The following is a 57,671-nucleotide window of genomic DNA, read 5'->3' on the forward strand; positions in this document are numbered from 1 at the left end:
ACTGAGTCCTTGAACGGTGCCGGCGATCGATCAGGTGCCGGCCTTGGGGTAGAGGGCGTTCAGCACGGAGAAGTCGTTGGACGTCGGGTGCTGCGGGAACGCGGGAGCCTGGAACAGGTACGTCTTGATGCAGCTGGTCGTCCCGGTGTTGTGGTCGAGGCCGAGGGCGTGGCCCATCTCGTGGCAGGCGACGGAACGGCGGGCCGCGTACGTGTTCGGCGTCGTGCTGTTGTTCAGCTGGATCTGCATGCTGCCGTCGACGAAGTAGCCGCCCGAGGTCTGCCAGGTGGTCTGGGCATACCAGCCGGTCTGGCCGTACGACGCGCTGTAGACGTTCACGCAGTGCCGGCCGCCGCCCGGGCAACCGGCGGTGTACCAGCGGTAGTAGGCGTCGATCCCGGGCGCTTGGTACCAGTCGATACGGGCGTCGGTGACCGGCCAGGTGTCGCCGGAGTGGTCGAGGAAGTAGACCTGCGGGTCGTTGAACGGGCCGTAGCTCCACTTGGCACCGCAGAGCGCGTTGGCCGTGCCGACGTGCGGACTGCAGCCGACGGCTGCGGTGACCTGGTCGGTGCGGTAGCCGCGCTGATTCAGCCAGGTTCGCAGCTGGGTCGGCGTGGCGCTCCCGGTGGGGTTGAGCACGGTGTACTCGCGGACGCCGCCGCCGAGGGTCTTCACTCCGACGATGTCGTGCCGGCTCGGCGCCGCCGAACTGGGCGACGCGAACAAGACGATCAGCGCCAGCGCGGTGAGCGCGCTGGCGAACAGCTTTCGGGTCACAGGGACCTCCTGGAGAGAGATGATCAGGAGGCTGCGCAGCAATTAATTCTCAGAGAAACGCAAATGCGTTGCGGGGTCAAGCCCCATGCTCGAGTCAATGACAATCGTCATGACCCCACCGCGCGGACGTCGATCGGAGGTCAGTCGACCGCCGTAAGGGAGAGATCGACCAGGATCTCACTGGCGAGGACCTCCAGATCGGCGCGCACGGCGTCGAGCGAGTCCTCGTCGGTGACGGTGACGACTGCGGTGGCCTCGAACAGCATTCCGCCGGCCATCGGCGCCTCCCGGGTGGAGGTCTGCAGGTCGGCGACACTCAGCCGGTGGCGGACCAGCACGTCGGACACCGCCGCCACGATGCCGGGCCGGTCGTTGCCGATCAGGTCGAGCCGGACGCGCCGAGCGGTCCCGGGCGCCGGCGCCGCGGTCGGGCGGACCGAGACTTCCAGCAGCCCCTCGAGCGGGGCGAGCGCCGCCTGCAGGGCGGCCGTGCGCTGGTCGGGCACGGTGACGACGACGACGCCCGCAAAAGTGCCGTCCAATTCGGCGAGGTGGCTGCGCTCCCAGTTGCCGCCATGGGCGGAGACGATGTCGGCGAGCGCCTTGATCAGTCCGACCCGGTCGTCACCGACCACGGTGAGCACGAGGGTTGCCACCCGGCGATCGTAGCGGGCGCGGAAACGTACGCTCGAACGATCGCCGGAGGAGCCGGTAACCGTGCCGAGGCGTTGGAACCGCGACCGGCGCCCCCCAACAGGACAGCCGGCCGCGGCCGGCGCTGCCACCTGGGACCGTCCACGGGGGGATGTGGTCGCGGTCCGAATGCCTCCGGAAGATCGCAGCTCGCAGGCACCTGGTGTACAGCGTAAAGGCCCGGTCCTCGTCGTGCGGCGAGTTCGAAATCCTCGACGTCGGACGAATGTGCTGTGCCGCGCGCTGGCGGACGGATCCGGCCTAGTCGTCCAGCGGTGCGCCCGACGACGCTCGGGCTCGGTCGGCACAAAAAGTGGGGCGTGATCGCTGGAAAGCCCTGTGACCAGGGGTGTTGCTGGTGGGCGATACTGGGTTTGAACCAGTGACCTCTTCCGTGTCAGGGAAGCGCGCTACCGCTGCGCCAATCGCCCGAGGTGGAGACGGGATTTGAACCCGTGTACACGGATTTGCAGTCCGTTGCCTCGCCTCTCGGCCACTCCACCCAGGAGGTTTGGACCCTCCCAGAGAAGTGGGTGAGACCCTCTCCGAGCGGACGACGGGATTCGAACCCGCGACCCTCACCTTGGCAAGGTGATGCTCTACCAACTGAGCCACGTCCGCGCGCCCCGGGCATCCTGCCTCCCGGCCGCGACGAGTAACCATAGCCGAGCCGGTGGCGGGAGTCCAAACCGTTCCAGAAACGGCGTTTCGCGCCGTGACGGCGGTTTCGATGCGCCCGACATACGCTGGCCGAATGACTGCCACGACTCAGAACCGCACGGGCTCCGCCGGCTTGGAGAGTGCCGACACCGACGGTTCCGCGCACTCGGGCGGGAGTCGGTTGCGGATCTGGATCGACGGACGGGTCGTCGACACCCCCGACGAGGCGCGGGTCAGTGCGCTCGATCATGGGCTGGTCGTCGGCGACGGGGTCTTCGAGGCGCTCAAGGTGACCGCGGCAGGGCCGTTCGCGGTGCAGCGGCATCTCGACCGGATGACCCGCTCGGCCCGCGCGCTCGGCCTGCCGGACCCCGATCACCAGACCGTGCGGAGCGCGATCGAGGCGGTGCTCGCCGGTCGCGAGTGGGCGGAGGGCAAGATCCGGATCACCTACACCGGCGGGCACGGGCCGCTCGGCTCGCAGGCGGCGTACGGCCCGCAGACCTTGATCGTCGCCGCCGAGCCGCGGGAGGTCTCGCCAGCGATCACGACGATCGCCACCGCGCCGTGGCGGCGCAACGAGCACGGCGCGCTGACCGGGGTGAAGTCGACCTCGTACGCAGAGAATGTGCGCGGGCTCGCGTACGCGCATCACCACGGGGCATCGGAGGCGATCTTCCTCAACACCGCCGGCAACGTGTGCGAGGGGAGCGGCACGAACGTCTTCTGCGTGTACGGCGATCGGGTCGTCACGCCGCCGCTGAGTGCCGGTCCGCTGGCCGGGATCACGCGCGAGCTGCTGCTGGAGTGGTGCGCCATCGAGGAGGCCGACCTCACGCCGACGGAGGCCGCCCAGGCCGACGAGGTGTTCCTCACCTCGTCCATGCGCGACGTCCAGGCGGTGCGGCGCTGGGACGAGCTCGAGTACGGCGCGCCGGGCCGGATCACCACCCAGCTGGCCGCCGAGTTCGCGCGACACAGTTCGGACCTGATCGATCCGTGACGGATCGCCGTCCCGGATGGGATATGGTGGTCGTCGCCCTGCGGGGCAGGGGGCGATTGGCGCAGTGGTAGCGCGCTTCGTTCACACCGAAGAGGTCACTGGTTCGAACCCAGTATCGCCCACCCTCGATCGCATCGCCGACCGCCTCAGTCGGTCACGATCTGCGTGTCGACACCGCCCGAGCTCGAAGGGCCGGTAGCTGCCACTCGGCCGCGGATGAAGATCAACGCGATCGCGGCGAACCCGATGGTGACGATGTTGACGGGCGCGGCGAGCGCGAGGAGGAGGTTCGGCGTGCCGCCGGTGACGTCGATCCCGCCGGTCGCAAGGATGAGAGTGGGATCGGTGAGGCCGTGGACGATGATCGGCCAGACGAGCCGCCCGGTCACTCGCAGGGTGAGGTACATCAAGATGCCGAAGGCAAACGTGTAGACCAGGGTGAGCGCCACCGTGAAGGGTGTCATCCCCGACAGCAGGTTGCCCGAGTGCAGCAGCGCGAAGATCGCCGACGACGTGACCGCGACGCCCCATTCGCGCATCCCCGAGTCGCGCAGCATCTTCACGGCGAGACCACGGGTCAACAGCTCCTCGACGAAGCCGACCAGGAGCCCCGCGGCGAGCGTCACGATCACGACGCCGGACGCGTACGAGGCGTAGTCGATGCCGATGAGTCGCAGCACGATCGCCGCCAGTGGGATCGCGGGCGCGATCCACATCCAGCCGGATCCGCGGACGGGCTGCGGGCCGAACAGCTCGGCCCACCAGCCGAGCGAGGAGACCAAGGCGATCAGCAGCACCGCGCCGACGACGAGTGGCAGCGCGAGGCCCAGCAGGACGTTGGTCGCGGACCCGAGCAGTCCGCCGGGGGTGAACTGCGACTCGAACAGCCGCCCGATGAGCCAGCTCGCGCCGAGGTAGGCGCCGAGATACACCACCGCCATCGCGACGGCCTTCCACCACGCTCCCCGGTTCCAGAAGGCACGCCAACTCGCCGGTCGATCCGCGGCGCCAAGAGTCATGCAGCGAAAGCGTAACCAGTCGGGTTCCGCTCAGGCGGCCAGGTGGAACGTGCTCGCGAACCGGTCCAGCAGGTCGGCGGGACCGCGCAGCACCTCGACCACGCCGGTCGCGATCGCTCGCTCCGGCGCGAGATCGCCCGAGATCAGCCGGTGGATGTCCTGACCGGTGGCGAAGGCGAGGTCGGCCGGTCCATCCCCGCGAGTGACGCTCAGGGCCGGGCCGTCCACCCGGACGAGCAGGTCGGTGGGGCCCACGTGGGCCGCGTACGCCGTCGCCGGCAGGGCCGCCGCCACCTGCGACCGGAAGGCCGTACGCAGGGTGATGGTCATCGAGTCCGGGGTGATGATCTGCTCCTCGCGCGGATCGCCCATCGCCTTGAATCCCCAGGCGCCGAGCGCGAGGACGACGGGCTCGAGCTCGCGGCCGTACGGCGTCAGCTCGTAGATCACAATGCGCGAGCGGGGCGCCCGGCGGATCACGCCGGCCGCCTGCAGCTCCTTGAGCCGCGCCGCCAAGATGTTGCTCGGGATACGCGGAAGCCCCGCGGCGAGCTCGCCGTACCGGCGCGGTCCGACGAGCAGGTCGCGGACGATCAGCAGGGCCCAGCGCTCGCCGACGAGCTCGAGGGCCTGGGTGACACCGCAGTACTGCCCGTATTCGCGGGCGGCCACCGACCTCAGGCCTGCTGGGCGGCGAAGGCCTCGGGGCCCTGCGCGGCCGCGACCGGGTCCATCCAGCCGAACTCGAGAATGTTGCCGTCCGGGTCGTTGAGCTGGCGCTGGTACATGAAGCCGTAGTCGGCCGCGGGACGCGGCTCGGTGCCGCCGGCGGCGAGGCCGGCCGCCACCGTGTCGTCGACCTCCTGCCGACTGCCGAGGAAGATCGCGGTCGACACCGACGGCGAGACGGCCGGGTCCCCGAGGGGCAGGTCGGTGAACGTCTGGAAGAAGTCGCGCACCAAGATCATGAAGTAACTGTGGTCCTCCTCCACGATCAGGCACGCGGCGTTGTGATCGGTGAAGTTCGGGTTGAGCGTGAATCCGAGCGCCGTATAGAACGCCTTCGCGCGCTCGAGATCGGTCACCGGCAGGTTCACGAACATGGCCGTCATGGTGGTCTCCTTGCGTCCGACGGAGGTGGGCAGCGAGCACCCGCTGATGATCCTCATCGTGGCACGAGGCACTTGCAAAAAACAAGTGCCCCGTGCCACGAAGCTCAGCCGGCTGCGAAAGCGCAAGCAAGCGGCGACGCGGGCGGCTTGCCGATCATGAGGACGCCGGCTTGGTGGCGCGGATGATCGCACTGTGCATCCCGTCCGCCACGGGATGTGTGAACCGGACGTCCGCAGCGACGAAGCCGGCGGCTGCGAGTCCGTCGAGGTATTCCTGGCGGGAGAGTGCGCCGGCGATGCAGCCGACGTACGAACCTCGCTCGGCACGCTGCTCGTCGCTCAGCCGGTCCTCGGCCACCACGTCGCTGATCCCGATCCGCCCGCCGGGCACCAGCACGCGGAACATCTCGCGCAGAACCTTCGGCTTGTCCACGCTGAGATTGATCACGCAGTTCGAGATCACCACGTCGACCGTCGCGCCGGGCAGTGGGATGTCTTCGATCGTGCCCTGCAGGAACTCGACATTGTGCGCGCCGGCCCGCGCGGCGTTGGCCCTGGCCAGACCCAGCATCTCGGCGGTCATGTCGACGCCGTAGGCGAACCCGGACTCGCCGACCCGTTTCGCCGAGAGCAAGACGTCGATGCCACCACCGGAACCGAGATCGAGCACGCGCTCTCCCGGCCGCAGATCGGCAACCGCGGTCGGGTTGCCGCAGCCCAGACTCGCGGCGACGGCGGCCACCGGGAGCCCGTCGCGATCGTCGGCGGCATAGAGCGCCGAGCCGAACGACGGATCCGACTCCAGCGGTGCCGGTGCCCGATCGCAACAGGCGGCACCCGCGCCGCCGCCTGCGACGGTGCTCGCCGCCTCGGCGTAGCGTCGACGTACTCGCTCCAGCAGGTCATCCGAGTCCGTCACGACGGTCCCCCTTGCATCGATGTGTGTCGATACGATGTTGCCGCAGTGCATCGATAACTGTCAATGCATCGCGCCTGCCTGATCGCGCCGGGCTGATCACGCGCTGATCGAGAGCGTCGGCCCGGGGTAAGAACTCGCACGAGGCATGTCGGTCCTGCGCGGTAGGGTCTGACGAGGTGTCGCGCAGGCGACGCACAGCCCACCGAACACGTGCAACCCAGAGATGTGCAAACGAGGAGTCCGATGACCGCAGGGGAGATCGCCGGCCTGATTGCCGCCATCGCCTTCGTCGCGCTGGTGGCACTGGCCGCCGTGCCGCTGCTCAAGCTCGGGCGCGTGCTCGAGGAGGTGCGGCTCGCGGTCCGCGACATCGGGCACGAGTCGGTGCCGATCCTGACCGAGCTCCAGGGCACAGTTCGGGCCACCAACACCGAGTTGGAGAAGCTCAGCCTGGTCACCGAGGACGCCTCGACCGTCACCCGGAACGCGACCGTGGTCAGCCAGAACGCGGCCCAGCTGACCACCCTGTTCTCGGCGACGCTCGGCGGTCCGCTGGTCAAGACCGCCGCGTTCACCTACGGCGTCCGCAAGGCGATCCGCAGCGACGACAGCACGCCGCGCCGGAAGAAGGGCTGAGTCGTGCGCAAGGTGTTCTGGTTCGCCGTCGGCGCCGGCGTGACGGTCTTCGTCGTGGTCAAAGGCCGTCAGCTCTGGCAGCGGGCGACTCCGCAGGCGATCGCCCAGCGTGCGTCGGAGTCGGCGCAGGGGGTCAGCGAATCGGTCCAGGACTTCGTCATCCGGTTGCGAGCCGCCATGGCCGAGCGTGAAACCGAACTCAGGGACACGCTCGGCCTTCCCGAGGCCTGATCGTCAGGTCTCGCGTACCCATCGTTCGCATCCAGACGCAAGGACAATCCGAGATGAAAACCGCCGAGATCCGGCGCCGATTCCTCGACTTCTTCTCCACTCGTGGGCACGAAGTCGTGCCGAGCGCGCCGCTGCTCTACAACGACCCGACCCTGCTGTTCGTCAACGCCGGCATGGTCCCGTTCAAGCCGTATTTCACCGGCGTCGAGCAGGCCCCGTTCGACCGCGCCACCAGCGTGCAGAAGTGTGTCCGGACCCTCGACATCGAGGAGGTCGGCAAGACCACCCGGCACGGCACGTTCTTCCAGATGAACGGCAACTTCTCCTTCGGTGACTACTTCAAGGCCGAGGCGATCAGCTTCGCCTGGCAGCTGGTCACCGGAACCCAGGAGGCGGGCTTCCTGGGGTTCGACCCGGACAAGGTCTGGGTCACCGTGCTGGAGTCCGACGACGAGGCGGCCGCGCTGTGGCGCAGCATCGCCGGCCTGGGCGAGGAGCGGATCCAGCGCCGCGGGCTGCTGGACAACTACTGGCACATGGGCATCCCCGGTCCGGGTGGTCCGTGCAGCGAGATCTACGTCGACCGGGGCAGTGCGTACGGCCCGGACGGCGGTCCGGTCGTCGACGAGGACCGCTTCCTGGAGATCTGGAACCTGGTCTTCATGCAGGAGGAGCTGTCGACCGTCCGCGCCAAGGACGACTTCGACGTGCTCCGCGACCTGCCCCGCAAGAACATCGACACCGGGATGGGCCTGGAGCGGACGGCCTACCTGCTGCAGGGCGTGGACAACCTGTACGAGATCGACGAGGTCTTCCCGGTGATCGCGAAGGCCGCGGAGCTGTCCGGCAAGACCTACGGCGCGAACCACGACGACGACGTACGCCTGCGGGTGGTCGCCGACCACGTCAGGTCCGGGCTGATGCTGATCAGCGACGGGGTCAGCCCCGGCAACGAGGCCCGCGGGTACGTCCTGCGCCGGCTGCTCCGCCGGGTGGTCCGCTCGATGCGGCTGCTCGGCGTCCAGGAGCCGACCTTCGCCGAGCTGTTCCCGGTCAGCCGGGACGCGATGAAGGCGTCCTACCCGGAGCTCGAGCCCGGCTTCGCCCGGATCAGCGACATCGCCTACTCCGAGGAGGAGGCGTTCCTGCACACCCTGACCGCGGGCACCCAGATGTTCGACCTCGCGGTCGGCCAGGTCCGCGGCGGCGGCTCGCAGACGCTATCGGGGGCGAAGGCCTTCCAACTGCACGACACGTACGGCTTCCCGATCGACCTGACCCTGGAGATGGCGGCCGAGCAGGGCCTCGCCGTCGACGAGGCGGGCTTCCGGACGCTGATGCAGGAGCAGCGCTCGCGGGCCAAGGCGGACGCGAAGGCGAAGAAGGGCAGCGGGGTCAATACCGAGGTCTATACCGAGCTGCGGGCGCTGGGGGAGACGCCGTTCCTCGGCTTCGACACCCTCGGTGCCGGCGGCACGGTCCGCGGGATCGTGGTCGACGGTGAACTGGTGCACAGCGCGCAGCCCGGCCAGGAGGTCGAGCTGATCCTGGACGAGACGCCGTTCTATCCGGAGTCGGGCGGTCAGTCCGGCGACCACGGCCGGATCTTCTCCGGCGATGTCGACCTGGACGTGTACGACGTCCAGCGGCCGGTCAAGGGTCTGATCGTGCACAAGGCGAAGGTCACATCGGGCGAGCTGCGGACCGGACTGGCGCTGGATGCCGAGGTCGATCGTGACTGGCGGCTCGGCGCCTGCCAGGCGCACTCGGCGACCCACGTCATCCACGAGGCGCTGCACCAGATCCTCGGGCCGACCGCGCTGCAGGCGGGGTCGTTCAACCGGCCGGGCTACATGCGGCTCGACTTCTCCTGGGGCCACGGCGTGTCCGACGACCAGCGGGCGCAGATCGAGAGCCTGTCGAACCAGGCGATCCGCGCCGACTTCGGGGTGTCCGCGAGCCTGATGCCGCTGGCCGAGGCGAAGGCGCTGGGCGCGATGGCGCTGTTCGGCGAGGTGTACGGCGACATCGTCCGGGTGGTCGACATGGGCGAGGGCTGGTCGCGCGAGCTGTGCGCCGGCACGCACGTGGCGCAGACCTCGCAGGTCGGGCTGCTGGCGCTCAACGCGGAGGCGAGCGTCGGGTCCGGGATCCGGCGGATCGAGGCGTTCGTCGGGCACGACGCGTTCACCCAGCTGGCCAAGGAACGCTCCCTGGTGCACGGGCTCGCCGAGACGCTCAGGGTGCAGCCGGACCAGCTGGCCGACCGGGTCGCGAAGATGGTCGCCCAGCTCAAGGAGGCGGAGCGCGAGATCGCCTCGCTCAAGTCGGCGAACCTGATGACCCTGGTGGATCCGATCGTGTCCCGCGGCCACGAGATGTGGGGGGTTGACTACCTGTCCCACCGCGCGGACGGCGTCGGCGGGAACGACCTGCGGACGCTCGCGCTCGCGGTCCGGGACAAGGTCGCGGCGAAGCCGGCTGTGGTCGCCGTCGTCGGCGGGACGTCGGACAAGCCCAGCATCGTCGTGGTCACCACGGCCGGCGCCCGGGACCGGCGGCTGAAGGCGGGTGACCTGGTCCGGGCCGGCTCCGAGGCGCTCGGCGGTCGCGGCGGCGGCAAGGACGACATCGCCCAGGGCGGCGGCAGCGACGGCACCCAGGCGGCCGCCGCGCTGACCGCGGTCGAGCACGCGATCGGCCACGTGCTGCAGTCGCAGTGATCGACCAGCGCCATGCGCCCTTCGACAGGCTCAGGGCACGTACCCGCGCTGAGCCTGTCGGCAGGCTTGGGGCAGGTATGCGCTCTGTGCCCGTCGACAGGCTCAGGGCACGTATGCGCGCTGAGCCTGTCGAAGCGCAGGCGGGCCGGATGCGCGCTGTGGCCGTCGGCAGGCTCGGGGCAGGTATGCGCGCTGAGCCTGTCGAAGCGCAGGCGGGGTGTACGCGCGTTGTACCCGTCGACAGGCTCGGGGCACGGATCGGGCTGCAGCGTGCGTGAGGGCGTCCGGCTTGCGCTCGATTTGGGTGACGCCCGGATCGGCGTGGCAGCCTGCGACCACGCGGCGATGCTGTCCTTCCCGGTGGCGACGATCCAGGCCGGCGACGGCGAGCTGGAGCGGATCCTGGCCGTCGTCGAGGAATACGCGCCGGTCGAGGTCGTGGTCGGGCTGCCGCGCAGCCTGTCCGGTCAGGAGGGTCCGGCGGCGGCGCGGATCCGGGTCCGGACCCAGGCCCTGGCCGATCGGGTGTCAGGGCTCGATCCCGCCCCGGACGTACGGTTGGTGGACGAGCGGCTGACCACCGTGGACGCCTCCCGGCGGCTACGGGAGGCCGGCAAGAACAGCCGCAAGCAGCGCTCGCGGATCGATGCGGCGGCCGCGGTGGGCATCCTCGAACACGCCCTGGAGGCTGAACGACACCGGGGATTTCCGCCCGGCGAGCTAGTATCGGCCACAGTGCCATCCGACTGATGCCCTCCTGCGGGGCTCTTTTCGGCCCGTCCAGCGAACCGATCCGCCCGAGGAGCCCACCGCGTGACCCAGATCCTCGACCCCGAGGTCAAGCCGAGCCCCGGCAAGGAGTTCGTCCACAAGGGGAAGGGCTGCCTGGCCGTAGTCGTCGCGCTCGGAGTGCTGGTGTTCGGCGGCTACTTCGTCTTCGATCGCGCGCACGACTTCCTGACCAGCTTCGGCGAGGTGCCGGACTACACGGGTGCCGGCAAAGCCGCGGTGACGGTCACGGTTCCCGACGGTGCCTCGCTCGACCAGATCGGCGGCATCCTCGTCGATGCCGACGTGATCAAGTCGACCAAGGCCTGGGACGCCGCGGTCGGCTCCGAGGAGCGGGCCACCAGCGTGCAGGCCGGCCGGTACATCATGAAGACCCAGATGGCGGCCAAGGACGCGTTGGCGCTGCTGATCAACCCCGGAGAGTCGCGGGTCCGGGTGCAGTTCACCATCAAGGAGGGCCTGCGGCTGTCCCAGCAGGTCGACGCGCTGGTCTCGCAGACGAAGATCCCCAAGGCGCAGTTCCAGGCGGCGCTGAAGAAGCCGAAGGATCTCGGCCTGCCGAGCTATGTGAAGAACAACCCGGAGGGCGTGCTCTTCCCGGAGACGTACGAGTTGACCGCGGAGGCGACCGCGACCTCGACGCTGCAGCAGATGGTCCGGCAATACAAGTCGGTCGCCGACGACGTCGACCTGGAGGCGCAGGCGAAGAAGCTCAAGCGCAGCCCGTACCAGGTGCTGATCGTCGCCAGCATCATCGAGCGTGAGGTACGCAACCCCGACGACGGTCCGAAGGTCGCGCGGGTCCTCTACAACCGGCTCGACAAGGGGATGAAACTCGGCCTGGACTCGACCGTCATCTATGCGGGCAACCTGAAGACCAACACCACGACGCCGGCCGACCGGGCGAATCCGTCCAAGTACAACACCTACGCCCACAAGGGCCTGCCGCCCGGCCCGATCTCCGCACCCGGCAAGGCTGCGCTGGAGGCGGCCGCGAACCCGGCCGACGGCAAGTGGCTGTATTTCGTCACGGTGAACTTCGACACCGGCGAGACGAAGTTCGCCGAGACCGAGGCGCAGTTCGAGCAGATCCGCCAGGAGTGGGTGAGCTGGTGCACAGCGCACCCCGGCAAGTGCGACAGCTGAGCCAGGGGCGGTGATCACCGGACCCCACCGGTGCGCGGTGCTCGGCTCGCCGATCGAGCACTCGTTGTCGCCGGAACTGCACCGCGCGGGGTACGCGGCGCTCGGGCTGGACGACTGGACGTACGACCGGTACGAGGTCGGCGAGGACGGGCTCGCGTCGTTCGTCGCCGCCTGTTCCGACCGGACCTGGCGCGGGCTCAGCCTGACCATGCCGCTGAAGCTGGTCGCTCTCCAGGTGGGCCGCCCCGACGACCTGGCCCGCCTGGTCGGGGCCGCGAACACCCTGGTCTTCGACCACGAGGCCGGCGCGCACCAGGTCACCAACACCGACGTCGGCGGGATGGTGAACGCGGTCCGGGCGACCGGCTGCGCGATGCTCGACTCGGCCACGATCCTCGGCGGTGGCGGTACCGCCCGGGCGGCGCTGGTTTCGCTGGCCCGGCTGGGCGCGCGGACGGTCACGCTGGTGCTGCGCACGGTAGAGCGCGCGGAACCGCTGCGCCCGCTGGCCGGCGCGCTCGGCGTTGACCTGGTCGTCCAGCACTGGTCGGACTCGCTGCCGACGGTGGACCTGCTGGTGTCGACGGCGGTCGCCGGCGCGGCCGACGCCCTCGCCGAACGAGCCGCGGCCAGCGCCTCCGTGGTGTTCGACGTGATCTATGACCCGTGGCCGACCGCCCTAGCAAGCGCGGCGCAGGCGCGCGGCCGGCTGGTGCTCAGCGGCCTGGACCTGCTGGTCCACCAGGCGGTCCTGCAGTTCGAGCTGTTCACCGGCCGGCGGCTGGACCCGCAGGTCATGACCGCCGCGCTCCCGGCCAGGAGTTCCTCGGACCCGCTGTGAGTCCCCGGATCCCGTGTGGAGGATCCGACGGCGATCAGGGGATTCGAGTTCTGCCGGGACGGAATCTTCGGATCCCTTGTGGCGTCTCGGATCCGGTGCAAGGGATCCGGCGGCTTACCGGGGATCCGAGATCGGTGGGGGGTTGCCCGGCTGGTCCAGGGAGGTCGTTCATTCCAGGGTGGCCGTTCACTCCAGGGAGGCGGGGCCGAGCAGCCGGATCTCCTCGATGTCCAGGCCCGCCTGAAGGTCGCGCAACACGTAGTCGTCGATCCGGTTGGCGTCCCGCAGCTCGGTGATCGCCTGTCGCTTGCGCTGCAGGACCGCCAGCCGTAGCTCGTGCTCCTGCTGCTCGTACGCGACCGCTTGCCGGTCCTGCTCCCCGTCGGCACCCTCGGCGCGGAGCTGCTCCAAGTGCTCCTCGTATTCGGCCCGCAGCCGGTCCACCATCTCCTCCGGCGCCGCCAGCGAGCCGGCGATGCCCGGCAGCTCGTCCAGCGCCACCTGAGTCGCCTTCATCCGCGCCGTCCGGGTCTCCCGCTCACGGCTCTCGTCGCCGCTGGTCAGACCCGCCCAGCGCAGCACGTACGGCAAGGTCAGGCCCTGGACGAGGATGGTCACCAAGATCACCGTGACGGTGGTGAAGACGATCAGGTTGCGCTCGGCGTACGGGGTCCCGTCGGCCAGCGTCGCCGGCACGGCAAGCGCGGCAGCGAGCGACACCGCACCACGGAAGCCCGCCCAGCCGGTGGCGGTGCGGACCTTCCAGCTTACCCGTCGCGTTCGCTGGACGTCACGCCGATCGACCAGGCGGATCACCCCGGCCGTCACGTGCACCCAGGCCAGCCGCACGATGATCGTCACCGCGCTCGCCAGCAACGCGACCCCCAGCGCACGCCCGAAGGTGGTGCCGTCGATGTTGTGGATCGCCTGCGGCACCTGCATGCCGACCAGCACGAACAGGCTGCCGTTGATCATGAAGGTGGACAGGTCCCAGAACGCGAACGTCCAGAACCTCGACCGGGCACGGATCACCCGCGGCCCGTAGTAGGCGAGGATCAGCCCGGACACCACGACCGCCACCACGCCGCTGGCGTGGACCACCTCGGCGAGCAGGAATCCGACGAACGGGGTGAGCACCGACAGCCCGCCCTCGATCATCGTGTTGTCGACCCGGCGCCGGATCCCGACGACGACGGCGCCGACGAGTGCCCCGGCAAGGATGCCGCCGGCGAACGACCACAGGAATCGGCCGGCCAGTTCCGGCGGTCCCGGCACTCCCTCGCCGCCGAGCGCCGCGAGCGCCAGACCGAACAGCACCAATGCGGTGCCGTCGTTCACCAGGCTCTCGGCGTGCAGCGTGGTGAGCGTACGTCGGGGCATTCGCTTGGCGAGGCCGGCGACGGCCGCGGCGTCGGTCGGTGCCAGCACGGCACCGAGGATCCAGGCCGCCGCCGGCGGGACGCCGATGGCGGAGAGGGCGTACCCGATCGCGACCATGGTGGCGATCACCAGCACGATGGCGCTCATCAGGATGACCCGCAGATTCGCCCGGATCTCGCGCAGGCTGGTGTTCAGGCTCTCGTAGTAGAGGATCGGCGGCAGGAACAGCAGGAGGACCGCTTCGGACGGCAAGGTGACGTGCGAGAGCTCGGGGATCAGCGCCAGCAGGGCTCCGCCGACGATCAGCAGCACGGGAGGAGCCACGCTGTAGCGCCCGCCCACGGCCGTCCCGATCAGCACCACGGTGCCCAGCAGCACGACGAGTAACAATGCCTCCACGAGCAGTCATCTTGCCCGCTGCTCGGGCAGGCGTACCGCGCCGCCCTGTCGGGCTCCCGGCCCGGGCCGCTGGCTCGTCTGCCGGCCGGCTGGCAGGTCGAAACTCCGGCCGTGGCCGGGTTTTGGGGCTCAAGTCGGCCTGGTGAGGGCCGATTTCCAGCCGTGGCTGGTTTTTGGGGCTCGGGTCGGCCCGGCGGGTCGCCGACGGCCCAAACTCCGGCCGCGGCGGGATTATCTGGGCCGCCCGGCCGCTCGGAGGGGCGAAACTCCGGCCGTGGCGGGAATCTGCGCGTCCGGGTCCGGCCGGCCGCGCCGAGCGAGACCGGCCGGGCGACGTACGCGGACGCAATAGTCTTGGGCGAGTGCTGAGATGGTTGACCGCTGGTGAGTCCCACGGCCCGGCGCTGGTTGCGACTCTTGAAGGGCTCCCGGCGCATGTCCGGGTGACGACCGACGACGTCGCCGCCGCGCTCGCCCGGCGCCGGCTCGGCTTCGGCCGGGGCGCCCGGATGAAGTTCGAGGCCGACCAGGTGACGATCCTCGGCGGCGTCCGGCACGGCGAGACCCAGGGCGGCCCGATCGCGATCCAGGTCGGCAACACCGAGTGGCCGAAGTGGGAGACGGTCATGTCGGCCGACCCGGTGCCCGCCGACGTGCTCGCCAACCAGGCGCGGAACGCTCCGCTGACCCGGCCGCGGCCCGGTCACGCCGACCTGGTCGGAATGCAGAAGTACGACTTCGACGAGGCCCGCCCGATCCTGGAGCGGGCCAGCGCGCGGGAGACCGCGGCCCGGGTCGCGATCGGCTCGGTGGCCGCGGCGTTCCTGCGTCAGGCGTTCGGGGTGGAGATCCTCAGCCACGTGATCGAGCTCGGTCCGATCCGGACGCCGGCGGGCCTGCTGCCGACGTACGCCGACCTGGCGGCCATCGACGACGATCCGCTGCGCTGCTTCGACCCGGCCACCGCGAGCGCGATGCTGAGCGAGGTAGAGGACTGTCAGAAGGCCGGCGACACCCTCGGCGGGGTGGTCGAGGTGGTGGCCTGGAATGTTCCGCCGGGCCTCGGCTCGCACGTGATGGGGGACCGCCGGCTGGATGCGAAGCTGGCCGGGGCGCTGATGGGGATCCAGGCGATCAAGGGCGTCGAGGTCGGCGACGGGTTCGAGCTGGCACGCACCCGCGGCAGCCTGGCGCACGACGAGATCGTGCCCGGTGAGGACGGGATCGCCCGGGTCTCCGGCCGGTCCGGTGGCACCGAGGGCGGGATGAGCACTGGTGAGGTGCTCCGGGTCCGGGCCGCGATGAAGCCGATCGCTACGGTGCCGAGGGCGCTGCGCACGATCGACACGAGCACCGGCGAGGCCGCGGTCGCGCATCACCAGCGCTCCGACGTCTGCGCGGTGCCGGCCGCCGGCGTGGTCGCGGAGGCGATGGTCGCTCTGGTCCTCGCCGACGCGGCACTGGAGAAGTTCGGCGGCGACTCGGTCGGCGAGACGCGACGCAACTACGCCTCCTACCTGGCCGACATCGCCGCCCGCGGACTCCAGGTGGCCGGCTCGTGAGCGAGCGTCGGGTAGGCGCTCCGGTCTTCCGTGGTCGCGGAACGGAAGGCAAGGTCGAGGTGATGGATGCTGTGTGTGAGGTGAGTGGGCCTTCCGGGCGGTGGCCGCGGATGATCGGATTTCCGGCGGCGGGCGCGAGCGAACAGGAAACACCGTGAGCGAGCGTCGGGTAGGCGCTCCGGTCTTCCGTGGTCGCGGAACGGAAGGCGAGGTCGAGGTGATGGATGCTGTGTGTGAGGTGAGTGGGCCTTCCGGGCGGTGGCCGCGGATGATCGGATTCCCGGCGCCGGGCGCGAGCGAACAGGAAATGGCGTGACTGTCGATGTCGTGCTGGTCGGGGCACCGGGATCCGGCAAGTCCACGATCGGCCCGCTGCTGGCGCAGCGGCTGGACGTGCCGTTCACCGACGTCGACTCGGTGATCGAGGAGCGGGTGGGCCGCAGCGTGGCCGAGATCTTCGCCGACGACGGCGAGGCCGTCTTCCGGGCGTTCGAGGAGGCCACCACGATCGAGCTGCTGGACAGCCCCGGCGTGCTGGCTCTCGGCGGCGGCGCGGTGCTGTCGGCCGCCACCCGGTCGGCGCTACGTGGGCACTATGTCGTCTGGCTCCAGGTCGAGGCGGCCGAGGCGGCGTCGCGGGTCGGCCTCAACACAGCCCGCCCGCTGTTGCTGGGCAACGTCCGCGGCCGGCTGATCACGCTGCTCGCGCAGCGCAAGCCGTTGTACGCAGAGGTTGCCCAGCACCAGATCGCCACCGACGACGTACCGCCCGAGGTCGTCGTCGACCTCGTCGTCGAGCGGCTCGGCGAGGACTAGCGTGAGCGAGTCCACCGTGATCGCGGTCCGGGCGGAGCGGCCGTACGACGTCGTGGTCGGTCACGGCGTGCTGGCCCGGCTGCCCGGCCTGGTCGAGGGCGCCCAGCGGGTCGCGGTCATCCACCCGCCGACGCTGATCGCGGCTGCAGCCCACGCCGGCGCCCTGCTCGACCGTGCCGGGTTCGAGGTCGTCCGGGTCGACGTACCGGACGCGGAGGCGGCCAAGACCGCCGAGGTCGCCGCCACCTGCTGGTCGGTGCTCGCGACCGCCGGCTTCACCCGCAGCGACGTGGTGGTCGGCCTCGGCGGCGGAGCCACCACCGACCTGGCTGGTTTCGTCGCCGCGACCTGGCTGCGCGGCGTCGGGCTGGTCACCGTGCCGACCTCGGTGCTCGCGATGGTGGATGCCGCGGTCGGCGGCAAGACGGGCATCAATATCGCGGAGGGCAAGAACCTGGTCGGGTCGTTCTGGGAGCCGCGCGGTGTGCTGGTCGACCTCGACCTGCTGGCCGGGCTGGCGCCGAGCGAGCTGACCGGCGGGCTGGCCGAGGTGGTCAAGTGCGGCTTCATCGCCGACCCACGCATCCTGGAGCTGATCGAGGCCGACCCCGACGCGGCCCGTGAACCGTCCTCGGCGGTGCTGCGGGAGCTGATCGAGCGGTCGATCCGGGTCAAGGCCGAGGTGGTGTCCCGCGATCTGCGCGAGTCGACCTCGGTCGGTCGGGTGACCGGCCGGGAACTGCTGAACTACGGGCACACGCTCGGGCACGCGATCGAGCGGCGGGAGCGCTACCGCTGGCGGCACGGCGAGGCGATTAGCGTCGGGATGGCGTTCGTTGCCGAGCTGTCCCGGCAGGCCGGCCGGCTCGACGCCGAGACGGCCGAGCGGCACGGCACGATTCTGCGCGGGCTCGGGCTGCCGACGACGTACGACGCGGGTGCGTTCGACGATCTGCTGGCCGGCATGTCGGTGGACAAGAAGACCCGCGGCTCGACCCTGCGGTTCGTCGTGCTGGACCGGCTGGCCGAGGCATCCGTGTTGGCGGGCCCGGAGGAGGAGCTGCTGCGGTCCGCGTACGCGACGATCGCGGCGGACCCGGCCGGCTGACCGGGCAACGCCCGTACGATCTCGGATCCCTTGGCACCATTCGGATCCGGTGTAGCGGATCCGACGCGACAGAGGGGATCCGAGATCGCGCGGCCGGAGGGCCAGGCACGGCGAGGCAGCCAGCTATCGGGACGCGAAGGACGCGATCGCGGCGGCCAGCGCGTCCGGGGCGCCGCGGTTCGCCCCGTGGCCCTGACCGGCCAGCTCGACCCGCTCCACCGGTCCGGAGAGCGCAGCGGCCAGCCGGTCGCTGCGGTGCCGCAGGTGGGTCGGGCTCTTGTCACCGGTGATCAGCAGCACCCGGAGATCGAGCCCGCCGAACCGGTCGAAGCCGGCCGGCAGCGCGTCGAGCATCTCGTTGTCGGCGATCTGGCCGTCGGCGTACGAGGCGAAGTAGTTCCGCACCGGCGGCAGCAGGGTGATCGGCCAGACGACCCGCCGCGGCATCGCCACGAAGTCGAGCAGGTGGATCCGCATCGCGGCCATCGGGTGGCCGGCGTCGACCGCGGCCCGGGCCCGGACCAGCGCCTCCGCCGCGGCCGGGGTATGGGTCACGTCCAGCGGCGGCTCGTAGAGAGCCAGCCCGGTGAACAGGTCCGGCTCCGCCAACGCGGTCTCGAGCGCAACGACGGCACCGGAGGAGTGCCCGACCAGCAACACGGGTTCGCCGACCGAGCGAGCCACGGCGGCCGCGTCGGCTACCTCGGCCCGGACGGCCGCCGTTCCGCGCGGCGCCGGCCGCCAGCGATAGGTCGGCCTGGTGTAGCGCAGCACCCGGAACCGGCTCCCCAGCCGGTCCGCGACGGCCGCCCACGCGGTCAGGTCGCCCGTCCCGCCGTGCACGATCAGAACCGTCGCCGCCGCGCCGGCCGGCCCCGACTCCGGACCCTGCTCCACCACCGGAATCGGTCCGCCGGGACCGGCGACCTCCGACGTCCGCTCCACCGGTCGGGGTACGTCCGCGCGTGGTCGCATGGCGGCAGCCTACGTTCGGGCCGGGCGGCCAGCCGCCGTGGTCGAGTGCCGGCGCCGGGACGCACTAGACTGGGACGCTGCCCGCTTCCTGGGCGATGTGTGAAAGGTGATGAACGCGTGGTCTCGACGAACGATCTGAAGAACGGCATGGTGCTCGACCTGGACGGCCAGTTGTGGTCGGTGGTGTGGTTCCAGCACCACAAGCCGGGCAAGGGCAACACGGTCGTCCGGACCAAGCTGAAGCACGTGCTGTCCGGCAAGGTCGTCGACCGCACCTTCAACTCCGACACCAAGGTGGACACCGCCAGCGTCGACCGGCGCGAGATGCAGTACCTCTACCACGACGGCGAGGGCTTCGTCTTCATGGACACCGGGACGTACGAGCAGCTCTCGATCGCCGACGCCACCGTTGGCGACGCGAAGAACTACCTGCTCGAAGGCCAGATGGCCACCGTCGCGCTGCACGAGGGCAACCCGCTCTACATCGACCTGCCGGCCAGCGTCGAGCTGGAGATCACCTACACCGAGCCGGGCCTGCAGGGAGACCGCAGCACCGGCGGCACCAAGCCGGCGACCGTGGAGACCGGTCTGCAGATCCAGGTCCCGCTGTTCCTCACCACCGGCGAGAAGGTCAAGGTCGACACCCGCAGCGGCGACTACCTCGGCCGGATCTGAGTTGACCGCGCACCAACCGACGCACTCGAGCTCGCGGTCCAAGGCCCGCAAGCGGGCCCTGGACGTGCTGTTCGAGGCGGAGCTGCGGGGCACCGACCCGCTCGCCACGCTGGCCGAGCGCAGCGCCGACGCCGACCCGCCGGTACGCGACTACACCAAGATCCTGGTCGAGGGTGTGGTCGCGCACCAGGCCGAGATCGACGCCAGGATCAGCGGGGCGCTGGCGGCCGGCTGGACCCTGCCGCGGATGCCGCGGGTGGACCGCAACACGCTCCGGATCGCTATCTTCGAGACCGACCAGCTCGGGCTGCCCGATGCCGTCGCGATCTCCGAGGCCGTCGCCCTGGTCACCGATCTGTCCACCGACGAGTCGCCGGCCTTCGTCAACGGTGTGCTGGGCACGCTCTCAGCGCGGCGACCCGCGGCCGAGAGGCCGGCCGCGGCGGGCTGAGCGGGCACACGCGTCGGGCGCGCGTGAGGCTCACGCGTCGGGCAGTTCGACGGCCTCCACGAACACGGTGGTCCAGACTTGGGTCGGGTCGCCGTTCGCGTCGTTCTCGTGGCCGAGACCGGGCTCGGACTCCTCGATCACGACCCGGAGCGAGTCGCTCCCCTTCGGCAGCGGCAGCGAGCCCGACCAGGTCGTCGTCTCACCCGAAACGACCGACGTCAGCTCGACTGGGTCCCCGATCGGCTGCCAGCGCAGGTCGGCGTCGGCAATGGTCGGATCCGCCTGCTGCACGCTCGCCTGGAGCCGGTTGCCGAACCCGTCGAGGCCACCGACCGATACGTCGACCGTGCTCTGACCAGGGGTGACGGCGATGGTCCGGACCAGCCCGAGGCGGACCGCCTCCAGTGTGACCGTCGCCGACCGGGCCGCTCCGGCCAGCGAGTCCGGCTGATAGCGGGCCACCGCCAGCTGCAGGAACGGCCGGTAGCCGAACCCGTCGGCGAGCTCGACATCGGCGTACCACCGCTTGCTGTCCGGGTCGAACGCCACCGGGTGGACGGCCAGCGCGCGGCCGTCGGCATCGATGGCCGCGCTCGCCCGCGGGAAGTGGGCGGCGGTGAGCGTAGGCAGCACATCGGCGTCGGTGAGGATCGGATCGCGGCCGACGCTGGTCGCGGCCAGGTCGACCGCCAGCGCCTCGCCGTCGCCGGACACCAGCCACGGCCGGGCGAGATAGACCCGCAGCAGCTGGCCGGAGCGCGTTCCGTCGGCGCCGCGGGCCGAGGCCGGGATGACCTCGGACACCACGGGCACCGGCGGGGCGACCGTATTCCGGATGATCATGGTGAACGGCGCCGCGGCCTCGTCGCTGCTCCGGCTGATCGGCCGGGCAACATAGCGCACCCGCACCCGGGCGCCGCTCGGGACGGCGCCGCTCGGCACCCGCACCAGCAGACCCTTGTTCTCCTGGACGCGTACGTCCGCGCCCACGTCGGCCCGCCGCCCGTCCGGCAGCCGCACCTCGACCGAGCTGGCGACCACCCCGCGGGCGTCCAGCAGCACCGGCCGGTCGGCCAGGGCCACGATCTTCTCCTCGGTGAAGTACGCCGCGAAGCTGGAGTACGCCTCCAGCCCGATCGTCGCCTCGTGCCGCTTGGTGTCGGGCAGCTGCTTGCTCAGCCCGGCCACGGCCAGCTCGTCGGTATCGGCCCGGACCACGTCGACGCTGCCGAAGGTCAGGGCGGTGCGCCGCGGCGCGGGCGCGTCGTCGTCCGGGTCGTCGATCGTGTCGGTCCAGGTGCCGGACACCCGGACGCGTTCCGTGCTCAGGCAGCTGGTCACCAGCGTCCCGTCCAGGCTGAGTCCGGCCGAGCCCGGCTCGCGGGTCCCGATCAGTTCCGTCACGGTCGGCGCCAGCAGCGGACGGCGGACCGCATGGATCAGGGTGAGCGGCCGCGACGGGGTGAACATCCAGTGCCCGCCGCTCATCACCTGCTCGGCCAGGGTCGCCTGGTCGGCGGCGCCGAGCCGCTGCCAGAGGGCGAAGTGGTCGAGGAACGCCGGATCGATGCTGTAGCTCACCGAGCCGGTGACGATGCCGGCCTGCGGCACGAACACGGTGAGGTCGGTGTCCGGGTCCGGATCGGCGACCGGGCCGTCCGCACCGGGCGCCACCACGAGCCGCACCGACTGCCGCTTCGGCCAGTCGCCCTTCAGCGTCGCGACGGTCGGATCGCCGAGTGAGGGGAAGTCGAATCGGAGGCCGTCCGCCGCCGGGTCGCAGAGGTAGCCGATCTGCTGCCGCGCCGGCGTGCCGGCGGGGCTGAGCAGCTCACCGGTCCGCGCGTCGGTCTCGGTCTGGTCGGTCAGGTCCAGCGCGTCCCTGGTCGCGAGGTCGGCGTAGCTGGCCGGGTCCGCGCCGCCTTCGGGCAGGCCGTGCAGCTCGCACAGGTCCTGCCCGACCCGGCCCGGGAAGAACAGCCGCTCGTCCGGCGCGATGTCGGCTTCGGGGGTGTCGATGTCACTCCGCAGCACGATCTCGACCGGCGTGTCGCCGACTCCCGGCTGCGGGCGGGGAAGCCGGCGGACCACGTCCGGCGCGGTGATCGGCTCCAGCCGGCCGAATGGCTCCGGCTCGGTCGGGATGCCGTCCGGTGTCGCCGGATCGAGGGAGTTGCCGGCCAGGTCGACGCACCGTGCCCGCAGCTGGTAGCTCCGTCCGAACCGCAGGCTCGGCAGGCTGCCGGGCTCGACCCGGTAGTCGATCGCGACCTGGCCGGTCTGGTCGCCGTCGGCCGGGAGATTCGGTTCGATCTCGGCAACGGCGCCCGTGACCGAGTCGAGCACCTGACCGGGGCGGGGCGCGGCGCCGCTCCAGCCGTTCCAGCGATAGACGGCGTCGTCCAGCCGGAACAGCGCGGTCGGTGCGATCGGGTCGTCCCGGTCCGGGTTCGGCGCCGGCCGCGTGTCGCTCTGCTCGGTGACCAGCATGGTGGTGTTCCAGCCCTCGTCCGGCTTCGGCACGATGTCGAGCGCCGCGTTGCGCGGGAACGTGTAGCCGTCGTCGGAGCGCCGCTCGAACAGGCTCAGCCACTGCGCCGCCGCCGGGTCGAGGACATCGATCCGCTGCCCGATCGTGACGTCCTCGGCGAACAGCCGGACCGGTGGGCCACCGCCGAGGTTGGTCTGCAGGTCCCGCTCCAGCTGGGCCTGCCGCTTCGTGCGGTTGGCGTACGTCGCGGTCAGGTCGGGTCGGACCAGGGTCAGCGCGCGGGTGGCGAGGGCGGGCAGCGTGCCGTCGGAGACCTCGTCGGCTCGATCGACCGCCTGGCCGAGCCGGACCGCGGCCAGCTGCGGGTCGACGATGGAGAGAAACGCGTCCTCGTCGGTCAGGTCGAGGAATCCGCCGGCCTGCTCGTGCTGGGCAGGATCGGGGTTGGGCCGGGCCAGGAAGCCTGCCGTGGTCAGGGTGATCAGGTCGACCTCGACTGCCTGGCCGCCCGCGCCGCCGTAGCCCATGGTGACCTGGACCTGGGCCGGTGCGGCCGGTAGCGGCACCTCCAGGTCCAGGGCGAGCCCCAGGTGGCGCAGCAGCTCCGGGTGGTGGCCCAGCAGGCTGATCGTGGAGTGCACGTCGAAGTCCGGCGGTTCCGGGTCGCTCTCGTCCGCGTCGTCCATCGGCGCCCGGTACGCGTCGGCCTCCGCCAGCGTGCCGGGCTGCGGCTGTGGACCGGTGTCGTCCAACAGCCCCGCCGCGGTGGCCAGCGCCAGCAGCGCCGGACCGGTCGGCGGGCCGTCGGGATGCTCGGCGGCGGCGCGGACGTACAGATCGAGCACCGCGGTCGAGAAGTCGCTGGAGGCCATCGGCTGCAGCGGGGTGGCGGAGAAGTCGACGAAGCGGTGCGCGTCCACCCGGGCGTCCGGGGCGAAGACGGCGGTCCACACGGCCGACGACGGTCGTGGTCCGACCACGCGTGGACGGACGGGTGCACCGTTGACCAGCACCCGCGGGGTCAGTCCGGCCAGCGTCGCGGGCCAGTCGATCCACTCGGGGTAGTCGCTCAGCCGGCCGGTCTCCTTCAGCCGAGGCGAGAGATAGACGGTGAGCCGGCCGACGTTGCCGGTGCGGCCGGTGGGCAGGGCGAAGGGGAGCAGCTGTCGCTCGGGCATGGTGGTGGGTTCCTTCGAGTACGCGGTGGGTTCGGTTCTGGGATTTCGGTTCAGTGGAAGGCGGCGCAGTAGGTGTCCCACTGCTCGGTGCTGTAGCGGTCGCCGAAGGACGGCTGGGTCTCGGCTGCGCCCAGCGCGGCGCGTCGCGCGTCGTCGGAGGCCAGCGAGACCTCGACCGTCTGCCGCCAGCTGGTCTCGGACTTGCCGAACAGGGAGTCGACCTCGGCACTGATCGAGGCGGTGCCGCGGAGCAGCTTGGTGTTCAGGTGATAGCGCAGTGCCAGCAGCACCTTGCCGGTGATGTTGACCAGGCCGAGCACGCTGGCATTTCCGGCGAGCTCGACGTACGCCCCGAGCGTGACCGCCGAATCGTCGTAGCGCAGATCGATGCCGAGCGACGCCGACAGCGACACCGAGGCCACCACGATCGACGCGGCCAGCTCGTACGTCACCGCCAGCGAACCGAACAGAAAGTCCAGGTCGTCGGCCACCATCCGGACCTCCAGCGAGCCGCTGCCGCCGAACCCCATCATCGTGATCCGGAAGGGGTCGTCGCGGTCGGACAGGTTGAAGGAGATGGTCGAGCTGCCCTCGTTGGGCAGGTCGAGCCCGAGCCCGACCCTCAGATCGGCCACGTTGATCACGCCGAAGGACAGCTTCGGCACCGGAATCTCGATGTCGGCCCGCACACCGTCGTCGTCGATCTCGACGTTGCCGAGGTCGAGCAGCCCGACGATGAACTCCCGGACCGGTTCGAGGAACTCCAGCACGCCGATGAAGCGCCAGTCGGCGAGATCGGGGTCGAGCGAGGCGTTTCCGTCGCCCGGGTCGTGGTAGCGCACCCGGCGGAAGGCGATGGCGATCGCCGGCGACCCGGGCGGCAGCTGCACCGTGACGTTGTCGAGCGTGAGCTCGAAGTCGGTGTCGGTGGCCGCCCCGCGGTCGAACGGGACGAGCTGGCTGAGCTCGATGGTCGCCTCCGAGGTCGCCTTGGCGCCGAAGAACGCCGGCAGGCCGACCGAGGCGAGGTCCTCGGCGACGACGAACACCGCGTCGCCCGCGACCCGGAAGGTCTTGAGCTTCGGCTGCCAGCTGAGCAGATAGCCGATGCCGTCTTCCTCCAGGAGTGCCTTGATCGTGGGCAGGCCGGTCTCGTCGCCCAGCTTGTCAAGGCTGGTGTTGACCGCCTCGACGATCTCGTGCAGCGCGATCGACCCGAACAGCTTGGCGGCGTCGCCGAGTGCCTCGGCCGGGTCCCAGGTCAGATCGTTCGGACCGGCCGCCGCAACGGACCCGGCTCCGGGCGGGCCGGAGCGGCGCAGCGCGATTCCGGAGCCGAGGGTCTGGCTGAGGGTGTCGATCCGCAGCGACGGGCTGACCAGACCACGCCCTGCGCCCGGGCGGTCGAGTGCGGTCTCGCGGGCCAGGGTGAGGAACGCCAGCCCGGGGTTGCCGGCCCGGTTGCCGCTGCGGAGCCAGTCCGTGGCGTAGGAGACCGTGATCGGCTCGCCACCGACCAGTGAGACGACGGCGTCGTCGACGACGTCCGCCGACGCCACTCGCGGATAGCAGGCCGGCCGGCCAGCCGCTTCGAGCTCGTCGCGGACCGCTGCGGGGGTCGAGCCGGCGAGGTCGGGCCGGTCCAGTACGAAACGGATGAGGTTGGTGGCACGGGCCGGGCTCGCCGTGCCGAGCGGGTGCGGATCCGCCCAGCCGACGGACTGGCCGCCGAGATCCGCCTCCGCCGGGCGCTCGGCGTAGAAGCGGCTCAGGTTCTGCAGCGGCGTGGTCACGCCGTTGACCTGGTCCTGGACGGTGAACGCCTGGTCGGCGGCGACGAAGATCGCCGGCAGCGAGAGCGCGATGCCGGTGGCCCCGGTGCGATCGGTGCCGAGGTAGCCGATCTCGACCTGAACGCCGTCGCGGATGACGGCACCGATCTTGGCGGGGTCGATCTGGCTGCCGTCGCCGAGGGTCAGGGGAGCAAGGGCGACCGGCCCGCGACCCGGATCGGCGGCGACGATCTCGGTGAACGGGACGGCCCGGCCGCCGTCCGGCATATGAGGCGCCAGTGTCGGCAGTGCGTCGGGGGAGACCGACAGGTAGTCGTCCTGGACGAGGATCGCGACCGGGTTGCCGTCGGCGTCGTCGCGATACTCCCGCTCGGTCACCGTGGTGATGGTGGCGGGGATGCCGAACGGGGCGAGAAAGCCGCGTTCGGTGACCTCGACGTGGATGTCGCGGCCGGCGGTGGCCCGGTGCAGATAGCCGGCGAGATCGCCGGTGGCCCACGAGCCGGCCAGGTCGATGAAGGAGCCCTGCGGGGTCAGCCACAGCCGGTTGACTGCGATCGGGTCAGCCGGGTCGACGGTGGTGGCCGCGACGATCTGATCGCGCTGGCTCTGGCCGAGCGGCCGGGCGAGGGGGGCGTCGCCCGGCCGGGACCAGATCGCCCGGACGGTGGCCGGCGAGCCGGTCTCGTCCAGCCGGGCCCGCCACAGCTCCGTCACGTCGTCGTGTGTGAGCGGTGCGATTCCGGCGACGAAGCGGCCGTCGGGCCCCGGCGAGAACACCAGCGAGTCGACCAGCTCGAGTGCGGTGACGTCCTGGCCGGGCTCGACGCGAGGGTCGCCCGGCTTTGGCCCCGGGATGGCGCGGTCGTCCAGGGTCAGCGCGCGACCGGCCAGGTCGAGGACGGCCTTCAGGGCGTACGGGGTGCCCGGGTCGAGCGGCACCACCAGCCGCGACTCGGCGGCGACCCGATGATCGACCGCCTCGGTCGGCGTCGGGTCGGCGGTGCCGATAGTCGCTTCGACCGTGTGCTGGGACCCGAACACCAGGCGTACGCCGGTGAACGCGATCCGCGGATCGTGGGTGACAAGGGTCTGGGTCGCCTGGTCGACGTCCAGATTGAGGAACTCCAGCGTCAGGCTGAGCTGGTCGTCGGCGCGGATCAGCCGGTCGACCCGGCTGACCGGGACGGGATCGGTAGGCCGGGTCGCAGCGGCCGCGTCCGCTGCCCGGGGTGTGTCGAGGATCGTCATGCACCCGAGGGTGACGGCGCGACGTTGTGGATTTGTTGTCGTCGTGTTGTGCGGGCGGGGGATCCCTGAATTCGTCCCCCCAGTGCCTCGAGGAGCCGCTCGAATCGGCATCGATGGGGCACTCGGGGGACGGAATCAGGGAACGCCCCTGCCGAGGTCTTAAGAGCGATTTAATCCGCGACCCGCACAGTCGGTCAGACCACACAGGGAGGAGACCAGATCATGGTCGAGGAGTTCGTCCGCACCCGGATCAGACCGGGCGACGCGGTGTTCGAGGGCGCCCGGTTGTTCGAGGCGCACGCCAGCGGGGTCGAGGTGACCCAGGCGATCCAGTACTACCGCTCCAAGGAGCACCTGACCGACAAGGACGACCGGGCGCCCGACAACGCGGCCGAGGTGGTCGCCTACAAGGCGGCCTGGGTCCGGGTGTACGTCGAACCGGGCCTGTTCGACACCACCGCGACGGTGACCGGCAAGCTCCTGGTGGAGCGCCGCAACCGGCAGCTGAACTACCAGGCGGTGGCGACGTACACGCCGGTCGGCTCCTGGTCGGTGACCGCGGACGCGTCACTGGATTACCGCTCGGTCCGCGGCTGGACCGGCCGGACGCTGAACTTCGTCATCCCGGCGAAGGAGTTCCACGGCACGCTGCGGGTGACCCCGCTGATCGACGGCGCCCGCTTCCCGGCCGCGAGCGTGGTGGTCCGGCCGCTGCTCATCCAGACGCTGCGGATCCGCGGGATCCTGGTGGCCTACAAGGGGCCGAGCTCGGCCAACCCGCCGGCGCCGGGCCAGCCGCCGATCACCCAGCTGACCCTGCCGGCGCCGACGCTCGCCGACCTGCAGTCGACCAGCGGCAAGGCGCTGGCCATGATGCCGGTTCAGGCGACCGGGTCCTATGCCAGCGCCGGCGTGCTCAACTTCGCTACGCCGCTGGACGACATGCGAACCGGCAAGGGCGAGTGCTCGGTCAACTGGGGTGTCTTGCTGAACTGGCTCGAACTGCTCCGCGACAACGACGGCAACCGCGCCGACGTCGTCTACTACGGGCTGCTGCCGAGCGGCATCCCCCTGAACGTGCCCGGCTGCGGGCACAACGGGCTGGGCTCGGGCGCGGTCGGCAACCAGCAGAGCCTGGTGCACGAGATCGGGCACGGCTACAACTTCGACCACACGCCGTCGGGGGACGTGGGGAAGACGGACCCGAACTATCCGACGTACGAGCCGTATCAGTCCGCCTCGATCGGCGAGTTCGGGCTGGACATCCGGGACGGGTCGGTCTACGACCCGAAGGACTCGACCGACTACATGTCCTACGGCCCGAGTCGCTGGATGTCGCTCTACCAGTACGACCGGCTGCTGCTGCACAAGCGGCTGGACCCGAGCTGGATCAGCGACAGCACGATCTTCGACGACCACCCCCACATCCGGCCGTACGACCTCGAGTACCACTGGTGGCCGGACCCGCCGTGGCTCGGCCGCGAGGTCGAAAGCGCCCGGATCAACCCGGTGATCTCGATCGTCGGTCTGGTCGACGACGAGGGCAGGGTCGAGGTGCAGTCGGTGGCCCGGGTCCGGGTGGTACCCGACGTCGCCGGGATCCAGACCGCCTGGGTCGCGCAGCTGGTCGCCGACGACGGCGCGGTGTTGTCCCGGGCGCCGATCGTCCGGCTGTCTCCGGTCGGCGGTTGCGGCTGCGGTGGCGAGGAGACCGATCCGGGACGCGGGCCGTTCCGGTTCAAGGCGTACGTCCCCGACGTCGGTCCGGGCGCCGCGCTGCGGATCCTGAACGACGCGGACGAGGGGGACCGGGAGGTCTGGCAGCGCCGGCCCGAGCGGGAGGCGCCGGTGTTCACCGGCGTGGGAGCCGACCAGGACGGTGAGAACCTGCTGCTGCGCTGGGAGCTGGACTCGGATGCGGAGAGCGTCTGCGCCCAATGGACGTCCGACCAGGGCGAGACCTGGCACTCGCTCGCGGTGGGTCTGAACGAGGGCGCGGCGAGCCTTCCGCTGACCGGGCTGCCGGCCGGCGAGGTCGCGGTCCGGCTGCTGGCACACGGCGGCTTCTTCACCGGCGAGTCGGACGTACTGCGGCTCGAGGTCCCGGCCAGACCGCCCGAGATCGCGGTCCTGCACCCGACCGACGGCCGGACTCTGCCGGCCGGTGGCGTGCTGCAGGTCGCCGGGAACGCGGTCGACCAGGGCGGCCGCCCGCTGCCCGACGACGCCCTGCTGTGGCTGTTGGACGGGCAAGAGCTCGGTGCCGGCCGCGAGCTGTGGATCGCTGCCCCCGATCCGGGCGACCACGAGCTGGTGCTGGTCGTCCGCTCGGAGCAGGGCGAGGCGACCCAGACCGTTCGGTTCAGCACCCAGCCCGTCGACGCCTGATCGGCGGGTCGTCCGGCAGCCGCCCCACCCGCTCCCGGTACCTGCCCGCCCCTCCCGCTCCCGGGAAACCCCACCCCTCTTCCGCGAAACTGTGCAGTTGTTGCAGGTTGATGCGTTTCACCACTGCGAGAGCTGCACACTTTCCGAGGCCGGGAGGCCGGGAGGCCGGGAGGCCGGGAGGCCGGGAGGCCGGGAGGCCGGGAGACCGGGAGACCGGGAGGCCGGATCCGGGGGCGGGTGCGCGGTTCCGGGAGGGCGGGCGCGCGCGGGCTCTGGGAGCGGAGGCCGGGTTCTGGGAGGGTGGTGCCAGGGCCGGGGGAGGAGACGGGATGGCCGAGTCGGTGCCGGTAACCGAGGTCGCGACGATCGACGGCCGACGGATCGAATACCGGCTCGCCCGGCCGCCGGCGCCGAGCGCGGACGGCCGGCTGGCGGTGGTGCTGCACGGCGGTCACATGTCGGCCTCCTGCCGCTTCGGCGAGGACGTCTACCTCGACGCGGGCTTCGCCGTGCTCGTCGTCTCCCGGCCGGGCTACGGCCGGACCGAGGTCGCAGCCGGACCGTCCGTGCCCGAGTTCGTGCCGCGGTTGGCTGCCCTGATCCGCACGCTGGATGTGTCCGCGCCGGCCGTCGCCGTCGGCATCTCGATCGGAGCGCGCTCGGCGCTGACCCTGGCCGCCTACGCCCCGGACCTGGTGGAGAAGGTGATCCTGATCAGCCCGGTCAGTTTCGAGCCCTGGCCGAGCCGCCGGCTCCGGCGGATCGCCCGGGCTGTGTTCCGTCCGTCGACCCAGACGCTGACCTGGGGGATCGTGCACGCCATGCTGCGCCGCGATCCCGAACGCGCGCTGCCCCGGCTGATCACCAGCCTGTCCACGCTGCCCGGCGACGAGGCGGTCCGGCGGCTCGGCTCCGATGCCGACGCAGCGGCCGAGTTCCTGCTGGCCTGTCGCTCGGCGGCCGGCTTCGCGCAAGACCTGCACCCGCCGACCGACGTCACCGCCGACGTACGCCAGCCGGTGCTGATCCTGGCCACCCGGCTGGACGCTGCGGTCGGGTACGACGATCACCCGGCACGACTGGCGCTGACACTCGCCGGCGCGCGGCTGACAGACACCGAGTCCCCCAGCCATCTGATCTGGCTGGGGGACCGGGCCTCGGCGGCCGCCGAGGAGATCGTGCGTTTCGTGCGGTCCTGAGGTCAGGCGCCGACGGGTTCGAGCTCGCGCTCGTCGATGGCCCGTCGGGGTCCGCCGGTCTGGACCGGGCTCGTGGCTGAGGGCTCGACAGCGGGCTTCGCCGGCTGCATCGCCACCGTCTGCCGCAGCGGTACCTCCTTGATCAGCACGACCGCGATCAGCGAGACGGCCGCGAAGCAGGCACCGATCAAGAACAGGTGACCGGTCGCGTCGCCGTACGCACCCCGGACGATCGCCAGGATCGGCGCCGGCAGCGCGGTCAGGTCGAGATCGCTCGGGATGGTCGCACCGGACGCCGCCGCGCCGAGCGCCCGGACTCCGGCGATGATCTTGTCCTGGACCTGGTCGGCCAGCACGGCGCCGAGCACCGAGACGCCGATCGCGCCGCCGAGGGAGCGGAAGAACGCAACGCTGGCCGAGGTGGCTCCGATGTCGCGGACGTCCACGGTGTTCTGTACGGCCAGCACGAGGTTCTGCATCATCGCGCCCATGCCGAGGCCCATCAGCGCCATGAAGATGCTCATGTGCCAGATCGGCGTGCTGTGGTCGATGGTGCCGAGCAGGCCCAGACCCGCGGTGAGCAGGATCGCGCCGCCGACCAGGAACCGCTTCCACCGCCCGGTCCGGCTGACGATCTGGCCGGTGATCGTGGACGAGGCCAGCATGGCGATCATCAGCGGGATGGTCAGGAGGCCGGCGTGGGTGGGGGTGTAGCCGCGGGCCAGCTGGAAGTACTGACCGAGGAACGTGGTCCCGCCGAACATCCCGATCCCGACCGCGACGCTGGCGATGATCACCAGGGCGGCGGTGCGGTTGGCCAGCAGCCGGAGCGGGACCAGCGGCTCGGGGGTCTTCAGCTCCCAGACGATGGTGATCACGAGCAGGATCGCTGTGCTGCCGAGGAAGGCGGCGGTCTGCCAGCTCCACCAGGCATAGTCGTTGCCGGCGAAGGTCACCCAGATCATCGGCAGGCTCGCGGTCGCGGCGAGCAGCACCGCGCCGAGGTAGTCGATCTTGGGATTCCGCCGGATCGACGGCACGTGCAGGGTGGCCTGGATGACGAACAGGGCGACGATCGCGAGCGGAACGCAGACGAAGAACGTCCACCGCCAGCCGAGCGAGGTGTCGACGATCAGGCCGCCGAGTAGCGGCCCGGAGACGGTGCTAACCGCCATCACCGCACCCATGTAGCCGGCGTAACGGCCGCGCTCACGGGGCGCGATGATCGAGCCCATGATCGCCTGGACCAGCGCGGTCAGGCCGCCCATGCCGAGGCCCTGGACGACCCGCATGGAGAGCAGGAACGGGACACTCTGGGAGAACCCGGCGGCGACCGAGCCGGCGACGAAGATGCCGATCGCGATCTGGACCATCAGCTTCTTGTCGAACAGGTCGGCCAGCTTGCCCCAGATCGGGGTGCTGACCGTGGTGGCGAGCAGGGCCGCGGTGATCACCCAGGTGTACTGCCGCTGGGTGCCGTGCAGGTCGCCGATGATGGTCGGCAGGGCGACCGAGACGATGGTGGAGGAGAGCATGGCCGTGAACAGCGCGGCCAGCAGCCCGGTCATCGACTCGAGGATCTGGCGGTGCGTCATCGGCGCATCGGTGTCGGCCCGGCGTGGGGCGACGGCGGTTGACATGTGTGTGAAGCCTTCTTCTCTGGGACTAGTTCTGGTCGGTGCTGGCCGCGGTTGCGTACGCGGGATCGGGCTCGGCGACGGCGTCGGGTCCGGTGCTGATCGGGTCGGGCGAGGTCGGGATGAGGGACCGGGTCAGGTCGGCGGCGGAGGCGAACTGGTCGCCGTCGCCGAGGGAGCGCTCGAGCGCCGCGATGATCCCGGTCGCGGTGACGGCCTGGTCGTCGGTCCAGTCGGCCAACCGGGCCCGCACGCGCTCGACGTACGCGTCCTGGATGGCGGCCAGCCGCTCGCGGCCGAGGTCGGTCAGGCTGAGCCGGCAGGCGCGAGCGTCCCTCGGGTCGGGCCTGCGCTCGATCAGGCCCTCCCGCTCGAGCGGGACGATCGCCCGAGAGACACCTGACGGGCCCACGTGCAGGCTGCCGGCCAGGTCGCTCGGCCGGGCGTCACCGGCCTGCAGAGCCTTGAGCACGCCGAGCGAGGTGCCGGCGGCACCCATCTCGTTGGCGTGCCGGTGCGCTGTGGCCCGTCCGGCCCGCAGCAGGCCGCTCAGCGCGCTCAGCAGAGCCGCGGCGTTCTCGTGCTCGATCGTCATCCCTGATCCTTTTGCTTGTGTAAAGCAACTATATCTCTGAATGCATGCATAGTGCAACTAATGCAATGGTGACGCCGATCACCGCTTCATCGGGTTAGGAGAGCGATCAACTCGCCGGGCCGGCCAGCTTCGCTCGCGTTGGACCCACTTCGCTTGACGAGCTTCACGCGCGAAGTGGGTCGAAACCGCGCGAAGACCGGGGCTGTCGGCACAAGGGCGGCCAGGCCCAGCTGGTCGCCAGCGCCCGCCTCGTGTCAACGGACCTGGCTAGACGCGCCCAGCCGCACGCACCGCCAGGGGTCGGCGAGTGCCCCGGGTCAACTTCGCTCGCTTTGCACCTACTTCGCTCGGCGAGCTTCACGCGCGAAGTGGGTCGAAACCGCGCGAAGTGGGTCGAAACCGCGCGAAGTGGGTGGAAACCGCGCGAAGTGGGTGGAAACCGCGCGAAGAGGCGCCCCGCGGCGCGAGCTGAGCGGCCCCCACCTGGGACGCGACGAACGAGCCGGCCTGAAGCGCCGCGGGGCGCGGAGCGAGGTTTGCCGAGTGGGCGAACTAGGGGTCTTGGCCGGCACCGACGCTGCGCGCCGGGGAGTGCAGGAGCGTCTGGTGAAACAACGCTTCTCCGTTTCACCAGACGCGACGAACGAGCCGGCCTGAGCGCAGCCGAGCGCGGAGCGAGGGCTTGCCCGAGCGGAGCAGTCAGCACAGCGCAGCGGAGCGCGGAGCGAGGGCTTGCCCGAGCGGAGCAGTCAGCACAGCGCAGCGGAGCGCGGAGCGAGGCTTGCCGAGCGGAGCAGTCAGAGCAGCCCGCGGGCGAGCGCCGTCGCCAGGGTCGGCGCCAGCGGCACCCGGGGGAACAGGGTGGCCTGGTACGCGTGGTAGATGTCCGGCTTGCCCGGCCAGACGGTCGCGATCGGCCGATTGGCCGCGTCGAGCTGGTGGTGCCAGGAGCCGCGCTCCCGGTCGATCAGCGAGGACGAGATGTAGTCCCACCAGCGCTCGTACCACGATGCGTACGTCGGATCGCCGGTCCGCGCCCAGAGTGCGGCCGCGGCGGCGGTGCCCTCCGCGGCGACCCAGTGCATCCGGTCCCGGACCACCGGGGTGCCGTCCCAATCGGTGGTGTAGACGAAGCCGTCCGCCCCGTCGACCGCCCACCCGTCGGCGACGGCATGCGCGAACAGGGCCTGAGCGGCGCCGGACCAGTCGGCCGCGCCCAGCACCGACGACAGGTCCGCGTCGCGCGCCGCCGCCTCCAGGTTCAGCAGCAGCCGCGACCACTCCAGGGCGTGCCCGATGGTCGCGCCGTACGGCTTGAACGGGTCGTCGCGCCGGTCGTCGTTGTAGTCCGGCAGCGGGGTCCAGCCGTCGTCGTAGTGCTCGGGGATCCGCCAGTCGTTCTCGCCGGCCTGGCGGACCACGAACGAGCCGATCCGCGCGGCGCGTTCCAGCCAGATCGTCTCGCCGGTGACGTCGGCGGCGGCCAGCATCGCCTCCACCGCGTGCATGTTGGCGTTGATCCCGCGATAGGGGTCCAGCACCGAGAAGGAGGCGTCCCAGGTGTCCACACACAGCCCGGCGTCCTCGTCCCAGAACCGGTCCAGGAAGACCGAGGTCGCCTCGGCGAGCAGCTCCGGCGCGCCGTCGAGACCGGCCCGGACGGCCGAGCTCGCGGCCAGCACGACGAACGCGTGCGCGTAGCAGACCTTCGCATCGTCGACCGGTCCGTCGTCGTCCACCGCGGCGTACCAGCCACCGCCGGTGGTGTCCCGCAGCCGCCCGGTGAGCCCGCCGAACGCCCGCTCCGCGACCGGTCGGCAGCCGGGGATCCCGAGCAGTTGACCGAGCACATAGACGTGCACCATCCGGGAGGTGATCCAGGTGTGCACCGGCTCGCCCGGTGTGGGCACCCCGTCGGCGTCCAGGTACGCCGCCCCGCCGGCCGGCAGGCCGCAGCGCAACCCGAAGGCCAGCAGCAGCTCACCCTCGACCTCCAGCCAGTCGCGGTGCGTCGGTAGCTCGAGCCACGGTTTCACTCTCGGACCTCCTGGGTGCCGGATTCGCCGGATTCGCCGGACCGACCGGGCGCCGGTCCGGTGGATCCGCGCAGCCGCACCTTCGGCGACGGCGCGTCATAGGTGGTGACCGGCGCGCCGCCGAGCACCGCGAGCACCGCGTCGGCGACGGCGACGCCGAGGCTGTGCACGTCGACGGCGACCACGGTCAGTCCGGGCGGGGTCAACCGGGACAGCGCGGTGTCGTCCCAGACCATCAGCGAGACGTCGGCCGGCACGCTCAGCCCGCGATCACCCAGCACGCCCAGACCGGCGACCGCCATCACCACGTTGTCGTAGAAGATCGCCGTCGGTGCATCGTCGAGGCTCAGCAGGTCGAGCGTCGCATCGTGTCCGGACGTCTCGTAGTAGTCGCCCTCGACCAGGACCCCGCGGCAGTCCCGCGCGGCGCACTGCGCCAGGAACGCCTCCGAGCGGGTCTGGCTGTGCAGCAGCCGGCGCGGTCCGCTGACGTAGGCGATCCGCCGGTGACCGAGGTCGGCCAGCGCGTCGACCGCCTGGGCGGCACCGGCCGCACTGTCGACGTACACGTTGGAGAACGGCAGGACTCCGCGCGGCCCGCCGAGCACGACGGCGGGCACGCCGAGGTCGGCCAGCACCGGCAGCCGGTCGTCGTCGGGATAGATGTCGAGCATCACCAAGGCGTCGACCGCACCCTGCTCGGTCCAGCGCCGCCAGATGGCGATCTCCTGCTCGTGGCTGGTGGCGATGTTGAACAGCACCGAGCGGTCCAGCGGGCTGAAGACCTCCTCGATGCCCTCCATCAGCTCGATCAGGAACGGCTCCAGGCCGAGCAGCCGGGGCGGCCGGTTGATCACCAGCCCGACCGGCCCGCCGGGATCAGCCATGGGGCGCGGGCACCGGCGAGCGGCGGTGCAGGTCGTTCGCCGAACGGACCACCGCCGGGCCGGTCAGCGCGTCGGCGGCGCCCGGATCGGCGGTGCTCACCATGAAGTCGGCGGTCTCGCCGGGTAGCAGGGTGACCAGGCCGCGGTCCACCGCCGCGTCGGCGGCCGCGATGTCGGCGAGCAGCGTCACGCCGCGGGCCAGCGACCGAGCCGTCACCGACACCCGGTAGCCGCCGTCGACCGGCTCGGCGACCGCGCTCAGCGGTTCGGGATCCAGCTCGAGCTCCACGTCCTCGACGAAGGCATGCACCGTGCGTACGTCCCCCAGCTGCGCCACCAGCACCTCCCTGGTCGGGTCGTCCGGCGTCGCCGCCGCGGCCGGGACGCCGACCGTGGCCACACTACGGGCCGGTACGGACACCGTAGCGGTACCGGCGCCGAGCACGCTGCCGTCCAGACCCTCCCGGATCAGATCCAGGTGACCGGTCCACTCCTGGTCGGTGTCGTTGACCACGGCGACCGACAAGGTGTCGTCCCGGTCCACCACCGCGAGCAACCGCGGGGCGAAGGCCGCCCGGACGGCGTACCACAGCGGTTTGGTTCGCTCCTCGGAGTCGACCATCGCCCAGGACGTGACCGGCCAGCAGTCGTTCAGCTGCCACACGATCGCGCCGGCCGTCCGCGGCCACCAGGAACGGTAGTGCTCGATCGCGTACGCCACCGCGTGCGCCTGGTTCAGCTGCCCGGCCCAGTGCCAGTCGGCGAAGGCGGCCGGGACGCCCAGGTGGGGAGCCATCCCGCGGTCCAGCTTGCCGTTGCCGTCGTCGGCCTTCTGGTGGATCAAGAAGTTCGCATCCGCCTTCGGATCGGGCACCGAGGCCAGCGGTCCGCCGTCGACGGCATGCACCCAGTCGGTCAGCGTGCGCCAGGCCGGCGGCCCCTGGAACCCGAACTCCGAGCAGAACCGGGGAATCTCGCTGCGGTACTCGTGGTAGTCGATCTGGTTCCAGACCTCCCACTGGTGATGGGTGCCGTGGTCGGGGTGGTTCGGGTGCATCTCGGCCTGGCCGAACCCGGGGGAGCAGGGGCTGTTGTCGCTGTAGGTCCTGGTCGGGTCCAGCTCGGCGACGATCGCCGGCAGCAGCTCGCGGGCGTAGCGCTCACCCCAGGTGCGGCCGTCCAGCCGGCTCTCCCAGGCCCAGTCGGCGTGGCCCCACAGGTTCTCGTTCCCGCCGTTCCAGTGGATCAGCGACGGGTGCGGCATCAGCCGGACGACGTTCTCGCGCGCCTCGGCCGCGATCTCGTCCCACAGCGGCTGCTCCTCCGGATAGGCCGCGCAGGCCAGCAGGAAGTCCTGCCAAACCAGCAGGCCGCGCTCGTCGCAGGCGTCGTAGAACGCGTCGGTCTCATAGATCCCGCCGCCCCAGATCCGGAGCAGGTTCAGGTTCGCACCGATGGCCTGGTCGAGCCGGCGGGCCAGCCGCTCCGGGGTGATCCGGGTCAGGAAGTGGTCGTCGGGAATCCAGTTCGCGCCCTTCACGAACACCGGCACGCCGTTGACCGAGAACGTGAACGCGGTGCCGATCTCGTCGCGCGACGTGTCCAGGGTGACGGTGCGGAAGCCGATCCGGCGCTGCCAGCGGTCCAGCTCGACATCGTCGGTGACGTGCAGAGTCAGCTCGAGGTCGTAGAGCGGCTGGTCGCCGTACCCGGCCGGCCACCACAGCTCGACGTCGGGTACCTCCAGCGAGACCACCGCGGACGTCTCGCCGGGCTCCAAGCCAACCATGGCCCAGGACGGGCCGACCCCGGCCTTCAGCACAACCGCGGCCGGGTCGCCGGCGTACTCCAGCTCGACGTGCAGCTCCACCCGCCCGGTCCCGTCGTGGTCGACGGTGACCAGTGGACGGACCGACGCGAGCCGTGCCGTCCGCCACCGCTCCAGCCGGACCGGCTTCCACAGCCCGGCGGTGCGCAGGTCGGGACCCCAGTCCCAGCCGAAGCTGCAGGCCATCTTGCGCAGGTAGTTGAACGGGGTCGGGTACGGCCCCGGCCGGAACCCGAGCCGTTCCTTCTCCGCCTCCGCGTACGTCGTCGCCGACTGCAGGTCGACGCTCAGCTCGACCGGCCCGCCGTCGAGCAGGCCGGAGACGTCGAAGCGGTACGAGCGGTGCATATTCGCCGTCGTGCCGACCTCGGTGCCGGCGACGGTGACGGTGCCGATCGTGTCGACGCCGTCGAAGACCAGGTCGACCCGCTCGTCCGGCCCGGGCGCGCTGAGGTCCAGGGCCGCCGGGTCGAGCGTGGTCCGATAGCGCCAGTCCACGTCGAACAGCCAGGTCTGGGTGAACTCGTTGCCGTCGAGGAACGGATCCTCGATCAGCCCGGCGGCCATCAGGTCGACGTGGCTGCTGCCGGGCACCGCGGCCGGGATCGGGTCGGGCAGCCGTCCGTCCGGATCCCCACTCGTCGCGGTGAGGGTCCAGCCGCCGGTCAGCTCGGTGGAGATCATCGGTGATACCTCTCGTGGACTGAAGCGCTTAAGTCTCGGCGCGCGCACGTCCGTCCAGGGATGGGGCGTGCGTGGTGAGCATAGGGGAGAGCGTGCCCGGCTCGCGAACTCGCGGCGAATCGGGTTCTGCCGATTCGGCTGATACCCTTCGACGCGGTCACAACCAACCTTTAAGACCTGTCCTGTGAGGCAGGAAAGGACGGTCATGCTCGCTGACGCCCGCGCGCCCGAAAGCACTCCTCCCCCCGCGATCCTCGTTCTCGAAGACGGTCGGACCTTCCACGGACGAGCGTTCGGAGCGGTCGGTGAGACGTTCGGCGAGGCGGTCTTCTCCACCGGCATGTCCGGCTACCAGGAGACCCTGACCGACCCGAGCTACGACCGTCAGGTCGTGGTCGCCACCGCGCCGCAGATCGGCAACACCGGCTGGAACGACGACGACGACGAGTCGAGCCGGATCTGGGTCGCGGGATATGTGGTCCGCGACGCCGCCCGGATCCCGTCCAGCTGGCGCTCCCGGCGCAGCCTCGACGACGCGCTGCGCGCGCAGGGGGTGGTCGGGATGCGCGACGTCGACACTCGCGCGCTGACCCGCCATCTGCGCGAGCGCGGGGCGATGCGGGTCGGCGTCTCCAGCGTCGAGACCGACCCGGCGCGGCTGCTCGCGCGGGTGCTGGAGCAGCCGTCGATGCACGGCGCCCACCTGGCCGACGAGGTCAGCACGCCGCAGGCGTACGTCGTCCCCGCCCAGGGTGACAAGCGCTTCACCGTGGTCGCGCTGGACCTGGGAATCAAGTCGATGACGCCGTACCGGATGGCGGAGCGGGGGATCGAGACCCACGTGCTGCCGGCCACCGCGAGCTTCGCCGAGATCGCCGCCCATCGTCCGGACGGGGTGTTCTTCTCCAACGGCCCGGGCGATCCCCAGGCCGCCGACGCCGCCGTCGCCGTGCTGCGCGAGGTGCTTGCCGCCGGGACGCCGTACTTCGGGATCTGCTTCGGCAACCAGCTGTTCGGCCGGGCGCTCGGGTTCGGGACCTACAAGCTGGTCTACGGTCACCGCGGCATCAACCAGCCGGTGATGGACCTGACCACCCGCAAGGTCGAGATCACCGCGCACAACCACGGCTTCGCCGTGGACGCCCCGCTGGACGCGCCGACGCCGACGCCCTACGGCGTCGCCACCGTGAGCCACGTCTGCCTCAACGACCAGGTGGTCGAGGGCCTGGAACTGCGCGACGACGCCGGCGACCTGCTGAGCTTCTCGGTCCAGTACCACCCCGAGGCCGCCGCCGGCCCGCACGACGCCAGCTATCTGTTCGACCGGTTCACCGACCTGATGGCGAAACGCTCAGGCCGCGTTTCCGGGCTCGAAGGGCAGGAGAACTGATGCCCCGCCGTACCGACATCTCCTCGATCCTGGTGATCGGGTCAGGGCCGATCGTGATCGGCCAGGCCTGCGAGTTCGACTACTCCGGCACCCAGGCGTGCCGGGTGCTGCGGGCCGAGGGCTTCCGGGTCATCCTGGTCAACTCGAACCCGGCCACGATCATGACCGACCCCGAGTTCGCCGACGCGACGTACGTCGAGCCGATCACGCCCGAGTTCGTCGAGCAGGTGATCGCCAAGGAGCGTCCGGACGCGCTGCTGGCCACCCTGGGCGGCCAGACCGCGCTCAACGCCGCCGTCGCGCTGCACGAGGCCGGCATCTTGGAGAAGTACGGCGTCGAGCTGATCGGCGCCTCGATCGAGGCCATCCAGCGCGGCGAGAACCGCGAGCAGTTCAAGGCGATCGTCGAGGGTCTGGAGCTGCCGCCGGACACGACCACGCCGGACGTCGGGGTCGCGCGCAGCGCGATCTGCCACTCGATGGACGACGTCCTGGGTGCGGCCGCCCAGCTCGGCTACCCGCTGGTGGTCCGGCCGAGCTTCACCATGGGCGGCGTCGGCTCCGGCTTCGCCCATACCGAGCAGGATCTGCGCCGGATCGCCGGTGCCGGGCTGGCCGCCAGCCCCACCACCGAGGTGCTGATCGAGGAGTCGATCCTGGGCTGGAAGGAATACGAGCTCGAGGTCATGCGCGACCGCGCGGACAACGTGGTGATCGTCTGCTCGATCGAGAACCTGGACCCGATGGGCGTACACACCGGCGACTCGATCACGGTCGCCCCGGCGATGACGCTGACCGACCGGGAATACCAGCGGATGCGCGACGTCGCGATCGGCATCATCCGCGCGGTCGGGGTGGACACCGGCGGTTGCAACATCCAGTTCGCGATCGACCCCGCCACCGGCCGGATGATCGTGATCGAGATGAACCCGCGGGTGTCCCGCAGCTCCGCGCTGGCCTCGAAGGCGACCGGCTTCCCGATTGCCAAGATCGCCGCCAAGGTGGCGATCGGCTACACCCTGGACGAGATCCCGAACGACATCACCGGCGAGACGCCGGCGAGTTTCGAGCCGACCCTGGACTACGTCGTGGTGAAGGTGCCGCGGTTCGCGTTCGAGAAGTTCCCCGGCGCCGAGGACACCCTGACCACGCACATGAAGAGCGTCGGCGAGGCGATGGCGATCGGCCGGAACTTCACCGAGGCGCTCGGCAAGGCGCTGCGCAGCCTGGAGGACCCGAAGGCGCCGTTCGTCTTCGCGGCCCGTGGCCCTTCGCCAACCTCAGGGCGCATTGCCGAGTTGCTCGACCGCGCTTCCCGACCGCACGACGGCCGGCTCGGCGACGTGATGGGCGCGATCCGCGCGGGCGCGACGCCGGAGCAGGTGCATCAGGCGACCAAGATCGATCCCTGGTTCGTCGACCAGCTGTACCTGATCAGCGAGGTGGCGGACGAGGTCCGCGACGCGCCCGAGCTGACCGCCGACGTACTCCGGCTGGCCAAGCGGCACGGGCTGTCCGACGCCCAGATCGCGAGCCTGCGCAACCTGCGCGAGGACGTCGTCCGCGGTGTGCGCTGGGCACTGGGTGTCCGACCCGTCTACAAGACCGTGGACACCTGTGCCGCGGAGTTCGCCGCCAAGACCCCGTATCACTACAGCTCCTACGACGAAGAGACCGAGGTCGCACCACGGACCAAGCCGGCGGTGTTGATCTTGGGCAGCGGGCCGAACCGGATCGGGCAGGGGATCGAGTTCGACTACTCCTGCGTGCACGCGGCGATGACCTTGTCCCAGGCCGGCTACGAGACGGTCATGATCAACTGCAACCCGGAGACGGTCTCGACCGACTACGACACCGCCGACCGGCTCTATTTCGAGCCGCTCACCTGTGAGGACGTGCTCGAGGTCTATCACGCCGAGGCGGCGGCCGGGCCGGTCGCCGGGGTGATCGTGCAGCTGGGCGGCCAGACCCCGCTGCGGCTCGCCCAGCAGCTGAAGGACCAGGGTCTGCCGATCGTGGGCACCAGTCCCGAGGCGATCCACCTCGCCGAGGAGCGCGGCGCGTTCGGCCAGGTGCTCGCCGACGCGGACCTGCCCGCCCCGCGGCACGGGATGGCCCGCTCGTTCGACGAGGCGAAGGAGATCGCCGACGAGATCGGCTATCCCGTCCTGGTCCGCCCGAGCTATGTGCTCGGCGGCCGCGGGATGGAGATCGTCTACGACGAACCCACGCTCAGCTCCTACATCGAGCGGGCCACCGAGGTCACCCCGGACCATCCGGTGCTGGTCGACCAGTTCCTCGACGACGCGGTCGAGATCGACGTCGACGCGCTCTACGACGGCACAGAGCTCTATCTGGGCGGGGTGATGGAGCACATCGAGGAGGCCGGCATCCACTCCGGCGACTCGGCCTGCGCGCTGCCGCCGATCACCCTGGGTGCGGAGGTCGTCGACCGGATCCGGGAGTCCACCGCGGCGATCGCGGCGGGTGTGGGGGTGCGCGGCCTGATCAACATCCAGTACGCCCTGGCCGGCGACACCCTGTACGTGCTGGAGGCCAACCCGCGCGCCTCGCGGACGGTTCCCTTTGTCTCCAAGGCGACAGCGACCCCGCTGGCCAAGGCGGCGGCCCGGATCATGCTGGGCGAGACGATCGGCGGGCTGCGGGCCGACGGCCTGCTGCGGGCGGGCGGCGACGGCTCGGACGAGCATCCCGGCCCGATCGCGGTGAAGGAAGCCGTGATGCCGTTCAACCGGTTCCGTACCGTGGAAGGGATCTCCGTCGACACCATCCTCGGCCCGGAGATGAAGTCCACCGGCGAGGTGATGGGGCTCGACCACACCTTCGGTGCGGCGTTCGCGAAGAGCCAGGTGGCCGGCTTCGGCCCGTTGCCCACCAAGGGGACGGTGTTCATCTCGGTGGCCAACCGGGACAAGCGGTTCGTGATCTTCCCGGTGAAGCGGCTGGCCGACCTCGGCTTCGAGATCCTCGCGACCGAGGGCACGGCGTCCATGCTGCGCCGGCACGGCGTGATCGTCACCACCGTCCGGAAGTACAGCCAGGGTCCCGGACCGAACGGGGAGAAGACGATCGTCCAGGCGATCTTGGACGGCGAGGTGGACCTGATCTTCAACACCCCGCACGGGCTGAGCCCGCACGGCCGGCCGCGGTTCGACGGCTACGAGATCCGGACCGCCGCGGTCTATCGCAACGTGCCCTGCGTGACCACGGTGCAAGGGCTGGCCGCGGCCGTCCAGGGGATCGAGTCGATCCGGGCCGGCAGTGTCGGCGTCCGCTCCTTGCAGTCCTGGTCCGCGGAGCTCCTCGCCGACTTGTCACGCTCCCGGCTCGCCCCGGCGGGCCCGCCGCCTGACGACCCGGTCCTCGACGATTCGGCACCCGACGACTCAGGACGATGACCGCGTACGATCGGCTGCTGCGCCCGATCCTTTTCCGCTCCGGCGGTGGAGACCCCGAGAAGGCGCACGAGCGGACGCTGGCCGCGCTGACCCGGCTCGGCGCGCTTCCGCCGGCGCGCTCGGCGGCTGGCCGCTGGTTCGGGCGGCACCGCAGCCCCGTCGACGTCGCCGGCATCTCGTTCCCGGGTCGCGTCGGGCTGGCCGCCGGGATGGACAAGAACGGGTTGGCCGTGCGGGCCTGGGCGGGTCTCGGCTTCGGCTTCGCCGAGCTGGGCACGGTGACGGCACAGGCCCAGCCCGGCAACGACCGGCCGCGGCTGTTCCGGCTGCCGCAGAGCAGCGCGTTGATCAACCGGATGGGCTTCAACAACGCCGGGGCAGAAGCGCTGGCCCGCCGGCTGGCGGCAGCCGGAATCCGCCGCGGCAACAACGCCGCCGGTATCCCGCTCGGCATCTCGATCGGCAAGACCAAGATCACGCCGGTCGAGGACGCGGTGGAGGACTACCTGGCCAGCTTTGCCGCGCTGTCGCCCTATGCCGACTACGTCGCGGTGAACGTGTCCAGCCCGAACACCCCGGGTCTGCGCCGGCTCCAGGACGCGGACTCGCTGCGCAGCCTCGCCGGCGGTCTGGTCCACGCCGCACGCACCGAGCGGTCCACCGATCCGGTGCCGATCTTCGTCAAGATCGCGCCGGACCTCGGCGAGTCCGCGGTGGAAGACGTCCTCGACGTCTGCCGGATCACCGGTGTCAGCGGGCTGATCGCCACCAACACCACCCTGCGTCGCAGCGGCGTGTCGTTCGCCGAGAGCAGCCTGGCCAAGGAAACCGGTGGCCTGTCCGGAGCGCCGCTGACGAACCGGGCCCGCCAGCTCGTCCGCTTCCTGCGGGAGCGGACCGAACTGCCCATCATCGGTGTCGGCGGGATCATGACCGCCGACGACGGCCGGCGGATGTTCGACGCCGGTGCTGACCTGCTCCAGCTCTACACCGGATTCGTCTACGGCGGGCCCGGCTTGGTGGACGCCCTGAACAGGCTTCCGGAGTGCAACACGCGACTGAGGGGAAATCCGTGATGACCATGCCGTACGGGCAGCGGTTGCGCCGTCTGAGCGCCGAACGAGGGCCGCTGTGCGTCGGGATCGACCCGCACCCGCCCCTGCTCACCGCGTGGGGTCTGCCGACGAGCGCCGCCGGGCTCGAGCGGTTCGCCCGCGGCCTGATCGAGGCGATCGGCTCCGAGGTCGCCGTGTTCAAGCCGCAGTCGGCGTTCTTCGAGACCTACGGCTCGGCGGGGATCGCCGTCCTGGAACGGGTGCTGGCCGACCTGCATGCGGTTGGCGCGATCTCGGTGCTGGACGTCAAGCGCGGGGACATCGGTTCGACCATGGACGCCTACGCCGCCGCTTACCTTGCCGACGGCGCCCCGTTGGCCGCCGACGCGATCACCGCCAGCCCGTATCTGGGCTTCGGCTCGCTCGCGGGCGCTATCGACCTCGCGGCAGAGACCGGCCGTGGTGTCTACGTTCTCGCGCTGACCAGCAATCCGGAGGGACCGCAGGTGCAGCACGCCCGGGTCGCCGACGGCCGGATCGTCGGCCAGGCGATTCTCGACGAGGTCGCCGAGCGCAACGCTGCCGCGCGAGAAGTCGGCGAACTCGGTCATGTCGGGGTGGTGGTCGGCGCCACCATCGGACGGACGGCCGCGGACTTCAGCCGGCTGAACGGGTCGATCCTGGTGCCCGGTCTCGGTGCCCAGGGCGGCACCGCGGCAGGTCTGGCCGAGGTCTTCGGGGATGCCCGGCAGCTGGTGCTGCCGTCGTCCAGCCGGGAGATCTTGTCGGCCGGACCCGACCCGAGTGCACTCCGGGCCGCCGTCGGCAAGGCCCAAGCCGCGATCGGCGACGTCATCGCCGTGGGGTAAGTTCTCGTTCCAGCCGAACTTCCCTGCGCGCAGATGAGGATCGACGCGGTGACCATTCCTCCGTTGAGCAACGAGCAACGCCTCGAGGCGCGACATGCGGCCACCGAGGCGCGGCGGAAGCGTGCCCAGGTGAAGCAGGGACTGCGCACCGGCGAGCTGAGCCTGGCGCAGGTGCTCGACCTTGCCGAGGCCGACGACGTGATCGCGCATACCAAGGTGGTCGACACGCTGAAGTCGCTGCCGCGGGTCGGCGCCGTCCGCGCGGAGAAGATCATGACCAGGCTGGACATCGCGCCGAATCGCCGGCTGCGCGGCCTCGGCAAGCACCAGATCGCCGCCTTGATCGAGGAGTTCGGGCGCGCGCCGGATCAGGCGTGACGGCGGGCACTCCGCACCTCACCGTCGTCTCCGGTCCGACCGCCGTCGGCAAGGGCACGGTGGTCGCCCGGCTGGCGGCCGAGCACCCCGAGCTGTACGTGTCCGTGTCGGCGACCACCCGGCCGCCGCGCCCGGGAGAGCGCGACGGGGTGCACTACTGGTTCGTCTCCGACGACCGCTTCGACGAGATGGTCGCCGACGGGGAGCTGCTGGAGTGGGCGGTGGTGCATGGCCGGCACCGCTACGGCACGCCCCGGGCACCCGTGCTGGCGGCGCTGGCGGCAGGCCAGCAGGCCCTGCTCGAGATCGATCTGCAGGGCGCCCGGCAGGTCAAGCAGAACTGGCCGAGCGCTCGGTTCGTCTTCCTGGCTCCGCCGAGCTGGGAGGAGTTGGTCCGCCGGCTGGTCGGCCGCGGCACCGAGACCGAGGAGCAGCGTGAGCGCCGGCTGGCCACCGCCCGGACCGAGTTGGAGGCCGTGTCGGAGTTCGATCACGTCGTCGTGAACGCCGAAATAGGCCAGGCGGTGGGGGACTTGGTAGCCTTGTTGGGTCTGTAGCCGAACAGGCCGGCTCCTGCCTGCCCGTCGGCCGGACTCGCTGTCTCCAACCCAGAAGGTTCACTGTGTCCGGAAACCCCGTGGTCGCCGAGGGCATCACCAACCCGCCCATCGACGAGCTGCTGACCCGCTCCGACTCCAAGTACAAGCTGGTGCTGTTCGCCGCGAAGCGCGCGCGCCAGATCAACGCCTACTACTCCCAGCTCGGCGAGGGTCTGCTGGACAACGTCGGCCCGCTGGTCGAGACCGGCGTGCAGGAGAAGCCGCTGTCGATCGCGCTGCGCGAGGTCAACGCGGGACTGCTCACCTGCACCGACATCGACGAGAACGGCGAGCCGGTCGGCGACCAGCCCGCGGAGCTCGGCACCGACTCGACGAGCTTCGACGATCCTGCCTGATCGTCCGACCCGGCCGGCCCGGGTGGTTCTGGGGGTCGCCGGGGGGGTCGCCGCCTACAAGGCGTGCGAGCTGCTCCGCCGGCTGCTCGCCGACGGCCACGAGGTGCAGGTCATCCCGACCGAGGCGGCGCTGAACTTCGTCGGCGCCGCCACCTGGGAGGCGCTGTCCGGTCGGCCGGTGCACACCGACGTCTTCACCGGCGCGTACGAGGTCCCGCACGTGGCGATCGGCAGGCAGGCGGATCTGGTGCTGGTGGCTCCGGCCACGGCCGATCTGCTGGCCCGGGCCGCCACCGGCCGCGCCGACGACCTGCTGACCAACGTCCTGCTCACCGCGACCTGTCCGGTGCTGTATGCGCCGGCGATGCACACCGAGATGTGGCTCAACCCGGCCACCCAGGCCAACGTCGACACCCTGCGAGCCCGCGGCGCCGTCGTGGTCGACCCCGCCTCCGGCCGGCTCACCGGTGCCGACTCCGGACCGGGCCGGCTGCCCGAGGCGATCGAGCTGCACGCGGTCGCGGCGAGCGTGCTGGCCGATCGCGGCATCGCCGGCCGGGCCGCCGCCCGCGACCTGGCCGGGCTCAGGGTGGCGGTCAGCGCCGGCGGCACCCGCGAGCATCTGGATCCGGTGCGCTTTCTCGGCAACTCCTCCTCGGGCCTGATGGGCTGGGCGCTGGCCCGGGCCGCCGCGTTGCGCGGTGCAGCCGTCACGCTGGTGGCGGCGAACGTCTCGCTGCCCGCTCCCGCCGACCTCGACCTGATCCCGGTCACCTCGACCGCCGATCTGGCCGCGGCGATGACGACCGCGGCCCAGGAGGCCGACATCGTGGTGATGGCCGCCGCGCCCGCCGACTACACCCCGGCGAGCGCCAGCGACACCAAGCTGAAGAAGACCGGCGACGCCGGCCTGGAGCTGGACCTGGTGCAGACCACCGACGTGCTGGCCTCGCTGGTCCGCGGACGTACCGATCCGCGGCAGGTGTTGGTCGGCTTCGCCGCCGAGACCCCGACGCCGGACCACGGCCTGTTGGAGCTCGGCCGGGCCAAGCTGGCCCGGAAGGGCTGCGACCTGCTGGTGCTGAACGAGGTCGGGCGGGACAAGGTGTTCGGCCGGTCGACCAGCGAGATCGTGATCATCTCCGCCGAGACGGCCCGGCCGCCACTGGCCGGCAGCAAGGACGAGCTCGCGCACCGAATCTGGGATGAGGCACGTGCGGTTCGGGCCGCGAAAGTAGAGTGACGCGTCGGCGGCACCGGTTGAAGGAGACACGGATATGACCAGCAGGCTGTTCACCTCGGAGTCGGTCACCGAGGGGCACCCGGACAAGATCGCCGACCAGATCAGCGACTCGATCCTGGACGATCTGCTCACTCACGACCCGGACAGCCGGGTCGCGGTCGAGACGCTGGTGACGACCGGTCTGGTGACGATCGCCGGCGAGGTGACCACCGACGCCTACTCCGAGATCCCAGGGATCATCCGGCAGCGGATCGTCGACATCGGTTACGACTCCTCGACCAAGGGCTTCGACGGCCGGTCCTGCGGGGTCCAGGTCGCGATCGGCCAGCAGAGCAAGGACATTGCCCAGGGCGTGGACCACGCGTTCGAGGAGCGCAGCGGCGAGTCGCACGACGCGCTCGATGCCCAGGGCGCCGGCGACCAGGGTCTGATGTTCGGCTACGCCTGCGACGAGACCCCGACCCTGATGCCGCTGCCGATCGACCTGGCCCACCGGCTGGCCGAGCGGCTGGCGGCGGTCCGCAAGGACCACACCATGCCCTACCTGCGTCCGGACGGGAAGACCCAGGTCACCATCGCCTACGAGGGCGACCGTCCGGTCCGGCTGGACACGGTCGTGGTCTCCAGCCAGCACGCGGCCGACATCGACCTGGATGCGTTGCTCGCCCCGGACGTCCGCAAGCACGTGGTGGACGCCGTGCTGGAGCGCTATGACCTGGACGCGTCGGACTACCGGCTGCTGGTCAACCCGACCGGCCGGTTCGAGATCGGCGGCCCGATGGGCGACGCCGGGCTGACCGGCCGCAAGATCATCGTCGACACCTACGGTGGGATGGCCCGGCACGGTGGCGGCGCGTTCTCCGGCAAGGACCCGTCGAAGGTGGACCGCTCCGCGGCGTACGCGATGCGCTGGGTCGCCAAGAACGTGGTGGCCGCGGGGCTGGCCCGGCGCTGCGAGGTGCAGGTGGCGTACGCGATCGGCAAGGCGCACCCGGTCGGCTTCTACGTCGACACCTTCGGCACCGAGTCCGTGCCGGTGCCGCAGATCCAGGCCGCCGTGCTGGCGACCTTCGACCTCCGGCCGGCCGCGATCATCCGCGACCTGGACCTGAAGCGGCCGATCTATGCCAAGACGGCGGCGTACGGTCACTTCGGCCGTGAGCTGCCGGAGTTCAGCTGGGAGCGGACCGACCGCGCCGACGCGCTCGCCGCGGCCGTCCGCGGTTAGTTGGTTTCCCGCGAGTTGTCAGGTCCTCAGCTCGTTCTGGCGCGCTGAGGACCTGACAACTCGGCGCAGGGAGCGGGCCAGCACCGAGCCGACCAGCAGGCCGAGGGCGATCGAGAGCGCCAGCTGGATCACCACGAAGCCGCCGCCACCGGTGCCGTCCGGGTGGATCACCAGCTCGGTGACCGACAGCAGGCCGAGACTGCCCGGGACGAGCATCCAGAACGCCGGCAGGAAGACCACCAGCCGCGGCAGCTGCGGCCGGATCAGCTCCACCACCGAGGCGCCGAGGCTGGCCGCGGTCGCGCCGAGGAACCCGCCCAGCGACGCGCCCCAGAGCAGCTGGCCGAGGATCTGGCAGCCGACCGCGGCGACCAGCACCACCATCACCCACGGGATCAGTGCCAGCCGGACGCTTTCCATCAGGCACAGGCCCACACTGAGGCAGAGCACGCCGAGCGGAAGCGCCCACCAGCCGAGGTCGTCGACCCGGACGTTGGTCAGCGCGGCCGCGGGAGTGCGCAGCAGGGCCGCCGCGGCGAGGATCCCGAGCGCGAACAGCAGTAGCTGGACGGTGCCGTAGCCGACCCGGGCGACGCCGGTGATCATCGCGCCCGCGGCGATCTCGGACAGCCCGGTGACGAGCAGCGCGCCGGGCAGCAGGATGGCGAGCGGCGGCAGCAGCGTGCGCAGGGCACCGTCCACCAGCCCGGCGCCGGCGGCGGCGAAGACCAGGCAGGCCGCCAGGAACGCCGCGACGCTCGGCAACAGGGTGGCCAGCGCGCGGAACCGGCCGCTCAGCCGGGCCAGCCCGAGCGCGATCGCCGAGCCGACCGCGGTCAGCGCCACATTCGCGGCGCCGGGCTGCAGGATCAGGCAGATCCCGACCGACGCGATCACCCAGGCCAGCCCGGACAGCCAGGCCGGATAGCGCTCCGGCCGGCCGCGGAGCGTGGTCAGCCGGTCCAGCGCGGTCGGCCTGTCGATGGCGCGGATCATCAGCTGCTGGCGGATCAGCCGGACCTCGGCTGCCTGGTCCAGTCGCAGCGGTCCCCTCACCGTCTCCACGGTCGCGGCGGCGCCGCCGGCCAGCGCGAGGGTGACGCTAGTGGGTCCGGCCGCGACCTGGACGTCGGGATAGCCGAGCGCCCGGCCGGCGGCGGACAGGTCCTCGTCGATCTCGTGCACCGGCTGGCCGGTCGCCACCATCGCGACCGCCAGATAGGTCAGCACGCGGCGGTCGGCAAGTTCCCCGTCGTGGGCGGTGGCGTCGGTTCCTGCAGCCGTCATGGCGCCAACTGTGTCATCGACCGGCGCGGGTGGGTCGACCTGCTGGTGGCCGCGACCCGAAATCCCGCCCCTCGTCGGCGCGGTCGCCGCCGGCCCAGGCGGGACGGAGCGACGGCACCTCGAACGAGGGGCGGATTTTCGGGTTGCGAGCGGTTGCCCGGGACTCAGCTGCCCTGGACTCAGCTGCCCAGGACTCAGCTGCCCAGGACTCAGCTGCCCGCGCCGAACCGCTCCATCCCGATCAGCGGCTTGATCGCCCGCTCGATCGCGCCCCGGCTGAAGGCCCGCTGGACCAGACCGCGACCGAGCAGGTTGCCGAGCGCGCCCATGATCATCGCCTGGTCCAGCGAGAGGAAGCGCCGGGCCACCTTGCCGGAGCCGACCGCGATGGCGTCGAAGAAACCGCCGTCGGAGGTGCAGTCGAACTCGCGCTCCAGCTTGCGCAGGTTGGCGTACGCGGGCCCGGGCTCGTGCATCATCGCCAGGAACGCGGCGTGCGGCGTGACCACCCCGTCGCCGTAGGTCGGGTTGGGGTTCTTCGCCTCGCGGCAGTCGCCGAAGCCGCGGTCGACGTTGGTCTTCTCCACGTCGGAGAAGTAGCCGTCGGGGTTGAGCCCGACGGCGTCCACGCCGTACTCGCGGTAGCCCTGGTCGAGCGTCGGGTCGCTGGCGGGGGAGAAGCCCCAGAAGCCGTACTTCGCCTCGTCCAGCCCGTGCTCGCGGTGCGCGCGGACCATCAGCGGGTGATTCACTCCCCAGGAGTGCGGCGCCCAGCGCTCCTCCGGCACGAACACGTTCGGCATCAGCGCCTCGAACATCGACCCGCCCCAACCGGGCACGACCCGGAACCCGCGGTACTCGTACGCGCCCTCGAACACGTCCACGCCGAGATAGGTCCGGGTCCGGCCGACCGGCCGGCTCTCCTGCCAGGACCAGTCGCACCCGCTCGGGAACGTTCGCCAGGTGCCGAAGAAGTGACCGGGCGGGATCTGGCCGCGGGCGATGCCGAGGTAGGACGCGATCCGGGTCTCCGAGACGGTGGTGTCGTAGTGGAAGTTGGTGTAGAACACGTTCGGCCCGCGCCCAAGGTAGTTGGCCTCGACGGTGTCCGACGGGGTCGGCGGCTTCTCCGGCCAGAAGCCGCCTCGGAGCAGTCCGACCGGGAGGTCGGGTCGCGGCGTCGGGTTGTAGTACGCCCTGAAGTCCATTGGCTCCAGCAACCGGAGCGCCCGGCGGCCGATGGAGGGCTCGGCGGCGTTGCCCAGCACGACGAAGGCGGCGGCCAGCCAGCCGTTGTCCACGCTGGACAGGAACGGATAGACGGTCTTGCCGTCGGTGGGCCAGCTGGTGAGCACCTCGGCGGTGCGCTCGTCGTACCAGTTGTAGAACATGCCGCTCGGCCCGTGCCGCCGCATCCGGCTCAGGGTGTCGAGGGTCTGGGAGAGTCGGCGGCTGGCCTCGCCGCGGGAGATCAGGCCGAGGTCGCGGGCGACGATTGTGCTCCACAGGTAGCCGCCGATGTTGGTGGGCGACGTGTAGCCGCTCCGGTTCGGGGCGTCGAGCGGGCCGTCGATGTTGTCGGCGGACAAACCGGTCCGCTCGTCGGTCATCGCCACCAGGCTGGCCCAGGTCCGGCGGGCCCACCGCTGCAGTACGGCGCGGTCGGGCCGGCCACCGGCTTGCCGCGGCGCGGCTGCGGCTGTCGGGGACAGCGACAGCGTCGCCGGGAGGGCGGCGGTCGCCGCCAGGGCGGTGCCGCCGGTGAGCAGAGCGCGTCGAGAGAACGCGGTCACGGAAGACTCCTTCGTCGTCGGATGCGTTCATTCGACCCTGCCCCGATGTCCACGGATTAGTCAAGAAGTAGCGCGATTCGTGGTCACATAGTGAAAATCTCGCTTAACCTGAGGGGTTCGGTTCAGGATGTGAGACAACAGGCTCGGATAGGGTCGGAACCGTGCCAGCACCGGATCGACGCCGGATCATCCTCGACTGCGACCCCGGTCACGACGACGCCATCGCCATCCTGCTGGCCCACGGCAGCCCTGCGATCGAGCTGGTCGCGATCACCACCGTGGCGGGCAACCAGACCCTTGCCAAGGTGACTCGCAACGCTCGCGCCGTCGCCGAGCTGGCCGGCATCCGCGACGTACCGATCGCCGCCGGCTGTCTGCGTCCGCTGGTCCGCGAGCACGCGACCGGTGCCGACATCCACGGGGAGTCCGGTCTGGACGGTCCGGACCTGCCGGAGCCGGTCGAGCCCGTCGATCCGCGTCACGCCGTCGACCTGATCGTCGAGACGGTGATGTCGGAACCGGCGCAGAGCATCACCCTGGTGCCGATCGGGCCGCTGACCAACATCGCGCTGGCCGTCCGGCGCGAGCCGCGGATCGCCGAGCGGGTGCGCGAGGTTGTGCTGATGGGCGGCGCCTACCACCGCGGCAACCGGACTCCGGTGACGGAGTTCAACATCGGTGTCGACCCCGAGGCGGCGCACATCGTGTTCAACGAGCCGTGGCCGTTGACCATGGTCGGGCTGGAGGTCACCCACCAGGCACTGGCGACCCCGGACGTGCTGGCCCGGATCGCCGCGATCCAGGGCCGGGCCGCCCGGTTCGTGCTCGACCTGCTCGACTTCTACGGTGGCACCTATCGCGAGCGACAGGGGTTCGCGGCGCCGCCGGTGCACGACCCGTGCGCCGTGGCGTATGTGATCGACCCCGCCGTGTTGACCGTACGGCCGACCGTGGTCGACGTCGAGCTGTCCGGCCGGCTCACCACCGGCATGACGGTGGCCGACCTGCGCTCGACGGCGCCCGAGTCGTGTCACACTCACGTGGCGACCGGCCTCGATCGAGACCGCTTCTGGGACCTGGTGGTCGAGGCTCTCGCCAACGTGCCCTGACGCCTGTCGGGGCAGAGCCGGAGGTACGCGGAATGGAACCCAACGACCGGGTGGCCGTGGTGGGGTCGCTGAACGCCGACCTGACCGTTCGGGTCGAGCGCTTCCCGCAGCCGGGGGAGACCCTGCACGGCTCGGAGCTGGTGGTGGCGCCCGGCGGCAAGAGCTCCAACACGGCGGCCGCCGCGGCCATGCTCGGCTCGGCCGTCCGGCTGGTCGGCGCCGTCGGCGAGGACGACCACGGCACTTTCCTGCTGGCCCGGGCACGGGAGGCCGGAGTCGACGTCGGGGGCGTACGTCGGCTGAGCGGCCGGGCGACCGGCACCGCGATGATCGTGGTCGACGAGGCGGGAGAGAACACCATCATCGTCTCGCCGGGCGCGAACGGAGCGCTGTCCCCGGACCTGGTCGACGCCGCCGCGCTCGGCTCGCCGGCCGTGCTGTGCCTGTGTCTGGAGGTGCCGCTCGACACGGTGCGGGCCGCCGCGGCCGCGGGTCGGGAGGTCGGGGCGACGGTGGTGCTGAACCTGTCGCCGTACGTGCCGGTCGACCCGGGATTGCTGGCGCTGACCGACGTCCTGCTGGTCAACCGCACCGAGGCCGCGCTGCTGCTCGGCGCGCCGGCGCTGCCGGAGGACCCGGCCGAGTGGCCCGACCTGCCGGTACCGCGGGCGGTGGTGACCCTCGGCGGTGACGGCGCGGTGGTGCTGGACCGGACCGCTCCGGAGGCCGCCGGTGGTGGCGCGGGGCGGGTCGTGCCGATCGCGCCGACCCGGGTCGACGTGGTGGACACCACCGGCAGCGGAGACGCCTTCACCGGCGCCCTGGCCCACCGGCTCGCTCGCGGCGACTCCCTGCTCGATGCCGCCCGCTTCGCCGCCCGCGCCGGCGCGCTGGCCGCCACCCGCCCCGGCGCCCAGTCCAGCTACAGCGCGCTCACCGGCCTCGAGCCCTGACCGTCCTCCGAAACCTGACCGTCCTCCGAGACTTCGCATAGGTTTCGCGTCCTCGCATGGGCAATAGTCTGTGCAGAGCGTGCCAAGGTATGCGAACTTCGGTTGGTGGGGAGCGGAGCGACCGGCGCTGTCTGGACGATCGAGGGAGCGCCGCCATTGCGGGGCGAGCGGCAGCCACGCTCGATCGGGCGGCGGTGAGTGAGGGAGGAAGACAGCGTCCGTGGGAGCGGAGCGGGCGCGAGCCGGAGAACCCTCGGCGAGCGTCGGTCAGCGCAGCGACCGGCGCTGTCTGGACGATCGAGGGAGCGGCCGCCACAGTGGGGCGAAAGCGGCAGCCAGGCTCGATCGGGCGGCCGTGAGTGAGGGAGGAAGACAGCGTCCGTGGGAGCGGAGCGGGCGCGAGCCCGAGAACATTGTCGGTGCGGTCTCCTAGGATCCCGATGTGTCCGAGACGCCCGCGCTGCCCGTCGCCCGCGTGGCGCTCGACGTCTCGCTGGCACACCTGGATCGCCCGTTCGACTATGCGGTCACCGCCGAGCAGGATCTGCTGGCCGTGCCGGGCGCCCGGGTTCGGGCCCGGTTCGCCGGCCGGCTCCGGGACGGTTTCGTGCTGGAACGGGTGGCCGCGAGTGAGCACGGCGGCGATCTCACCGCGCTGCACAAGGTGGTCTCTGCCGAACCGGTGCTGAGCGCCGAGGTCGCGAGCTTGATCCGGGCGGTTGCCGATCACTACGCCGGCACGTTCGCGGACGTGATGCGGCTCGCGGTCCCGCCACGGCACGCCGCGACCGAGCGGGCGAGCCGGCCGGAGCCGCCGCCGGCACCGGACGTCGCCGCGCTGGCCGGCCCGCTCGCGCACTACCCGAGCGGCGCCGGTCTGCTGGACGCGATCCGCGCCGGGGCCGGCGCCCGGGCGGCCTGGCAGACGATTCCGACCTCCGACCCGGCGGGCGACTGGGCCGAGGGTCTGGCCGAGGCCGCGCGAGCCTGTGTCGACGGCGGCCGGGGTGCCGTGCTGGTGGTCCCGGATCACCGGGATCTGGCCCGGTTGACGCAGGCGTGCACCCGCTGGCTCGGCACCGGCCGGTTCACGGTGCTGAGCGCCGACGCGGGCCCGTCCGCGCGCTATCGGGCGTTCCTCGCCGCCGCCCGCGGGGACGTACCGGTGGTGATCGGGACCCGGGCCGCGGCGTTCGCGCCGGTCGGCAAGCTCGGCCTGGTCGCGCTCTGGGACGACGGGGACGACCTGCTCGCCGAGCAACGCGCGCCGTATCCGCATGCGCGCGACGTGCTTGCCCTGCGGGCCGCCCAGACCGGCTGCGCGGTGCTGTTCGCCGGCTATGCCCGGACCGCGGAGATCGAGCAGTGGGTCGCCGACGGTTGGCTGCGCGAGCTGGCCGCATCGCGCGCCGACGTCCGCCGGGAAGCCCCGGCGGTGCGGGTCAGCGCCGCCAGCGACTTCTCGCTCGCCCGCGACCCGCTGGCTCGGCAGGCCCGGCTGCCGCACGAGGTGTTCGAGCTGATGCGCGCCGCGCTACCGCAGGGTCCGGTGCTGGTCCAGGTGCCGCGCGCCGGTTATCTCGTCGCGCTGGTCTGCCAGGACTGCCGCGAGCCGGCCCGCTGTGGTTTCTGTGACGGCCCTCTCCGCGGTACGTCCGCGGCGCTCGGCGCGCTCAGCTGCGGCTGGTGTGGCCGGCCGCAGGGGGAGTGGCGCTGCCCGATCTGCGACGGCTCGCGGGTCCGGGCTCCGGTGGTCGGCGCGACCCGCACGGCCGAGGAGCTGGGCCGCGCCTTTCCGCAGACCCCGGTCCGGCGCTCCGCCGCCGGGCACGTCCTGGACGAGGTGCCGGCCGGCACGTCGATCGTGGTGGCGACCCCGGGCGCCGAGCCCGATGTCGACGGCGGCTATGCAGCGGCGGTGCTGCTGGACACCCAGCTGTTGTTGTTGCGGCCGGATCTGCGCGCCGGTGAGGAATCGCTGCGACGCTGGCTGCGAGCGACCGCGCTGGTCCGGCCGGGCGCCGACGGCGGCTCGGTGCTGGCCGTCGGCGACTCCTCCGGTCGGGCGTTGCAGGCTCTGGTCCGGGTCGACCCGGCCGGTTTCGCGGCCCGGGAGCTGGCCGACCGGGCCGATGCCCGGTTCCCGCCGGCCGCCGTGCTGGTCAGCCTCGAGGGTCCGCCTGCCGCGCTGGCCGAGCTGCTCGACCTGGTCGAGCTGCCGGAGGGTGCCGAGGCCCTCGGTCCGGTCGACCTGCCGCCCGGTGCATCCGGCGACCCGCTGCAGCGGCTGCTGCTTCGCGCGCCCCGCGCCCGGCGGACGACGTTGACCCGGGCGGTCAAGGGCGCCCTGGGCGTCCGCAGCGCGCGCAAGAGCGAGGGCGCGATCCGCTGCCGCGTCGATCCGGTGGAGATCAGCTGAGCCCGGTCGTCCGCTCTGTACACTCCCGGGGTGCGTATCGTCTTCGCCGGCACACCCGAGGTCGCCGTCCCCGCGCTGCAGGCACTGCTGGCCTCCCGGCACACCGTCATCGCGGTCGTGACCAGGCCGGATGCCCCGGCCGGCCGCGGTCGTACGCTCCGCCCGAGCCCGGTCGCCGAGCTGGCCGCCGAGCACGGGCTGGAGGTGCTGAAACCGGAGCGGGTGCGCGACGAGGACTTCCTCGTCCGGTTGCGCGAGCTGGCTCCGGACTGCTGCCCGGTGGTGGCGTACGGCGCGCTGCTGCCCCAGGCGGCACTGGACATCCCGCCTCGCGGCTGGGTGAACCTGCACTTCTCCGTGCTGCCGCGCTGGCGCGGCGCCGCGCCGGTCCAGCACGCCGTGCTGGCCGGCGACACGGCCACCGGTGCCACCACCTTCCGGATCGTCCGGGCCCTCGACGCCGGCCCGGTGTTCGCCACCCATACCGAGCCGATCGGCCCGACGGACACGTCCGGCGACCTGCTCGGCCGGCTCGCGGTGAGCGGCGCGCAGCTGCTCGTGGAGACCCTGGACGGGATCGAGGAGGGCCGGCTGGAGGCGATCCCTCAGCCCGAGGACGGCGTCACGGTCGCCCCCAAGATCACCGTCGAGGACGCCTCCATCGACTGGTTCGACTCCGCGGAGAAGATCGACCGGCTGATCCGCGGCTGCGCCCCGGCCCCCGGCGCCTGGACCACCTTCCGGGGCGAGCGATTCAAGATCAACTCGGCGTTGCCGAGCGGCGCCGACGACCTGGATCCCGGTTCGGTCGAGGTGACCAAGCGGGCGCTTCGGGTCGGCACCGCCGACGGCTCGCTCGTGCTCGGCGAGGTCAAGGCCCAGGGCAAGAAGCCGATGGCGGCCGCCGACTGGGCCCGCGGTGTCTCGTGGACCGGCGACGACCGCTTCGGCGGATGACCGACCCGATCTCGGATCCCCTGGAGCGGTTCGGATCCGTTGCACCGGATCCGAAGCCGCACAGGGGATCCGAGATCCGCGCGGTGCCCGGGTCGGCGCGGTGAGTCCGCGGCCACCCGACCGCGCCCGGCGGCTCGCGTTCGACGCGCTCCGGGCGGTCAACGGCGAGGGCGCGTACGCGAATCTCGTCCTGGGTCGGCTGCTCGCCGAACGCAGGCTCGACCCGCGCGACGCCGCCTTCGCCACGGAGCTGACCGCGGGCACCTGCCGGCGGCAGGGGACGTACGACCTCGTGCTGGAGCGGGCCGCCGGACGGCGGACCGGGTCGCTCCAGCCCGCCGTGCTGGACCTGCTGCGGCTCGGAACCCACCAGTTGCTCGGCATGCGGGTTCCCGCGCACGCCGCGGTCGCGGCCACCGTCGACCTGGCCGCCGCGACGGTCGGGCACCGGGTTCGAGGCCTGGTGAACGCCGTGCTGCGCAAGGTCGCCGGGCGGGACTGGGAGGGCTGGGTCGAGGAGCTGAGCGCCGGCGCCGACCGGTCCACCGCACTCGGCATCCGGCACGCGCACCCGCGCTGGATCGTCGAGGCGTTCGCGGAGCTGCTGCCGGCCGACGAGCTCGAGCCGGCGCTGGCCGCGGACAACGCGAGCCCGGTGCCGAGCCTGGTCGTCCGCCCGGGGCTGGTCGACGTCGCCGAGCTGCTGGCGGCCGGGGCGACGCCGGGCCAGT

45 protein-coding genes and 4 tRNA genes (1 of these 49 running past the window's edge) are annotated in these 57,671 nt (G+C 71.3%); 29 read left to right on the plus strand and 20 right to left on the minus strand.

Annotated features, from left to right (window positions below; genetic code table 11):
- Nucleotides 1–30 precede the first annotated feature (30 nt).
- The 5 genes from ABD747_RS17955 to ABD747_RS17975 form a co-directional block, all read right to left on the minus strand.
- Nucleotides 31–780, minus strand: coding sequence for a matrixin family metalloprotease (locus tag ABD747_RS17955; protein WP_344807110.1), 750 nt, complete (start codon nt 778–780; stop codon nt 31–33).
- A gap of 140 nt (nt 781–920) precedes the next feature.
- The gene (locus tag ABD747_RS17960; protein WP_344807112.1) at nt 921–1,436 is read right to left on the minus strand and encodes a glycine cleavage system transcriptional repressor; all 516 of its coding nucleotides are present in this window, start codon (nt 1,434–1,436) and stop codon (nt 921–923) included.
- Nucleotides 1,437–1,829: 393 nt separating this feature from the next.
- Nucleotides 1,830–1,904: transfer RNA gene (locus ABD747_RS17965), tRNA-Val, on the minus strand.
- A gap of 1 nt (nt 1,905) precedes the next feature.
- Nucleotides 1,906–1,976 (minus strand) — tRNA-Cys (locus ABD747_RS17970).
- 45 nt (nt 1,977–2,021) lie between these two features.
- Nucleotides 2,022–2,094, minus strand: a tRNA-Gly gene (locus ABD747_RS17975).
- A gap of 133 nt (nt 2,095–2,227) precedes the next feature.
- Between ABD747_RS17975 and ABD747_RS17980 the strand changes: the two genes are divergently transcribed.
- Nucleotides 2,228–3,136: an aminotransferase class IV gene (locus ABD747_RS17980; protein WP_344807114.1), complete on the plus strand. Its 909-nt coding sequence runs from the start codon at nt 2,228–2,230 to the stop codon at nt 3,134–3,136.
- 50 nt (nt 3,137–3,186) lie between these two features.
- Nucleotides 3,187–3,258 (plus strand) — tRNA-Val (locus ABD747_RS17985).
- 24 nt (nt 3,259–3,282) lie between these two features.
- Here ABD747_RS17985 and ABD747_RS17990 read toward each other — a convergent pair.
- The 4 genes from ABD747_RS17990 to arsM form a co-directional block, all read right to left on the minus strand.
- Complete coding sequence (locus ABD747_RS17990; protein ID WP_344807116.1) at nt 3,283–4,155, minus strand: CPBP family intramembrane glutamic endopeptidase; 873 nt, start codon at nt 4,153–4,155, stop codon at nt 3,283–3,285.
- A 30-nt stretch (nt 4,156–4,185) separates the two neighbouring features.
- On the minus strand, nt 4,186–4,827 hold the full coding sequence (locus ABD747_RS17995; RefSeq protein ID WP_344807118.1) for a winged helix-turn-helix transcriptional regulator: 642 nt from the start codon (nt 4,825–4,827) through the stop codon (nt 4,186–4,188).
- Nucleotides 4,828–4,832: 5 nt separating this feature from the next.
- The gene (locus ABD747_RS18000) at nt 4,833–5,267 is read right to left on the minus strand and encodes a VOC family protein (RefSeq protein WP_344807120.1); all 435 of its coding nucleotides are present in this window, start codon (nt 5,265–5,267) and stop codon (nt 4,833–4,835) included.
- A 154-nt stretch (nt 5,268–5,421) separates the two neighbouring features.
- Nucleotides 5,422–6,186, minus strand: coding sequence for an arsenite methyltransferase (arsM, locus tag ABD747_RS18005; RefSeq protein ID WP_344807122.1), 765 nt, complete (start codon nt 6,184–6,186; stop codon nt 5,422–5,424).
- Between the two features lie 243 nt (nt 6,187–6,429).
- Between arsM and ABD747_RS18010 the strand changes: the two genes are divergently transcribed.
- The 6 genes from ABD747_RS18010 to ABD747_RS18035 all read left to right on the plus strand — a co-directional run bounded on the left by ABD747_RS18010 (nt 6,430) and on the right by ABD747_RS18035 (nt 12,552).
- Nucleotides 6,430–6,822 (plus strand): DUF948 domain-containing protein, encoded by a 393-nt coding sequence (locus tag ABD747_RS18010; RefSeq protein WP_344807124.1) that lies wholly within the window; start codon nt 6,430–6,432, stop codon nt 6,820–6,822.
- 3 nt (nt 6,823–6,825) lie between these two features.
- A complete protein-coding gene (locus ABD747_RS18015) occupies nt 6,826–7,053 on the plus strand; it encodes a DUF6167 family protein (protein WP_344807126.1) in 228 nt (75 codons plus the stop codon).
- A 53-nt stretch (nt 7,054–7,106) separates the two neighbouring features.
- Nucleotides 7,107–9,776, plus strand: coding sequence for an alanine--tRNA ligase (gene alaS, locus ABD747_RS18020; RefSeq protein WP_344807128.1), 2,670 nt, complete (start codon nt 7,107–7,109; stop codon nt 9,774–9,776).
- Between the two features lie 270 nt (nt 9,777–10,046).
- Nucleotides 10,047–10,526 carry a Holliday junction resolvase RuvX gene (gene ruvX, locus ABD747_RS18025; RefSeq protein WP_344807130.1) on the plus strand — a complete coding sequence of 160 codons (480 nt, stop codon included), beginning with the start codon at nt 10,047–10,049 and terminating at the stop codon, nt 10,524–10,526.
- 63 nt (nt 10,527–10,589) lie between these two features.
- A complete protein-coding gene (gene mltG, locus ABD747_RS18030; RefSeq protein ID WP_344807132.1) occupies nt 10,590–11,711 on the plus strand; it encodes an endolytic transglycosylase MltG in 1,122 nt (373 codons plus the stop codon).
- Between the two features lie 10 nt (nt 11,712–11,721).
- Nucleotides 11,722–12,552, plus strand: a complete 831-nt coding sequence (locus ABD747_RS18035; RefSeq protein WP_344807134.1) for a shikimate dehydrogenase — start codon at nt 11,722–11,724, stop codon at nt 12,550–12,552.
- Between the two features lie 186 nt (nt 12,553–12,738).
- Here the strand turns inward: ABD747_RS18035 and ABD747_RS18040 are convergent, their stop codons facing one another.
- Nucleotides 12,739–14,331, minus strand: coding sequence for a Na+/H+ antiporter (locus ABD747_RS18040; protein WP_344807136.1), 1,593 nt, complete (start codon nt 14,329–14,331; stop codon nt 12,739–12,741).
- A 362-nt stretch (nt 14,332–14,693) separates the two neighbouring features.
- On the opposite strand from ABD747_RS18040, the gene aroC reads away from it, so the two are divergent.
- The 3 genes from aroC to aroB all read left to right on the plus strand — a co-directional run bounded on the left by aroC (nt 14,694) and on the right by aroB (nt 17,817).
- Nucleotides 14,694–15,893, plus strand: coding sequence for a chorismate synthase (aroC, locus tag ABD747_RS18045; protein ID WP_344807138.1), 1,200 nt, complete (start codon nt 14,694–14,696; stop codon nt 15,891–15,893).
- A 312-nt stretch (nt 15,894–16,205) separates the two neighbouring features.
- Complete coding sequence (locus tag ABD747_RS18050) at nt 16,206–16,709, plus strand: shikimate kinase (protein WP_344807139.1); 504 nt, start codon at nt 16,206–16,208, stop codon at nt 16,707–16,709.
- A 1-nt stretch (nt 16,710) separates the two neighbouring features.
- Nucleotides 16,711–17,817 carry a 3-dehydroquinate synthase gene (gene aroB, locus ABD747_RS18055; RefSeq protein WP_344807141.1) on the plus strand — a complete coding sequence of 369 codons (1,107 nt, stop codon included), beginning with the start codon at nt 16,711–16,713 and terminating at the stop codon, nt 17,815–17,817.
- Nucleotides 17,818–17,940: 123 nt separating this feature from the next.
- Here aroB and ABD747_RS18060 read toward each other — a convergent pair whose 3' ends face one another.
- Nucleotides 17,941–18,792, minus strand: coding sequence for an alpha/beta fold hydrolase (locus tag ABD747_RS18060; RefSeq protein ID WP_344807143.1), 852 nt, complete (start codon nt 18,790–18,792; stop codon nt 17,941–17,943).
- A gap of 117 nt (nt 18,793–18,909) precedes the next feature.
- Between ABD747_RS18060 and efp the strand changes: the two genes are divergently transcribed.
- Nucleotides 18,910–19,467, plus strand: coding sequence for an elongation factor P (gene efp / locus ABD747_RS18065; protein ID WP_344807145.1), 558 nt, complete (start codon nt 18,910–18,912; stop codon nt 19,465–19,467).
- A 1-nt stretch (nt 19,468) separates the two neighbouring features.
- Nucleotides 19,469–19,918, plus strand: a complete 450-nt coding sequence (gene nusB / locus ABD747_RS18070; RefSeq protein WP_344807147.1) for a transcription antitermination factor NusB — start codon at nt 19,469–19,471, stop codon at nt 19,916–19,918.
- A 30-nt stretch (nt 19,919–19,948) separates the two neighbouring features.
- Here nusB and ABD747_RS18075 read toward each other — a convergent pair whose 3' ends face one another.
- Nucleotides 19,949–23,587, minus strand: coding sequence for a hypothetical protein (locus ABD747_RS18075; protein ID WP_344807151.1), 3,639 nt, complete (start codon nt 23,585–23,587; stop codon nt 19,949–19,951).
- A gap of 50 nt (nt 23,588–23,637) precedes the next feature.
- Complete coding sequence (locus tag ABD747_RS18080; RefSeq protein WP_344807153.1) at nt 23,638–26,631, minus strand: hypothetical protein; 2,994 nt, start codon at nt 26,629–26,631, stop codon at nt 23,638–23,640.
- A 222-nt stretch (nt 26,632–26,853) separates the two neighbouring features.
- On the opposite strand from ABD747_RS18080, the gene ABD747_RS18085 reads away from it, so the two are divergent.
- Both ABD747_RS18085 and ABD747_RS18090 read left to right on the plus strand, forming a co-directional pair.
- Complete coding sequence (locus ABD747_RS18085; RefSeq protein WP_344807155.1) at nt 26,854–29,019, plus strand: hypothetical protein; 2,166 nt, start codon at nt 26,854–26,856, stop codon at nt 29,017–29,019.
- Nucleotides 29,020–29,348: 329 nt separating this feature from the next.
- A complete protein-coding gene (locus ABD747_RS18090) occupies nt 29,349–30,218 on the plus strand; it encodes an alpha/beta fold hydrolase (RefSeq protein ID WP_344807157.1) in 870 nt (289 codons plus the stop codon).
- A 2-nt stretch (nt 30,219–30,220) separates the two neighbouring features.
- Here the strand turns inward: ABD747_RS18090 and ABD747_RS18095 are convergent, their stop codons facing one another.
- The 5 genes from ABD747_RS18095 to ABD747_RS18115 all read right to left on the minus strand — a co-directional run bounded on the left by ABD747_RS18095 (nt 30,221) and on the right by ABD747_RS18115 (nt 37,885).
- On the minus strand, nt 30,221–31,858 hold the full coding sequence (locus ABD747_RS18095) for an MDR family MFS transporter (protein ID WP_344807159.1): 1,638 nt from the start codon (nt 31,856–31,858) through the stop codon (nt 30,221–30,223).
- Nucleotides 31,859–31,883: 25 nt separating this feature from the next.
- Nucleotides 31,884–32,450 carry a MarR family winged helix-turn-helix transcriptional regulator gene (locus ABD747_RS18100; protein ID WP_344807161.1) on the minus strand — a complete coding sequence of 189 codons (567 nt, stop codon included), beginning with the start codon at nt 32,448–32,450 and terminating at the stop codon, nt 31,884–31,886.
- 797 nt (nt 32,451–33,247) lie between these two features.
- A complete protein-coding gene (locus ABD747_RS18105) occupies nt 33,248–34,486 on the minus strand; it encodes an AGE family epimerase/isomerase (RefSeq protein ID WP_344807163.1) in 1,239 nt (412 codons plus the stop codon).
- Nucleotides 34,483–35,373: a LacI family DNA-binding transcriptional regulator gene (locus tag ABD747_RS18110; RefSeq protein WP_344807165.1), complete on the minus strand. Its 891-nt coding sequence runs from the start codon at nt 35,371–35,373 to the stop codon at nt 34,483–34,485. Before ABD747_RS18110 ends, ABD747_RS18105 begins: the two co-directional genes overlap by 4 nt.
- On the minus strand, nt 35,366–37,885 hold the full coding sequence (locus tag ABD747_RS18115; RefSeq protein WP_344807167.1) for a glycoside hydrolase family 2 protein: 2,520 nt from the start codon (nt 37,883–37,885) through the stop codon (nt 35,366–35,368). Before ABD747_RS18115 ends, ABD747_RS18110 begins: the two co-directional genes overlap by 8 nt.
- Nucleotides 37,886–38,090: 205 nt before the next feature.
- On the opposite strand from ABD747_RS18115, the gene carA reads away from it, so the two are divergent.
- The 9 genes from carA to metK all read left to right on the plus strand — a co-directional run bounded on the left by carA (nt 38,091) and on the right by metK (nt 48,422).
- Nucleotides 38,091–39,275, plus strand: a complete 1,185-nt coding sequence (carA, locus tag ABD747_RS18120) for a glutamine-hydrolyzing carbamoyl-phosphate synthase small subunit (RefSeq protein WP_344807169.1) — start codon at nt 38,091–38,093, stop codon at nt 39,273–39,275.
- On the plus strand, nt 39,275–42,694 hold the full coding sequence (gene carB, locus ABD747_RS18125; protein ID WP_344807171.1) for a carbamoyl-phosphate synthase large subunit: 3,420 nt from the start codon (nt 39,275–39,277) through the stop codon (nt 42,692–42,694). Before carA ends, carB begins: the two co-directional genes overlap by 1 nt.
- The gene (locus ABD747_RS18130) at nt 42,691–43,770 is read left to right on the plus strand and encodes a quinone-dependent dihydroorotate dehydrogenase (protein ID WP_344807173.1); all 1,080 of its coding nucleotides are present in this window, start codon (nt 42,691–42,693) and stop codon (nt 43,768–43,770) included. The genes carB and ABD747_RS18130 overlap by 4 nt, the downstream gene beginning before the upstream one ends.
- A complete protein-coding gene (gene pyrF / locus ABD747_RS18135) occupies nt 43,770–44,618 on the plus strand; it encodes an orotidine-5'-phosphate decarboxylase (RefSeq protein ID WP_344807231.1) in 849 nt (282 codons plus the stop codon). The genes ABD747_RS18130 and pyrF overlap by 1 nt, the downstream gene beginning before the upstream one ends.
- 48 nt (nt 44,619–44,666) lie before the next feature.
- On the plus strand, nt 44,667–44,996 hold the full coding sequence (gene mihF / locus ABD747_RS18140; RefSeq protein WP_344807175.1) for an integration host factor, actinobacterial type: 330 nt from the start codon (nt 44,667–44,669) through the stop codon (nt 44,994–44,996).
- Nucleotides 44,993–45,553: a guanylate kinase gene (gmk, locus tag ABD747_RS18145; RefSeq protein WP_344807177.1), complete on the plus strand. Its 561-nt coding sequence runs from the start codon at nt 44,993–44,995 to the stop codon at nt 45,551–45,553. Before mihF ends, gmk begins: the two co-directional genes overlap by 4 nt.
- A 65-nt stretch (nt 45,554–45,618) precedes the next feature.
- Nucleotides 45,619–45,951 (plus strand): DNA-directed RNA polymerase subunit omega, encoded by a 333-nt coding sequence (gene rpoZ / locus ABD747_RS18150; RefSeq protein WP_344807179.1) that lies wholly within the window; start codon nt 45,619–45,621, stop codon nt 45,949–45,951.
- A 22-nt stretch (nt 45,952–45,973) separates the two neighbouring features.
- Complete coding sequence (coaBC, locus tag ABD747_RS18155; RefSeq protein WP_344807181.1) at nt 45,974–47,194, plus strand: bifunctional phosphopantothenoylcysteine decarboxylase/phosphopantothenate--cysteine ligase CoaBC; 1,221 nt, start codon at nt 45,974–45,976, stop codon at nt 47,192–47,194.
- Nucleotides 47,195–47,228: 34 nt separating this feature from the next.
- Complete coding sequence (metK, locus tag ABD747_RS18160; protein WP_344807183.1) at nt 47,229–48,422, plus strand: methionine adenosyltransferase; 1,194 nt, start codon at nt 47,229–47,231, stop codon at nt 48,420–48,422.
- An 18-nt stretch (nt 48,423–48,440) separates the two neighbouring features.
- Here metK and ABD747_RS18165 read toward each other — a convergent pair whose 3' ends face one another.
- Together ABD747_RS18165 and ABD747_RS18170 are read right to left on the minus strand one after the other, a co-directional pair.
- Nucleotides 48,441–49,709: a threonine/serine exporter family protein gene (locus ABD747_RS18165; RefSeq protein ID WP_344807185.1), complete on the minus strand. Its 1,269-nt coding sequence runs from the start codon at nt 49,707–49,709 to the stop codon at nt 48,441–48,443.
- 209 nt (nt 49,710–49,918) lie between these two features.
- Complete coding sequence (locus ABD747_RS18170; RefSeq protein WP_344807187.1) at nt 49,919–51,502, minus strand: glucoamylase family protein; 1,584 nt, start codon at nt 51,500–51,502, stop codon at nt 49,919–49,921.
- 161 nt (nt 51,503–51,663) lie between these two features.
- On the opposite strand from ABD747_RS18170, the gene uriH reads away from it, so the two are divergent.
- From uriH to ABD747_RS18195, 5 genes are all read left to right on the plus strand, one after another.
- Nucleotides 51,664–52,611 (plus strand): uridine-preferring nucleoside hydrolase UriH, encoded by a 948-nt coding sequence (uriH, locus tag ABD747_RS18175; RefSeq protein ID WP_344807189.1) that lies wholly within the window; start codon nt 51,664–51,666, stop codon nt 52,609–52,611.
- A gap of 32 nt (nt 52,612–52,643) precedes the next feature.
- Nucleotides 52,644–53,564 carry a ribokinase gene (locus ABD747_RS18180; protein WP_344807191.1) on the plus strand — a complete coding sequence of 307 codons (921 nt, stop codon included), beginning with the start codon at nt 52,644–52,646 and terminating at the stop codon, nt 53,562–53,564.
- 442 nt (nt 53,565–54,006) lie between these two features.
- Nucleotides 54,007–55,983 carry a primosomal protein N' gene (locus tag ABD747_RS18185; RefSeq protein ID WP_344807193.1) on the plus strand — a complete coding sequence of 659 codons (1,977 nt, stop codon included), beginning with the start codon at nt 54,007–54,009 and terminating at the stop codon, nt 55,981–55,983.
- A 30-nt stretch (nt 55,984–56,013) separates the two neighbouring features.
- Entirely contained in the window at nt 56,014–56,940 is a 927-nt protein-coding gene (gene fmt / locus ABD747_RS18190) for a methionyl-tRNA formyltransferase (RefSeq protein ID WP_344807195.1), read from the plus strand.
- A gap of 100 nt (nt 56,941–57,040) precedes the next feature.
- A protein-coding gene (locus ABD747_RS18195) for an RsmB/NOP family class I SAM-dependent RNA methyltransferase (RefSeq protein ID WP_344807197.1) crosses the window boundary here: on the plus strand, nt 57,041–57,671 show its 5' end (the start). It continues 707 nt past the right edge of the window; 631 of the gene's 1,338 nt are visible here — the first part of the coding sequence; its start codon is at nt 57,041–57,043; its stop codon lies off the right edge, out of view.

Source organism: Microlunatus ginsengisoli (assembly GCF_039537205.1).
GTDB lineage: Bacteria > Actinomycetota > Actinomycetes > Propionibacteriales > Propionibacteriaceae > Microlunatus > Microlunatus ginsengisoli.

Bases quoted from the DNA above. Each gene is read 5' to 3' on its own strand.
- ABD747_RS17980 (WP_344807114.1), top strand. From the start codon at position 2,228: ATGACTGCCACGACTCAGAACCGCACGGGCTCCGCCGGCTTGGAGAGT.
- ABD747_RS17990 (WP_344807116.1), bottom strand. From the start codon at position 4,155: ATGACTCTTGGCGCCGCGGATCGACCGGCGAGTTGGCGTGCCTTCTGG.
- ABD747_RS18000 (WP_344807120.1), bottom strand. From the start codon at position 5,267: ATGACGGCCATGTTCGTGAACCTGCCGGTGACCGATCTCGAGCGCGCG.
- ABD747_RS18010 (WP_344807124.1), top strand. From the start codon at position 6,430: ATGACCGCAGGGGAGATCGCCGGCCTGATTGCCGCCATCGCCTTCGTC.
- alaS (WP_344807128.1), top strand. From the start codon at position 7,107: ATGAAAACCGCCGAGATCCGGCGCCGATTCCTCGACTTCTTCTCCACT.
- ABD747_RS18060 (WP_344807143.1), bottom strand. From the start codon at position 18,792: ATGCGACCACGCGCGGACGTACCCCGACCGGTGGAGCGGACGTCGGAG.
- ABD747_RS18075 (WP_344807151.1), bottom strand. From the start codon at position 23,587: ATGCCCGAGCGACAGCTGCTCCCCTTCGCCCTGCCCACCGGCCGCACC.
- ABD747_RS18080 (WP_344807153.1), bottom strand. From the start codon at position 26,631: ATGACGATCCTCGACACACCCCGGGCAGCGGACGCGGCCGCTGCGACC.
- ABD747_RS18085 (WP_344807155.1), top strand. From the start codon at position 26,854: ATGGTCGAGGAGTTCGTCCGCACCCGGATCAGACCGGGCGACGCGGTG.
- ABD747_RS18090 (WP_344807157.1), top strand. From the start codon at position 29,349: ATGGCCGAGTCGGTGCCGGTAACCGAGGTCGCGACGATCGACGGCCGA.
- ABD747_RS18095 (WP_344807159.1), bottom strand. From the start codon at position 31,858: ATGTCAACCGCCGTCGCCCCACGCCGGGCCGACACCGATGCGCCGATG.
- ABD747_RS18100 (WP_344807161.1), bottom strand. From the start codon at position 32,450: ATGACGATCGAGCACGAGAACGCCGCGGCTCTGCTGAGCGCGCTGAGC.
- ABD747_RS18110 (WP_344807165.1), bottom strand. From the start codon at position 35,373: ATGGCTGATCCCGGCGGGCCGGTCGGGCTGGTGATCAACCGGCCGCCC.
- ABD747_RS18115 (WP_344807167.1), bottom strand. From the start codon at position 37,885: ATGATCTCCACCGAGCTGACCGGCGGCTGGACCCTCACCGCGACGAGT.
- carA (WP_344807169.1), top strand. From the start codon at position 38,091: ATGCTCGCTGACGCCCGCGCGCCCGAAAGCACTCCTCCCCCCGCGATC.
- carB (WP_344807171.1), top strand. From the start codon at position 39,275: ATGCCCCGCCGTACCGACATCTCCTCGATCCTGGTGATCGGGTCAGGG.
- ABD747_RS18130 (WP_344807173.1), top strand. From the start codon at position 42,691: ATGACCGCGTACGATCGGCTGCTGCGCCCGATCCTTTTCCGCTCCGGC.
- pyrF (WP_344807231.1), top strand. From the start codon at position 43,770: ATGACCATGCCGTACGGGCAGCGGTTGCGCCGTCTGAGCGCCGAACGA.
- metK (WP_344807183.1), top strand. From the start codon at position 47,229: ATGACCAGCAGGCTGTTCACCTCGGAGTCGGTCACCGAGGGGCACCCG.
- ABD747_RS18165 (WP_344807185.1), bottom strand. From the start codon at position 49,709: ATGACGGCTGCAGGAACCGACGCCACCGCCCACGACGGGGAACTTGCC.
- ABD747_RS18180 (WP_344807191.1), top strand. From the start codon at position 52,644: ATGGAACCCAACGACCGGGTGGCCGTGGTGGGGTCGCTGAACGCCGAC.